This is a genomic window from Reichenbachiella agariperforans, from assembly GCF_900142205.1.
Lineage (GTDB): Bacteria > Bacteroidota > Bacteroidia > Cytophagales > Cyclobacteriaceae > Reichenbachiella > Reichenbachiella agariperforans.
The window spans coordinates 629,160-686,830 of record NZ_FRAA01000001.1 but is presented as its reverse complement, the minus strand read 5'-3'; the positions used below and the strand labels follow the sequence as shown (position 1 = coordinate 686,830).

Here is a 57,671-nt window from a genome sequence, read left to right as displayed (position 1 = left end):
GCTTGATTACAGATAAAACTGATTTCTCAAAAGGCCTTCGTTGGGTTAAATCGGGCAAGGTTCGGGAAGTGAGGGATGATTACAAAATGCTCCATGGAAAAAAGGCCCATCGCCAGAATGTAGCGAAAGAAGTGACGGTTCAATTTCAGCTCCCAGATAAGTCTCCATTGAATGTGGTCATCAGGGCCTATAATGATGGTATAACCTTTCGGTATGTGATCCCTGAAATTGACGGAGACCTTACCGTGAAGGAAGAAATGACTGCCTACACGATTCCTGATAGTACGAGAAGGTGGCTTCAAAAATTCAATCCTGCCAATGAAGGTTATTATCGCAGTACTGTCGCCTCAGAGGAGCAGCAGGACTGGGCTTATCCGGCACTGTTTCAATCTCCCGATAGTGCTTGTTTTTATTTGCTGCATGAAGCCGATTTGGGTCGGGATTATTGCGGGACTAAACTGACCAATTATCAAAACAAAAACGAATACAAACTCTCCTTTCCTGATGATTGGAACGGCAGGGGACAAGGCCAACCTGAACCAGTCATATCCGAATCCTGGCATTCGCCGTGGAGAGTGATCATCATCGGGAGTCTGGCAGATATTGTGGAATCAACCTTGGTGGAAGACGTATCTGAACCCAATAAATTAGAGAATACAGACTGGATCAAGCCAGGTCTTGTCTCCTGGAACTATTGGTCAAATAACCATGGAACCAAAGATTATCAAGTAGTAACCGAATTTGCAGATTTGGCAGCCCAGATGGGTTGGCCCTACACCTTGCTCGACTGGGAGTGGGATGCCATGATTAACGGCGGTGATCTGGATGATGCACTGGAGTATATTCATTCCAAGGGAGTGAAACCACTGATCTGGTACAACTCTGGCGGGGATCATACCTGGGTAGCAGCTACACCAAAAGATCGTATGCTTACGCATGAAAACCGGGTAGCAGAATTCAAGAAATTGAAGGAGAAAGGGATAGTAGGGGTGAAAGTTGACTTCTTCGAAAGTGAGAAACAAGACATGATCAACTATTATCTGGATATTATTGAAGATGCCGCAGAGTATGAAATCATGGTGTACTTTCATGGCTGTCTGGTACCAAGAGGTTGGCAGAGAACTTATCCTCACCTGATGACTTACGAAGGGGTGAGAGGAGCTGAATGGTACAATAATGTTCCCGATTTCACCTATGAAGCACCTGTTCATAATACCATTCTTCCATTCACCAGAAATGTGGTAGGCTCGATGGATTACACGCCCGTCACTTTTACCAACTCGCAGCATCCCCACATTACCTCCTATGGACATGAGCAGGCACTAGGAGTATTGTTTGAGTCGGCCTTTCAGCATCTGGCAGACAGACCGGATGGTTATCAATCTTTACCTTTTGAGGCTAAGGATTTTCTTAGTGATCTGCCCGTGGCATGGGATGAAACCAAGCTGCTAGATGGATTTCCTGGGAGAGATGTAACAATCGCTCGGAAAAAAGAAGAAAACTGGTACATCGGTGGAATCAATGGAGAGGATAAATCCAAGAAACAGACATTGTCCCTAGACTTCCTTGCCGCAGATACCCAATACAAATTGACTTTGATCGCGGATGGCGTACATGACAAAAAGCTTTCGACTAAATATTTGGTAGTGGACCGTTCAGATTCACTTGATATCAAGATGCTAAGGAGGGGAGGTTTTGTGGTTTCTTTGATTCCGGTCATTGATTAATTGAAAGAGACAGCTTATTAAAATATTATCCACTTTTTAAAACTTAATGATTATGAACAGATTGACTAATTACTTGCTCAGGACATTGTTCTTGAGCCTATCACTATTAATTCCTTTTTTTGTAGGAGCTCAGGATGGAACGATTTACCCTCTGGATGCACCTAAAGACTCCAATGCCATACCACTGAACACTGGAGGTGTGGAAGACCAACCTGCATCAGAGACTTGGTTTAAGCAGTGGGGCGACCCAATGGCCCGAAACATTACCAAAGCTACACTCACGCCTTTCTTGCCCGATCCCGACAAGGCCAATGGGACAGCGGTAATCGTGACACCAGGGGGTGGCTTTCGTTGGTTGTCGTTAGGCAATGAAGGCTGGGAGGTAGCTCAAGCATTGGCTGATCAGGGGATTGCTGCGTTTGTATTGAAATACAGATTGCACCCTACGCCTGACAAGTTAGAGGACTTCACCGCATGGATGAACCGTCCGAGAGGTCCAATGACCGATGATTCTAAAGAAACCGCTTCAGAACTGCCTCGTCGCGACCTTTCTGATCAGCTGGAAGATGCGGAGGCTGCTTATGCTATGATAGTGGATAGAGCCGAGGAATGGGGAGTGAATACTGATCGAATTGGTATGATCGGTTTCTCTGCCGGAGCAGGATTGACTATGCACTCTACTTTGAATTCTAAAACAATGAAGCTGGCGTTCATTGGCCCTATCTATGGAGGAATGGGTGAGGTAGAAGTACCAGAAAATGCACCGCCAATGTTCAACGCCATTGCCACAGACGATTTTTTGTTTAGGGGGCAGTTTGGGGTTGTCAAATCTTGGTACGATGCAGGCATACCTGTTGAGTTTCATCTGTATCAGAACGGTGGTCATGGTTTTGGGCTGGGGAATCCAGATCGCACCAGTAACAAATGGTTCGATGCTTTTATCCATTGGTTGACAGTGAACGAGTTTATTTAGTCTAGACCTCAAAGTATAAGTCTAGCCTCTTGTTTTAGCTAGTCTCCTTCCTCCTTTAAAATTGGATCATGACAGTAATCTGTATTGGGAGGATGGGGATTAATGCTTCACATAATGGGATAAAAAACTAATTATTGGTCTTTATCTGTATGGTGTGACACTATTAATATTCAAATTGAATCTGTATGAAAAGGATGTTTTCTACACATCTTCCTGATTCAACTGTTAGTCACGCATTTATGAAGAAATAAAATTTCGACAAACATCATATCAAACACATATAATGAGACTGGCAATTACTATTCTACTGTTAATTTTTACATCATCACTTTTTGCTCAACAGAAACAAACTGTGTCTAGTCCAGATGGGCGCGTGACCGTTAGTGTTTCTATTGACAAGGGGCAAGCAAGCTACTCTGTTAACTATGGTGGTAGCTCTATGTTGGAGGCTTCACCATTAGGCTTGACAACCAACGAAGGTGATTTTACATCAGACATGAGTTTTGTGGGGGCTTCTACGGGTGAAGCGAGCCAGACTTATAGCCTGGAGACGATCAAGCAGTCGGAGGTCAACTATGAGGCCAATATCCTAAAATACATGATGGCCAATTCAGAGGGCAAGCAACTGTCCGTGCTTTTTCAGGTCAGCAACCATGATATCGCCTTTAGGTATGAGTTACCCACTTGGGACAAAACAGTGGTTACGGTAGTAGAAAGTGAAGCCACGGGTTTTAAGTTTCCATCTCAAACCACGGCATTTCTATCCTATATGATGGGACCAATGGCTGGTTTTGCCCGTACTTCGCCGAGTTACGAAAGTGGCTATCAGACGGATGTGCCCATGGATCAAACCAATGCTAGGGAAGGTTATGTATTCCCTGGCTTGTTTAGGGTAGGAGATGAAGGCTGGGTGCTAGTGTCCGAGACAGGTGTGAGTAGCCAGTATTGTGCCTCACATTTGAGTGCTTACCACGACGGTCTATATACCGTGGAATATCCTAATCCAGAACAGAACAACGGTTTTGGTAGTAGCGGTGCACAGATTGGCCTGCCGGGTGTCACGCCATGGAGGACTATTACGGTAGGGGAGTCGCTAAAGCCGATTGTAGAGACGACCATTCCTTATGATGTGGTGGAGCCTTTGTATGAAGCTTCGATGGGTTATCAGATGGGTCGAAGTACTTGGAGCTGGATCATCTGGCAGGACAATAGCATGAACTATGAAGACCAGGTGAAGTATATCGATCTGGCAGCAGCGATGGATTTCGAATACATCCTGATCGATGCTTGGTGGGACAAGAACATCGGCTATGAGCGCATGGAGAAGTTGATCGACTATGCCGATTCCAAAGGTGTAGGGGTTTTTCTTTGGTACAATTCCAATGGAGCTGCCAATGATGCTTTCATGACCCCACTCAATAAGATGAACAGCACTATAGCCAGAAAGAAGGAGATGAAGTGGCTCAAAGAAGCTGGAGTGAAGGGATTGAAGGTGGATTTCTTCGGAGGAGACAAGCAAGAAACGATGCGGCTCTATGAGGATATACTGTCTGACGCCAATGAGTATGGTTTGATGATCGTCTTCCATGGTGCGACACTACCACGTGGCTGGGAAAAGATGTATCCCAATTTTGTAGGAAGTGAAGCGGTGCTGGCCTCAGAGATGCTGGTCTTCGTGCAGGACGTGAGGGAGAAGGAAGCCTTTTATGCCTCCTTGCATCCGTTTATGCGTAATGCCGTGGCGAGTATGGAATTTGGGGGTGTCGTGCTCAATGATTTCCTCAACAAAGGAAATAAGGAAGGACAGGAAAGATTGACCACCGATGCTTTCCAATTGGCAACCAGCGTATTGTTCCAGAATCCCGTGCAGATGTTTGCTCTTACGCCTAACAATTTGGAGGCTGTACCAGCCTTCGAATTGGACTTTATGAGAGCACTGCCAACTACCTGGGATGCTACAGTGTTTGTAGATGGCTACCCGGGCAAGTACAGCGTTCTGGCCAGAAAGTCAAAAGGCAAATGGTATGTAGCAGGGGTAAATGCAGAATCATCCGAAAAGAAACTAAAGCTGGAAGTGCCTATGTTGGCAGGCCAAATGGTCAAACTATACGGGGATGACGAGGATGGAAAAACTTACTTGAAGGAAGTGAAAGTCGCTCGAAATGGTATGATCACTATTACCATGCAAAGCAAGGGCGGTTTTGTGTTGACCCAATAGTTTTAATCAAATTAAACCTTATGAAAGTGAATAGGTTCGTTTTATTTTTTTACTTCTCAATGCCAGTGATTGGATTGGCTCAAAACCCCATCATCCAAACCAACTATACCGCAGATCCTGCGCCCATGGTCTATAATGGCAAAGTCTATCTATACACCAGTCACGATGAGGACAACTCCACCTGGTTTACCATGGACGATTGGCGGTTATACACATCAGAGGACATGGTCAATTGGACAGATCATGGTGCAGTGCTGGACTATACTGCATTCGACTGGGCCAAGATGAACGCCTGGGCACCAGCGGCCATTGAGCGGAATGGCAAGTTTTACATGTATGTACCCATTACGACTCGTAGCGGTATGAATGGGATAGGGGTAGCTGTGGCAGATAGTCCTTATGGACCTTTCAGAGACCCATTAGGTAAACCTATGATCTCAGAAAGAATGGCAGATATAGATCCTGCGGTCTTTATCGATGACGATGGCCAAGCCTATCTCTATTGGGGTAACCCAGTGTGCTACTATGTCAAGCTCAATGAAGACATGATTTCATATGAAGGTGAGATTGCTCAGTTTCCGAATACCATTGAATCCTTTGGGAAACGCAGCAAAGAAGATCCGAGAAGACCTACAACCTACGAAGAAGGGCCTTGGATGTACAAGCGAGGAAATTTGTATTATTTGATTTTTGCGGCAGGTCCTATCTCAGAGCATATAGGCTATTCGACGAGCAATAATCCTACAGGTCCGTTGGAATATCAAGGAGTGGTGATGCCTACTCAGGGAGCGGCTTTTACCAACCATCCGGCCGTCATTGATTTCAAAGGAAAAACCTACTTTTTTTATCACAATGGGGCACTTCCGGGAGGAGGAGGCTTTACCCGTTCGGTTTGTGTCGAAGAGATGAAATTCAAGAAGAACGGGGACATCATTCAGATGGATATGACCAAGGGTGTGGAAGAAGCCTTGAGTACGATCAATCCCTACATGAAAAATGAAGCAGAAACCATCGCTTGGTCTGAAGGGGTGAAGTCATACGAAAATGATGTAGTAGGCGTATTCATCACCGCCAAAAAGAATGAGGCTTATACCAAGGTCAGAAATGTAGATTTCCGAAAGGAAGGAGCTGGTCGTTTCACTGTACGGGTGGGCACTACGCACAATGGAGGGGTGACAATGGAAGTAAGGCTCGATGCACTAGACGGAAAGCTGATTGGCGAGATAGAAGTGCCAATGACTGGAGGGGATGACCGTTGGGCATTGCGGTCTTTGGATGTCAAAGATGTCAATGGTAAGCATGATTTATACTTTGTATTCAAAGGAAAAGCATCTAGTGATATTATGTTTTTTGATTATTGGATGTTTAGCAAATAGTAAATCACATATTATATAGAATAAAAGTAGATTAGAGGATTAACTGTATAAGAATATGATCAGGAGACAAAATCAAATAGTGGTTTTACTAATGTTACTTTGCGTAATTGGCGGAGGTGTTCATGCGGTGCAAGCACAGTTTGCTCAAGCAGACAGAGACAGTATCAATCGTTACTCTTATCTGGATTTTCAGGAGATGAAGAAGTCTTTATCCATTGAGATCGAGAATAGACCTGGCCCATCTGGTGATCCTTTAGCTGCCAATGCAGCCAATACTGATGAGTCTAACGTACGATCTTATAGTTTACCTAACCCATTGATGTTTTCTGATGGCAAGAAGGTGACAAACCAGAAAGATTGGTGGGCAAAGCGACGATCCGAAATCGTGAATGATTTTGAATCAGAAGTATATGGGAGACTACCCGAGACCTTGCCTAAAGTCAACTGGGTGGTCAAATCTGTGAAAGATACCATAGTAGGATCATTTCCTGTTCAAGAAAAAACAATGCTTGGGATAGTAGACAATTCTGCCTTCCCCGAAATAAAAGTTGAAATAGAATTGGTAGTGGGCACGCCTAAGGAGGCAACAGGTCCAGTGCCAGTGGTGATGGAGTTTGGTTTTATCAATTGGCCCTTTGGCAAGAGAGCACCAGAACCCAATTATTTCATGTCCGCATATGAGCCCTTGTGGAAGCAACAACTCTTGTCACAAGGATGGGGTTATGCGATCCTGGTACCATCTAGTATTCAAGCTGATCATGGAGCTGGACTAAAGTCAGGCATCATAGGGTTAGTCAATAAAGGTGCTGCTCGCGCACCAGAGGAGTGGGGTGTGCTCAGAGCATGGGCTTGGGGAGCGAGTCGCGCATTAGACTATTTTGAGAAAGATGCTGATGTGGATCAAAAAAAAATAGCCATAGAAGGAACATCAAGGTACGGAAAAGCAGCTTTAGTCACGATGGCATTTGATGCTCGTATTTCATTGGGTTTTATTGGGTCTTCTGGGGAAGGTGGAGCATCTATCATGCGAAGAAATTTCGGCGAACAGGTAGAAAATTTAGCATCTTCGAGTGAGTATCACTGGTTTTGTGGCAATTTCATCAAGTACGCAAGTTCACTAACAATCGATGACTTGCCAGTAGATGCACATGAATTGATCACGCTTTGCGCTCCAAGACCAGTTTTTATCAGTGCGGGCTCTCACTTCATAGAAGGACAATGGGTTGATGCCAAAGGGATGTTTTTGGCAGGTGTACATGCTCAACCAGTTTATCAATTGCTTGGCGCAAAAGGATTGGGAACAAATGATTTTCCAGTTTTAGGCTTTCCGTTGATCAACGGTGAAATTGCCTTTCGTCAACATGCAGGAGGGCATTCCACAGGGCCCAATTGGAGTACATGGATTGCTTGGGCACACCGGTATTGGGATAAGTAAAAAAAATCCAAACGAAGGGATACTTTTTGATGTTCAAGTCTTTATAGTCTTTAAGGGGTGAAATGTGTCTTCATCTCACGGCATGATTGAGAAAGATGAGATGGACAATATGGAAGAAAACTAACCTAAAGTGTTTTATAACTTTACTTTTTTTGTTTTTGGCTGGTAGATCAGTTCTTCAGGCACAGCAATTCAAAGAAATAGGTCTTCAGAGCAAGCTATCGGAGGTATCTAATAATAATGGAGTAGCAGTAGCCGATTATGACAATGATGGAGACTTAGATGTGTTTGCTGTGACCCGTTGGGATGGGCAAAACCCCGCTTCCAGTCAGCTTTTTCAAAACAATAATGACGGTACATTTACTAATGTAACAACACAGTCGGGTATTCAAAGTACCCATGATTATTCTGTAAACAGACCCCAAAGCCCACATCCATTTGGTGAAAAAATGGGAGCTTCATGGGGAGATTTTAACAATGACGGCTATGCCGATTTGTTCCTAACGAACTCTATCTATCTAGAACTGTACTTAAATAATGGGGACGGAACGTTTACTGACGTCACGACTGAGATGGGCATCATTGATACAAATGAATGTATCAATGTCGTAGGTCTCTGGTTTGATTATAACAACGATTCTTTTCTTGATTTATATGTTTCTGGGGTGATTACCGTGTCCAGTTGCAGGGGCAAATTGTATAGAAACAACGGGGGTACTTCTTTTACTGAAGTGTCAGAGGAAGCGGGTGTTAAGGATAGTGGGCGCTCTGCCTGGACGGCTATTCCGCTAGATGTAAATGAGGATGGTCATCAGGATTTTTACATTGCCAATGATTTTGGAGCGAGCAATGAACTGTATGTTAATGATGGGACAGGGTATTTTGTAGATCAAGCCGAAGCGTACGGTGTGTCTGACAAGTTTATGGACGGTATGGGAGTCGCCTATGCAGACTATGACAATGATGGCTCCTTGGATTTATATGTGACTAATATTAACGAAAGTTCCCTGTTTCGCAACAGTGGAGGGGTATTTCAAAATGTATCTAAAGAGGTTGATGTGTTTTTGACTGGCTGGGGCTGGGGGTGCGGATTTGCAGATTTTGATCATGATCTAGACATGGATTTGGTAGTGGCTAATGGATACTATAACAATGATCAGGACAGATACTATGAAAACACACTGGAGACGGGGAGGATGATGTTTTTGGATCATTCCGAGCAAAGTGCTTTTGGAAAGAGTTCTATTTCAAATGGCTTGACGGTATTTGACTATGATAATGATGGTGATTTGGATGTATTGATAGGACGAACTGCAGGCGCATTAGGGTTTTATGAAAACCAAGTGATCTCAGGGGGCAATGAAGGGGGACAAAATTGGGTAAAGATTGACCTAGAGGGGGTTAAGTCTAATCGAGATGCTATCGGTACATTGGTGACTTTACAGGCTGGAGGTAAGATGTACAAACGTTACTATCAGGGTGCAGGACTAATGATGCAAAATCAAATACCAGTACATTTTGGTCTTGCAAATATTGAGTCAATTGATGAGGTGGTCATTGCTTGGACATCAGGTATCATTGACAGGTATGATGATGTTCCAGTTAATTCTTTTATCCACGTGACCGAAGGAATAGGTTATCAAACGCTGAGCTTATCAAGTGATAAAATATCAGGTTGCACAGATCCTAATTCGTGTAATTATGAGGTGACCGCAACTTTTGATGATGGATCATGTGAGTATTTAAAATCAAACCCCATTAGTGGGCGAGTGTTAGTAGGTCCTTTGAGTACATTCACATACTCTTATCCCAAAGTGCAGGGTAATGACTATCAATGGACAGTAAGTAACGGACATATTCTACATGGTCAGGGTACCGAATCGATCACTGTACAATGGGGTATAGGACAGTATGGACAAGTAGCAGTGACCGAAAAGGGAAAATGCTACAGTCAAGAGATAGCACTGGATGTAGCCATAGTATCGGACGAGGTGGATTATGATGTCTCTGTTGCTCGTCTGTGGAATGAGGCTTTGTTGTCGGCTATTCGTGTGGATTTCGCCAGACCTACTGTCCATGCAAGGAACCTTTTTCATGCAAGCATAGTGATGTATGATGCCTGGGCTATTATCAGTGGTGGGGCAGACCCTTATTTGATTGGAAAACAATTATATAACTATAACAATAGTTTTGATGGGTTTGAGTCATTGATAGAAAAAGGAGAAGCCTTAGATATAGCGATCAGTTATGCGGCTTATCGACTTTTGACTTATAGGTTTAGGCATTCACCTAATCAGAAAGTCACTCAAGATAGGTTTGATGAACTAATGCTTCTCTTGGGCTATGACCCCTACAACAACTTCTCGGATTATAGAGGAGGAGATCCAGCGGCTTTGGGCAATTTCATTGCTCAATCCATGATAGAATATGGCTTAATTGATGGTGCGAATGAAAGCAATCAATACTCCAACGAATACTACCAACCTGTCAATGCTCCGCTGGTACCTGTTTTGCCAGGCAACCCTACTATAGAAAACCCGAATCGATGGCAGCCACTACAGTTTCAGGTGTTCATCGATCAGGCTGGTAATCCGATATCAGGTAATACACCTTCTTTTCTGAGTCCTGAGTGGGGCAATGTGAAACCATTTAGCCTTAGGGAAGAAAGCGCCACTCATTATAGTCGTAATGGCAATGAATACATTGTATATCACGATCCAGGCACGCCACCCAAGATCAATCAGGCTAAAATGGCTTCTTCAGATGTAGATGTGTACAAGTGGAACTTCTCGTTGGTCGCTATTTGGAGTTCACACCTAGACCCCAGTGATGGCGTGATGTGGGATATTTCTCCACGAGGCATTGGTAGTGTCGACTTTCATGACCTGCCTTCAGAGCTGTCTGATTACGAAGGTTTTTATGATTTATTTGAAGGTGGAGATATTGGTCAGGGGCGATCAGTGAATCCTGTCACGGGACAAGCGTATCAACCCCAAATAGTAGCTAGAGGAGATTATGCCAGAGTTTTAGCAGAGTTTTGGGCCGATGGGCCAGACTCTGAAACACCACCTGGTCATTGGTTTACTATACTAAACTATGTACATGATCATCCTGATTTTGAGCGAAAGTTCAAGGGGCAGGATGGAGTAATTAATCCGTTGGAGTGGGATGTAAAGGCTTATTTCACGCTAGGAGGTGCTATGCATGATGCAGCTATAGCCTCTTGGGGAGTCAAAGGGTGGTATGATTTTATACGACCGATCTCGGCTATCCGCTATATGGCAGATCAGGGACAATGCACTGACCCATCTCTTGACAACTACCATTCGGACGGTATACCGTTGATAGAGGGGTATATCGAAGTAGTCAAAGTAGGAGACCCGTTGGCAGGTCATGAAAACCAACATGTAGGAAAAATTAAACTTTTTGCTTGGAAGGGGCATGATTACATCGATGATCCAGAGAAGGATGAGGCTAGAGTGGATTGGATTCTTGCTGAGAATTGGTGGCCTTATCAACGCCCATCATTCGTGACACCTCCTTTTGCGGGGTATGTGTCGGGTCATTCGACGTATTCCAGAGCCGCAGCTGAAGTGCTTACGCGCTTGACAGGAAGTGACTATTTCCCAGGAGGGATGGGAGAATTTACAGCCAAAAAGAATAAATTTTTGGTGTTTGAAGAGGGACCAAGTCAAGATGTAGTTTTGCAATGGGCGACCTATCGCGATGCATCCGATCAATGTAGCTTGTCCCGAATTTGGGGTGGTATCCATCCACCAGCTGACGACCTGTCTGGAAGAATGATGGGAGGAAGGATCGGGAGAGATGCATTTGCATTAGCAGAGAAGTACTTTAATGGCAATGGACTTAGTGTCAAAGTGAAACATAATGTTTACCCGGTACCAAGCCATTCTCACGAGGTATATATCACCAATACCTCGATGGGGGAGCAGTTCTTCGCCTATGACTTACAAGGTAATCAGATCCCAGTCAGAAAGACGGGGTTCAATGATATCACAGGGATCACATCCATTTCTTTCGATACCACCAATCCAGGAATTTACTTTCTGAAATCGGATAGTGGTGCGTGGAAGGTACTACTGCAATAGTATGGAATGAAAAAGTAGGTAAAGAAAGGGGTAGATTTTACTGAGGAGGTCTTTATTTAATAATAGGACATGTATGCATAGCAAACCAAAACTAGATTAGACTAATGAATACTAAGATTTTATCAAAAACTAGAGTCCTAGGTACCTTGTGGCTTTTTTTTGTTTTGTTGTTTGCCCATCAGGTACAGTCACAATCCACAGAAGAGTGGTATGATCAAGCGCAGGAGCGCATAGATACTTTAAGACGTGGCGAGTTTGGGATTGAAATATATGATATAAATGGTCAAGCCTATACGGGCGAAGTGAAGGTTCGAATGGCCAAGCATGAATACCCGTTTGGGATGTCGTTTGACTTCTATGAAGGAGATATAGATACGGATGTGCCAACCGAAACTCAATGGATGAAAGCCGCTATGTACAAGTATTTCAACTATGGAGTGTCGGGGAACTCATTCAAATGGAGCGGAATAGACCCATATGGCAATGGCCCAGACTATACCAATTTTGATCATGCGGTAGAATGGACCCAAAGTGTAGGTTGGGAATTGAGGGCTCACACCTTGCTATGGGGAGGTGCTGAAGGAGATAATCATGCCATGCCACAGTGGGTGACCAATTTGGGGGCTGCACAAGCCGTGTATGACGAATGTGAAGATCGGATCAAGCGTGAAGTCACCAAATACAAAGGCGTGATCAAAGAATATGATGTGATAAATGAACCACTACATGCCACCTATACACAAGAGTTGTACGGAGATTCCCTCAATTGGAAGAGCTTTATCTGGGCACGAGAGGCTGACCCAGATGCTGAACTCTATGTCAATGATTACAATGTAGAGTTTGGATGGGGCGATGCGGATGAATATGTGACCCTAATAAACGACATGATAGATAAGGGAGCTCCGGTAACAGGTGTTGGATTACAAGCACATTTTTGGGATTGCTGTCGTCCGGATATCAACGATTTTGTGACGCAAGTCAACAAGATAGCAGAAGTAGGCCTTCCCATGAGATTGACCGAATATGACTATGGTGGAGATTTGACTGAAGCGCAACAGGCCGAAGATTTTATCAAAGTAGCCACGGTGGCTTTTTCACATCCCTCGATCAATGGTATGATTAGCTGGGGATTGAGCGATGCGGGTGCCTGGAGGGAAAATACAGGTTTTTTCACTGCAGATCATACCCCCAAATTGGCAGCTGATACTTTGCTATATCTCACCCAAGAGCTATGGGCGACTAACTTTGATTATATTTTGGGAGGGGCAGAAACGATCAATTTTGATGCTTACTATGGAGACTATCGGGTAGAGGTTAAGTTTGGAGAGAAATGGAAGGAATTTAATATACCCCTAAAGAAGGTCAATGATGGTGCGGTCTACGAACTTCACGAAGGGGATGCAGAGCTCAAGGCGCTAGAATTTGTTCAAGCCAGTTTGGTTGATTTGAATGTGCTAGAAGTGACTTTTGATCAGAGCATTGATTCAGGGACATTGGACAAGGCGGACTTTAGGGTTTTTGCAGATAACGGAGTAGGGATCAATCGTGTGACGGTCAAGGAAGGAGATCCTACCGTTTTGGTTTTTGAATTGGATAAACAAGTTTCCATTTTTGATTATGCCACGCTGTCCTATTTTCCAGGAACCTTGGCTGCCGAAACTGGAGCTACAGCAAGAGCCTTTGGAATAGAAAAAATCCAGATAGATAGTGAGCTGAATAAAGTGCCAGAAGTGGAAAACCATACATTTCATTTGGCCGAAAATGCCCTTGGAGGTGTGGTAGTTGGTACTGTATCTGCCATAGATCCTGAGGGAGCAGCGCTCAGTTATAAGATTACTGCTGGTAATCACCTAGCGATATTCGGGATGAATCAGGAAAGTGGCGAAATCTTACTCAACAATCCATTTCAACTGGATCGAGAAGAGACTCCTGTTCACGAACTCACTGTACAGGTGAGTGATGGGATGAATGTAGTGTCTGTTTTGGTTGCGATTTACCTTGATAAGGTATTGAGTGTAGGAACACATGCAGCTAGAGGCACATTGATTTATCCAAACCCTACCACAAATACTCTGAATATCCGCAGCAATGATTCCTTTGATCAAGTCTCAATTTTTGATTTGGGAGGGCAATTGCTTTATAAAGAAACGTATGGCGGGCTGATTCAAGATACTAGTCTTGAACTCGATTTGGACGAAGGTATCTACCTATTGAAGTTGTCTAACAAAACAATGATAAATGTTTCTAGAGTGATAGTACGATCGAATTAATAGAAAAATAAACATATGATGAGAAGGATAGGATTAATAATAGCGGGCTGTGGCTTGTCATTAGCAGTGTTTGCTCAAAAAGAAGTAAGCATAAAAATTGATACAGAATCAAAAGGCCCAGTGATTAGCAAACATATCTATGGACATTTTGCAGAGCATTTGGGTAGATGTATTTACGACGGTTTTTATGTTGGGGATAAAGAAACGAAAATCCCCAATACCGATGGAGTCAGAAATGATATAGTAGCAGCACTCAAAGAGCTTCAAATTCCAAACTTGCGTTGGCCGGGAGGTTGTTTTGCAGACACCTATCATTGGAAGGATGGTATAGGACCTAAAGAAGAGCGACCAACCATTGTCAATCGTTGGTGGGGAGATGTGACCGAGGACAATAGTTTCGGTACGCATGAGTTTTTGAATATGTGTGAGCTATTGGGGACAGCACCTTATTTGTCTGGAAACGTAGGTAGCGGAACTGTGCAGGAGTTTGCTGACTGGATGCAATATGTCAATAATGACGGAGTAAGTCCTATGTCTGATCTGAGAAGAGAGAATGGGAGAGAAGATGCTTGGAATGTCAAATACTGGGGTGTAGGCAATGAAGCCTGGGGCTGTGGGGGTAATATGACGGCTGATTATTATGCCAATGTATACCGACAATACGCCACCTATATGGGTGGATGGACCAGTAACGAAGGGATTCAAAAAATTGCCTCTGGTGCCAGCAGTGGAGACTATGACTGGACAGAAACTTTGATGAAGAAAATACCAGCTCGATTGATTGATGGGATTGCCTTGCATCATTATTCGGTAATTGATTGGGACAACAAAGGGTCTGCTTCAGAGTTTTCGGAGGAGCAGTATTTCATCACTATGCAGCGAGCCTATGAGATGGAAGAACTCGTGACCAAGCATATAGAAGTAATGGACAAGTATGACCCAGAAGGAAAGATCGACCTAGTAGTGGATGAATGGGGTGGATGGTATGATGTAGAAGAAGGAACCAATCCAGGTTTCCTCTTTCAGCAAAATACAATGCGTGACGCGATGATTGCAGGTATGACACTAAACATATTTAACAACCATGCCAATAGAGTGAAGATGGCCAACTTAGCTCAGGCTGTTAATGTGTTACAGGCGGTGATCCTGACGGATGAAGAGAAAATGATTCTAACGCCCACCTATCACGTGATGAGGATGTATACTGTACATCATGATGCGACGCTTATGCCTCTGGAAATCAATAACACAAGTTACGTAAAGGGTGATGCAGAACTACCCGCTATTTCAGCCTCTGCTTCTGAGGATTTGGATGGAAAGAAACACCTGTCAATTGTCAATATCGATGCGAGTCAATCATACAAGATAAGAGTGCCTTTTAGTGGAGTCAAGAAGTCTCAAATATCAGGTGAAGTATTGGCATCTGGAAAAATTCAGGATCACAATACTTTTGAAATACCTAGTCATGTAGCACCAGAAGAATTTAAAGACTTTAAGGTGAAAGAGGGAAATGTTGAGTTGACGCTTCCTCCTGCTTCTGTGGTGGTATTGGAGATACAATAGATTATAAGTTATTACTGACGTTCAGCTCCAAGGAAAGTCCAAACTCTATTAACCCTGATTATTCAATAGGAAATAGAGATAGTGTTTAAAAGTTTGAAAGGAGTTCGTTTTGGGAGAATTTTAGGTAGATCAAACTACACCCAAATGGTTAATCTTCCAATAGAATATTCAGACAAGCCAGTCACTCCTTATGGAGGGATGAGCTTGATGAAAAGGTTTTTAGATCAGACAGGTATTAAGGATTATCTAGGTAGTCTTGATTTACCAGCGCCTCTGGGTCTAACCGTGGCTATGCGCCAGCTGATATTGTCACTTCATTTTGGCTGAGTATTTGGACTGGCGCGAGTCGTTATATTCATTGTGATTGGCTCAGGTATGATAGTGTTTTACAATCGATTTTCGGATTGAATCAAATGCCATCTCAAAGCACATATAGTCGTTTTTTTGGAAAGTTTTCACAGAAGAGAAATACGGAAGTTTTCCCTGTTCTTCAAAACTGGTTTTTCGATCAAATTGGGGTAGACAATATAACAGTAGATTTTGACAGCACTGTGATCACTCGGTATAGAGATCAACAAGGTAGTGCCAAAGGCTACAACCCTAACAAACGAGGAAGGAACTCACATCATCCTTTGATGGCTTTTGTGGGGCAAACCAGAATGGTGGCCAATGCTTGGCTCAGACCTGGTAATACCACTGACAGTAGCAGTTGCAAACTCTTCATGCAAGAAACCTTTGCCCTCAACCACCACAATCGAGCCACCTTAAAAACACTCAAATCCTATTGCTTTGCATTAGGAGCGTGGACGGTAAATCATACCAACAAGAAGCTGTTGAAAATCTCATTGCTAGTTAAAAAAAGACCGTGGATGGACGGGATTTTCTCTCAAATCAATAATCTAAGTCCTCCTTTCAAGTATCCTAATGAATAATGCGGGTTTAACCTGTGAAAGGTCAGGTTTATTTACCGACCGATTTAAACTATAGGAAGTATCTAGGGCGTATTTTTGTTTGATCTACTTTAGAGTAGGTAGTCAATGATTTTTTTAGATTGCGAATCTAATTATATGTTTCACTTAAATTAATAATGTATGACAGATCCCACTTTGCAAATGTATTTACTCGCTTTTATGGTGGTCACAACTTGGCTCATGGTATTTTGGTCACAATTCAGAAAAATGATTTCTGTAAAATTAGAAACCAGAAATATCGAAGACGTGGCACGCTACAATAGACTCAAACGGATAGGAGGTTGGTATTGGGCTATTTTTTCTGTTTTTGGAATCATGACGGTGATATATGCCATAGCACCAGACTTGTATTTTTTGTTTTTACCATTGGATATGTTTCATCATCCAGTCATTAATACAATGGGGCTATTGATTTTGAAAATTTCGGTAGTATGGATAGTAATTGCACAACTGGATATTGATAAAGAGTTGTATAAGTATTCTCGTAATATTCAGAGCCTATCCGCGATGGAGTTGGTTAACTACACAGAACGAAAATTGTTGTCAGGAATGTTGGTGTTGTTTGTTGGGTATTTCACCACAATTACGAACATAATTGGCTTGCTATTGGTTATAGTTGGTTTTGTGATTCATACGCGAGTTTTTTCGAGTAAAGCCACCACTCCATGTTAATCAATTAATCTTTTGTATAAGCTGATTCTGAAATTGAGGAACACAAAAAAAATACTACCTGTTACTTTGCTTTTGGCTCTATATGTCGTGGTGATGGTATCGGTGTGTTTTTATCAATCCCAGGATTTTTACAATTTCAATTCTCATGAGTCAGGCGAGTATACTTCTCATTTTGTTCATAGTCGTTTTACACACACTACCCCTACAGAGTATCTAGTCTCTGTTCAGATCCCTTGGTTGTTTCGTCTGCCTCATGGCGGAGATAATTATTTTTGGGATATTCAATTGGCGCATGCTTTTCAATTCAAAAGCCTATTGTCTAAGCAATTAATTGATTGGCTTGACATCCTTGTCAAGCATCGAAAAGCTGACATACTCTACCCTTTTCATTTTTTTTGGTGATTATCACTTGGTATTACTTATTCATGTTTATTATCTAGCATGAGTAAACACGTCTAAATTTGATTATTTAAACGCTTTACCCAATTTTTTTCTGTAGGTAGCTGTCTGTGTTTGCATTTTAAAATCACGGATTGAGCCTCAATACAATTTTGATTTATAATATACTTAATGGGGAGCTTACCTTGGTAGTCGAAGATATTTCCTAATTTGTAAACGAGATTTAAACCAATCACCAACTATCGCTATGCTCAGATTACTATTGTGCCTTTTCCTCTTTTTAACACATGTATTTAGCTGTTATTCTAGTGTCGAACATCAGAATAATGGTTTTATGAAAATCAATCATATTTTGCTGTCTCTCGAAAGCAAAATCAATAGGACTAAGCCTGGAAGCGAGTATGTTGTCCGATCATTCAGTTTTACATTAGAAAAGATTCGAAAGGGAGAGGTTTCAGTAGTATTCGACGAGAATTTAAACTACGGGATTTCTGGATGTGCTTCTGCGGATATTTTAGAAGGTGGAGAGATCAATTTTAGCTTTGGAAGATTTCTTATTGATGCGTATGATCCTTTTCCATTACTTGTTGAAGGGATAATTATTCATGAATTTCAGCATGTGTATGATTTTATAAATAAGCCCGAACTCATACAGATCAGTCGAGGCAACCCGATCGAAGAATTATACTTTGAAGTGGATGCTATAAGCTTGGAAGGGATTTTTTTTAAATCCTATAGAACGGAATCAGATACTATGTCTAGTATAGAGAGGTTCTTCATGAATGACGCTAGAAATAGGTTTTGGGGGGTAACGGCAGTTTTTGAAAAAGTCGATCTTAGATTGTTACATCGAATTGATAATATTGAAAAGGAGCTTAAAACTTCGGATGAAGCAATCCAGCGTTTTGAAGAAATTGGAATAGAGGTTTTGAATGAAATTGAATTTGATGATAATGACTGGATGAACTACTGTGACTTGGTGACATTGAGGACATATACATATTTTAGTAGACAGGTTTTACATGATATATTGTTCACCTTAGAGGGTGGGGGACTAACTGATGAAGAACTCAAATTGTCTAGATACTCTACAATTAATCGTCTGATAACTAAAATGTTAGAGGTGCAAACTCAACATCATAATTTTGTAAATGAATTTAGAGGAGAATTGATTGAAAACTATAACAATGAAGTGCTTGCTGCAATTAAATAAGTTAGCTGTAAGCGGAGTGAAATAATTGTCAGATTCTTATCGAAGAAAGTGATCTGGAAGCTTGTTAGAGTAGCAAAAATCATAGCTAGTAGAAATATGTATCTCTATATGTATCTGTTATCAACAGCTCAATAACTAAAAACACCCTCTAAAACCGAATAGCAAATTCATAGCCTAGCCAGAGCTGTACGGACTGACCTTCTTCGATCTCGTTGTAGAATGGAGACTGTGCGATATCATAGCCATACTGACCTGTGCCTTCTCCTGTTTCTTCGGCGATGTATATGTTGATCACTGGACCACCAGTGATGGACAGATTGTTGAGTAGTTGATAGCCGAGGTTGATGTGTAGGCGAGTCAGTAGGTTGAAGGTTTCTATAGGGTTTTCCCATTTTCCGAGGTAGTGAGCACGTGCCTCTACGGTGGCGAATAGGTTTTTGTAGAGGGAGAGTTGAGACCCAAAACCAAAACCACCAGCCCAAAGTCTTTTGTCCCTAAACTGCGTGTTGACGGAGAATACATTGTAGAACTTGTGAATGCCAGAGCGAACCGTAAATCCTACAGGGAAGAGGTCGCTGTGTTCGATACCAGCTTCGATATAGCCATTCTTCTTGACGATGTTGATGAGTCCCAGTTGGATGCCAGATGCGACACTGTCTGCGTAGTTGATGACGCTAATTTGTGTGCCATTTAGGATCTTGGTGACGTTGATTAGTCCTGCTAATTGCACACCTTCGAGCTCGTTAGTGGTGTTAATGACTCCTGAGAGTTGCATACCATCTACGCTGCGGCTGTGGTTGCTAAATCCTGCCAGTTGGAATCCATCTACTCGGCCTTTGGCAACATTGGAGAAACCTGAAATCTGTGCTCCGTCCAGTTTGCCTGAGATATTGGAGAACCCAGATAGCTGAAAGCCTGATAAACTATCTGTGACGATGTTGGTGAAGCCAGCGATCTGTGCGATTTGCCCATAGTCTCGGCTGGTATTGATGAATCCTGCCATCTGAAAACCAGAAGCACTACCGCCAACCGTATTGCCAAAACCAGCGATTTGTGCACCTGATACATTGTGTCGGTTGATGTTGTACACGCCACCGAGTTCAAACCCTTCGTCCAGTCCATAGGAGTAGCCTGCGAGTAGGTTGAATGAAAGCTTGTGCCGTACCTGTCCTCCCATGCTCATGTTGGTGCCGACTGCAGGTATGAGCGAAAATTGGAAGTAGCGATCCTGTGTTTCTGTGACGTTTTCGGTGTTTTTTCTATTTTTCTTACTGGTAAAGAACCGAACGAGTCGGTTGAATTCTATAGCTAGTCTATCTGTATCCGCATCGTCAGGAGTGGAGAGCGTGTTAGGAGAGAGTGTTAGGTCACTCTGTAAGGTTTGCAGATCACTGAGCTGGACGATGGTGTCTTGGTAGTTTTTGCGACTAATCGCAAAAGTGGCAAGTTCTGTTTTGGCATTGACTTCTAGTTCAAATTCTCCTTTTTCATCGGAGAGCGTAGCGTCTAGCGTATTGATCTCGTAGATGGTGACGTTTGTTAGCTTTTCTCCAGTTTCGGCATCTTTGATGTCTCCTTTGATTTTATAGGTGTGTTTTTCTTTTTGTTTGCTGGTCTTTTGGATGATGATGTAGTCACCGATGTGTTTGAGTTCGTATTGGTCGCCGAGTAAGGTTTGTAGGATTTCGTCAATGCTGACCTGTACGAAGCTTTGATTAATTACCGTGCCAGATGGCAGTGCAGTAGGATTGTAGGATAGTTTGACCTGAGGGAGTGCGTCGATGGCTTGCAGCGCCTCTCGGAGTGGCGTTTGCTCGAACTCTATGGTGATAGGTTCTCTGGACTGTCCGATAGATAGGTCGCCCAAACCTATTATAAATAAAAGGACAAGAAGGTATTTAGTGACAGCCATCGCCAGATAGGTAGTAGGATTGTTCGGTTTTGGTGACTTTTAGGTCTAAGGTACTGGAGATAATATCGAGAATATTATCTAGTTCTTCGTTTTCGAAGTGAACCGTAATGCTGCATGTGGCTAGCGCTGGATTACTGAGCTGGATGTTCAATCCATAGCTGTCATGTAGTGCAGTAGCGACTTGATCCAGTGGTGTGTTTTGGAACGAAAGGCTTTTGGTCCTCCAGAAGTTATGAGTAGGTGTTTCGGGAACTGCCAGTTTGGTGAGTGATTTTGCGTAGAGGTCTAGCGAGCCACTCTCCCCAGCGTGCAATAATACTTCTTCTGAGATTGTAGAGAAGCGTACGGTTCCTTCATCTACACTGACGGATATGTGATCCGCTGAGGTTGCGTCTATGTTAAAGGCTGTTCCTATGACTGTGACCTGTGCTTGATTGAGAGTAATGACAAAGGGCTGTGCCTTATTGGCAGCCACTTGAAAATAGGCCTCTCCTTTGAGAGAAACTTTGCGTTCAGAATCTCCGAAGGTCTCAGGATAAGAGAGCTTACTGTGCTGGTTTAGTGTGATGTTAGATCCATCCGCTAGTTGAAGTTCTTGTGTGTCTTCTAGAGTCGCTATCTCTAGTTGTTTACTGTCTGAGCTGATATACCACCAGCCTGCCATGAGTAGGAGCAAAAGTCCCGCAGCATATTTCAGGTATTGAGTAGGTAGTGGTTGATGCTTTTTGTGTGGAGGCTTTTTAGAGAGTAGGTTTTGGGATTTAAATTTTTCCCAGGCTTTGTCTGTTTGCGCAGTGTTTTTATCATCTAAGGTAGCTAGGGCTTTCATATCCAGATAGAAAACCTCAGCCTCATCTAATTGACGCTGATTGCTAGGGGATGTTAGTGCCCATTGGCTTACTACATCCCTGTCTGTTTTACTGAGGTCATTTGCCCAGTAACGGTACAGCATTTCTTCACTCACGATATGTCCTTTCTCCTTGCTCATCTATAGATTTGACAACTAGCCTTCATTTTACCCTTACAAAAATTTTTGTCCTAAATATATCATCCACATTATCCAACTGGAGAGATACTGACCCAGTGCTTCTCTCATGATTTTCAGCGCGCGGCTCATCTGGGTCTCTACTGTCTTGATTGACAGGTTGAGTTCTTCAGCGATCTCTTTGTATTTCTTTTCCTCGAAGCGACTGAGCTCGAATATCTTTCGACACTTTTCTGGCATCTGTTGTATGGCCTTATTGATTTTCTCCTGTAGCTCATCCAGTTCTAAAAAATCCTGTTGGTCGGCCTCAGAATCACGCATGACATAGTCCTGATGAGCCTGTACGACCTTTTGATGCTTGAGATGGTTGAGGGATGCGTTTCGTACTGCCCCATACAGATATGACTTGACAGAGGTCTTGATTTCTATATCATGGGCTCTGTGCCATAGCGTTGTGAAAGTCTCCTGTACGATTTCTTCGGCTGTATCACTATCTTTAACATATTGGAAGGCAAACCTACACAGTGGCTGAAAAAACGATTTGAACACAGTTTCAAAGTGCTTTTCGTTTTGTAGGTCAAAGAGGCTATGTGTAGATGTAAGTGTCAAGTTAGTTTGTTAGTCAGGCGAAAGTAAAAAGAAAACTGACAATGTCCGACTAGGCCAGATCAATAGCTGATATTTTTGAGAAGAGATCAATAAATTCTGGATGCAAATAAGTTTTTATAAAATAAAAGACACCAATTTCGCATAAGATGTGTCTTTGTGTCGAAACAATCCGTACATAAGACCTGTTGCATAATTCATGACAGACTAGGTGGGTTCCCTCTTTGGGTGCGAGTGGTTTGTATATATGAGGAGCAAAAAAATAATAAATTTGAGACTAACCTATATCACAGTTTTTATCATTGGGATGATACTATCACTCGCGGCATCTGCTCAGAATGTCACGAGGATTAGGGGAGTAGTCACCGATGCTGAGACTGGAGAGGTGTTACCCTTTGTCAATATCTCTTTTGAAGGCACTACAATAGGAACTACATCCAATAGTGATGGGATTTTTTACATCGAATCTGACCAAGCCACTACCTCGCTCAAGGCATCCTATATAGGTTATGATCCACAGTTAAGACCTGTGACTTTGGGTGCTTCTCAGAAGATTGATTTTCAGTTGACCGAAGGGAGTTTAGAACTCGAGGCTGTAACGATTAGTAGCAAAAAGTTACGTTATCGAAACAAAGAAAATCCTGCGGTGACCATCATACAGAAGGTCATAGACAACAAGGAGAAAAATCGTATGGAGAGTCTAGACTACTATGAATACAACAAGTATGAAAAGGTAGAATTCGATTTTAATAATATTCCTGAGGACTTCAAAGAAAAGCGAATCATGCGTGATTTTCAGGTGGTATTCGATTATGTAGATACTTCAGATATCAATGGCAAAACTTACCTGCCTATTTTCTTGCGTGAGACAAGTTCGCAGGTGTACTATCGAAAGAACCCTGAACGTGAGGTAGAATATCGCCTCGGAACCAAATTGACTGGATTCGAAGATTATTTTGACAATCAGGGAATCTCTTATATCCTAGACAAGCTCTATCAGGATGTCGATATCTACGACAACAACATGAGCATACTCTCTCAGCGTTTTGTGAGTCCCATTTCTAGTCTGGCACCACTGACTTACCAGTTTTATATTGCAGATACATTGGTCGAAAACGATGAAAAGCTATTCAAACTATCTTTTCAACCTCGGAACAAAAACAGTTTGGCATTTATTGGCAATGTGTTTATTACGACTGATTCGGCCTATGCGGTCAAAAAGATAGATATGCGCATAGCGGATGATATCAACCTCAACTTTGTAGAGGATATGTTTATCAAGCAGGAGTTCAAAAAGAACGAGTATGATGCATATGTACTTAAAACTGATGAAGTGAGTATGGATTTTAGTGTAATCGACGGTAATGGGCTTGGTATATTTGGTCGGCGGACAGTGTCTTATAATGATCTAATCTATAATCAACAGCGCGTTGATACAATCTATACGGGCAATGAACTAGTCAAGGAAGTGAATCTGGTAGGTGACCAATCTGATGAGTTTTGGGATGGTGCACGGCATATGGAGTTGTCCAAGTCAGAGAAAGGAGTATATGCACTCAATGAGGAAGTAGAAGAATTGCCTGCTTTTAAGCGGCTTATGAACATAATGACTTTGCTCGTGATCGGATATCAAGATTTTAACAAATGGTCTATTGGGCCTGTAGGTGCTTTTGTGTCTTGGAATCAAATCGAGGGGACACGGTTTCGGTTTGGTGGTATGACGACCGAAAAGTTTAGCCGTCGCTGGCAGATAGAAGGTTATGGAGCCTATGGACTAAAAGATGAGGCTTGGAAGTATGCAGGTGTCGTGTCACATTATTTTACTGAAAGTAGACTCGATCATATCCGAGTCTATTATGCCAATGACCTCATGAACCCAGGCGAAAATCTACAGTACTCGTTGGACGCGAATGCGTTTAGCTCTTTTCGCCGAGGGGTCAATGACAAGATGATCTATACCGAGCGTATGGGGATGAGTTTTGGACGTAGATTGAAATATGGTTTTTCTTATTCTATAGGTGGAAGTATTGAAAACCTGCGTCCAGGTGGCGTGCTTAGTTTTGAGCCAGGTGTGATAGATACGACCATCAAAGACGAGGATGAACGTAAAGCCCAAGAGATAGAAGTCACTGAGTTGACAGCAGGTCTTCGTTTTGGTCCCAATGAGAAATTCTATCAGGGTCGGACAGGTATGGTTTCTATCCCGAATGAGTATCCAGTTGTTCAGTTCAAGTATTGGCATGGATTTAAAGGGGTGTTCGATGCAGATTACTCCTACGATAGATTTCAGGTCAACGTATCGAAGCGTTTTTATGTGTCTCCATTTGGGTTTACAGATGTCAACGTAGGCTATACCCAGCTTTGGGGAAAGGTGCCTTATCCACTATTGACTTTGCCACGGGGCAATCAATCCTATTCCTATCTCACCTATGCTTTCAACATGATGAACTATTTAGAGTTCGTCAGTGATCAGCAGTTCAATTTTCAGGTGACGCATTTCTTCAATGGCTATATTTTAAACAAAGTGCCGTTGATCAAGAAACTAAAGCTTCGCTCGATCATAGGCTACAAAATGCTCTGGGGATCGCTTAGCGACGTGAATAACCCAGACTTGCACGACGACCTAGCACCATATCCACGTCATGCAGATGGAGAACAAGCCACTTATGCTTTGACACGCGACCCCTATATGGAGGCGAGTATTGGGGTATCTAATATATTTAAATTTATGCGCTTAGATGTGGTCAAGCGAATCAGCTACCTAGAGCGACCTAATGCGCCGCAGGGGTGGGCACTACGGATGAAGGTCAGAATCGAGTTTTAGCCAGAAAGGGCAGGCTTCATGAACCTATAAGGTTTTTAAATCTTATAGGTTCATGAATATTCTATTATATACTCTTTCCAGTGATTCTAACTTTTCCGTTGGAGTCTTTGAGGTAGAGGATGCTGTCCTTGACACTGTATTCAGTGATCTGACCAAACTGAGCTAGGAGTGAAGTCTCTATACTCAAATCAGGACACATTTTTCGAGTACTTACTATTGGCCCTATTTTGATTTTGTTGATCATATCTAATGTGTATGGTCCAGAAAAACTGTTGCAACTGGAGTGCCCTATCACCATCTCACCGATCGTATTGAACTTGATGTACGGTTGCTTTTGTCCTACTGGAAGGTTGATAGAATCCCCCTCCAGCATAGTAATGTCCCAGTGCTCTCCTAAATCCAAACTATAGTCTCTCAATCTTTGCTCTATTTCTAACAGAGTGTACTTGATGTAGTCTTTAGATGTTGAAGAGGTGTCGCTAAAATCGACTCTTACTTTGAGCTGATAGAGATACCCATCTTCGAATTTGAATCCATCCACATCGTGATAAAAAACTGTCCATTCATCCATTGATAAATCTCCATCTGCCACTTGCGTCATGTAACATTCGGGTCTGCCGATACTAGCGCAGGGGGCAGTATAGCTATTGATCCAGATATGGTCTATGCGGTAAGTGTATAGATCGGTTTTGTCAGTTTTGGATGCGCTGCAGCTCCAAAGCATCGCGAGGGCTACCAGATAGAGAAGGGCTTTTCCTTTCATTTGAAGTATTTGATTGAAAAATGTTAAAATCGTTTGATAAAGTAGCTTTTGAGTATATTTTACAACTGATAAAGCTAAATAATCCAATGGACTGTGAGAAAAGTCAAGCAGCAAAGTTTATCTAGTCTTTATGAATTCTATTGTCTATCTTAAAAACTAGAACGCTTATGAAAAATCTGTACCATAAATTATTAATCATTGCTCTGGTAGCAGTGCTATTTTCTTGTAAAGAAGATGAGGAGCCAGCACCACATACTGTAGGAGTATGGGAGTTAGAAGCGACTACTTATGAAGGTTTTCCTGACGCATATTCTTACAATGAAGGCAGGATAGTGACGCTATCAAACCTAGAGATAGATAAGTGGACATTAGAACTTAAGAAGAACAAAAGTTTTGTTGAAAAGGTGTCTTATACCAGTGGTAATCCTAGTGATAACGCCGAAGGAACGTGGGAATCTGAAGAGGAAATTTTGACGCTCACATATGAGGACGAAGACGATCCTTTGGAGTGGGATGTAGTAAAAGATAAAACCGATCAGCTATGGATTAGCTTTGAGTCATCAAATACTTTTATGAGTAATGCTATTCAGGAAGAATTGGTTGCTGATTACGGTAGTGCAGATGGTGCTAATGCTTATCTGGATGATCTTTTTGAACAATATGAAGCTGATCCTACGAATCAGGATGTGATCGATGAGCTCAATAGAATATTCACAGTGGCAACATTTGATTGGGTTTTTAAATTTAAGCGATCGGACGACTAATTGATTCAATATTCTTGCAAAAAAACATAAATAAAGTGTTAGCAGCCATGTTACTCATCCTGAGTAGCATGGCTGCTTTTGCACAAAGCCCAGTTACCGTACAGGGACAGGTTTTGGATGAAAAAGGAGAGCCGCTGATAGGGGTTTCTATCCAAGTACAAAATACAGCTATAGGTGCAGTGACAGATTTGGAAGGGAACTTCCGGTTTCAGGCTGTGGCAGGTGATGTGATCGTCGTGCGTATGCTCGGTATGAAACAGCAGCAACTCACCGTAACAAATAGTCAGCCGCTACAGATCACGATGGTGGAGGATGCTGATCAGCTCGATGAGGTGGTGGTCAACGGGTTTCAGGTGGTAGATCGCAAACTCTTTACGGGAGCAGCAGCTAGACTGGAAATGGATGATGTGAAACTAGAGGGGGTAGCAGATGCCAGTCGTATGCTTGAAGGACGTGTAGCAGGGGTGACTGTAGACAATGTCTCGGGGACTTTCGGGACTTCCCCAAAAATCAGAATTCGTGGTAATTCATCCATCAATGGCAACAACCAGCCGCTCTATGTGGTAGATGGTGTGATCCTCGAAGATCTCTCAGAGGTTAATACGGACGATTTCATCTCTGGAAATGCCAATACCCTGATCAGTTCGTCCATCGCCAATATCAATCCTAGTGATATAGAGTCCTACCAGATTCTAAAGGATGCTTCGGCTACTGCCATCTATGGTGCTCGTGCCGCCAATGGCGTGATTGTCATCACCACCAAAAAAGGGCGTAGCGGTGCGCTTCAAGTTAACTATACGGGTAACTTCTCGGTAAAATTACGGCCTACCTACAGCCAATTCAATCTACTCAATTCGGCAGAAGAGATGTCTGTCTACCGCGAAATGCATAGCAAAGGATTGATAGATATCACTACGGCTGCTAAGGCTCAGACTTACGGTGCACTGGGCAAGCATTTTGTTTTGATAAACCAGAAAGAGATCCCATGGGGCGCTGGTGGGGGGCTTAATGAACAGTTTCTAAATCAGTACGAAAATGCCAATACAGATTGGTTCGATGTATTGTTCAATGATTTTGGATTACAGCAGCAGCATTCTTTGAGTTTTACCTCAGGAACAGAAAAATCAACCAATTACTATTCGATTAGCTTTTTGCAGGATGATGGGCAGACCATTGCTGATCAGGTGCAGCGTTTGACTGCCACTGCGCGCAATAACTATTTTGTGTCGGATAAGTTTAATTTTGGACTGAAACTCACAGGAAGCTATAGAGAACAAGAAGCTCCTGGAACTAGTAACCGTGAGTTTGATCCGATCTCAGGAACCTATACACGTGATTTTGATATTAACCCACTGAGCTTTGCACTGAATACCAGTCGGTCGATGCGTCCCTACGATGAGAATGGTGATCTGGAGTATTTTCGTCGCAACTATGCGCCTTTCAATATCCTAGAGGAACTCCGATATAATTTTATCGATATCAATGTCCTAGATGTATCGACACAGGCTAATTTTGAATTTACCCCTGTCAAAAACCTATCCATCAACGGTGTTTTTCAGGTGCGCTATGCCAACACGAAACGTGACCATACTGTGCATGAGCGATCTAATCAGGCAGAAGCCTACCGCGCCAATGATACGCAGTTTTTTCAAGATGCTAACAATTTGCTATTTAGCGATCCAGATAATCCTGGGTTAAATCCCGTGGTGGTTTTGCCACAGGGTGGATTCAACTATCTAGACCAGACGGATTTGCTGTCTTTCTTTAGCCGATTCAGTGCCAACTGGTCCAAAGACATAGGGTTGGATCACTCCATTAATGTACTCGGGGGAACAGAAGTGAGGTATTCGGATAGGGATGAGCGGAGTTCTACAGCCATGGGTGTGATATACGAAAGTGGAGGCGTGGTGGTGACTGACCCGAATATTGTAGAGTTTTTTAATCTGCAAAACATTGATATCAACACTTTCGAGTCTAATAAAGATCGCTTCGTGGGGGTGTTTATCAATGGGGGCTATGCCTATAAGGGCAAGTATATCGCCAACTTCACCGGGCGCTATGATGGTTCGAATCAACTGGGCAAAAGCCAATCGGCTCGTTATCTGCCGACTTGGAATGTAAGTGCAGCTTGGAATATCGATCAAGAGCGATTCATGGGGCGTTTGGAATTTGTCGATCAACTCAAATTAAGAGCCACCTACGGTCTTTCGGGTAATCTACCGCCAGATGCTAGTGCCATACTTAATCTGCAGTCTGATGTGACGATTCGTCCTTCGGATGTAGAGCCATATCTCTACATAGAAGATCTGAGCAATGCAGATTTGACATGGGAAAAGCTAAAGGAGTTTAACGTAGGGATGGATATGGGATTTTGGGAAAGTCGTGTGACTACTTCGGTGGATTATTACTTTAGACAGTCCTTTGATTTGATTGGACAAGTGTTGACGAGTGGTGTAGGCGGACAGTCACTGAAGTATGGCAACTTTGCTGATATGGAGGCGCATGGTTTTGAGGTGACCTTGAATACGATCAATTTTCAGCGAAACTCTTTCAGTTGGCGTACCAACTTCAATATCGGCTATACTCGTGACCGCATCACGAACCTAGACTATGGCCCCCGTCTGGCAGATGCTTTGGATCAAAACGGAACGGCTGTTTTGGGAGGTCCTCGTCGAGGGTTGTTTTCGACGAGATTTGCAGGATTGACTAGCAATGGCGTACCGACTTTCTATGGCTCCAACGATGAGGTAGTCGTAGAGATAGACTTGCAGGAGAGAGATGATCTTGCGGGTATTTTGCAATACGAGGGGCCATCAGAACCGAGAGGAGGAGGAGGTTTTGCAAACACTTTCCAATACAAAGGCTTTACGCTCAATGTACTCTTGTCTTACAAGTTTGATTATAAAATCCGTCTCAATGATTCGTTTAGATCGAGTTATAATGATTTTGTGTCTCTACCAGGGGAGCTACGTGATAGGTGGGTCACAACTGGGGACGAAGACAAAACCAATGTGCCGGTGATCCTGACTTCTAGACAGGTCAATATTGGTTCGGATGTGCAGGCCTATTCGCTCTACAACCAAAGCAACCTTCGTATCGTCAATGGAGACTATATACGACTCAAAAGTGTAAGGCTATCCTATCAAGTGCCAGAACAATGGGTACAAAAAGCAAAACTGCGCAATGCTAGCCTCAGCGTCGAGGGACAGAACCTTGCGCTCCTCTATTCGGACGATAGGCTCAATGGACAAGATCCTGAGTTCTTTAGTAGTGGGGGAGTCGCACTGCCACAGCCTAAAATGATCACCTTTTCACTCAATATCGGACTGTAATGGGGAACTATAAGACATATCGTTACATATGGGTTGTCGTACTGGTATTCGCAGGGTGCAATGATTTCTTAGATGTGAATCCTGACAACCGTGTAGAGTTGAATGATCTAGACAAGGCGCAGCAGTTATTGACCAATGCCTACTCGGTAGCTAGCCCTACTTTTACGGACTGGATGACGGATGATTTTACTTATACTTTCGGGACGACTATCAGGCCTGCTCATGCTCAGATGTATGCTTGGGAGGATGTGAATACCAGTCCTGACGAACAGGATACACCTGATTATTTCTGGTACGAAACTTATGCAGCGATAGCCCATGCCAACGAAGTGTTGGCGGTGTTGGATGAACTTCCAGTAGATTCTGACGAAGATCAAGCCAAGAAACTAGCTGTGGAAGCAGAGGCTCTATTGACGCGGGCTTATGGCCATTTTATGCTCGTTAATATGTTTGGAGAGCATTACGAAACGTCTACTTCTGCCTTGGGTATACCCTATGTCACCAAGCCAGAAACCACTTTCCTAGCGGAGTATGAGCGACTATCTGTGTCACGTGTCTACAGTAGAATAGAGGATGATTTGGTAGAGGGGTTAGAAAAGCTGGATGATTCCTTCTATAGTAATTCGGGCAAATATCATTTTAATCAAAATGCAGCCTTAGCGTTTGCTAGTCGGTTTTATCTCTATAAAGGTGATAGAATACGATCACTACAGTATAGCAATCAGTTGTTAGGAGACAACCCACAAGCTTACATACGGGATTTTAACTCTACGGAATATCAAGCAGCTAAATCGTCTATAGACGGATATCCACAGTTGTATTCTGGAGTCGATGAACCAGCTAATTTGCTACTGATGCGTAAGATATCATTGATGCAGAGAACTGATTTTGCCTTTGGAATCGAAGAGAACTATTACGGGCAGTTATTTGCGTCCAATCCTTTTGGTGCGACTGACGAACGGGAGAATCCTGCCTTTGTCAAAGGACTCAATGCTTTGTTTCCACTACGATACGAAAGCCTCTTCGAACGCAGTAGTTTGAACTCCAATACGGGTACTCCTTACCACATAGGGGTTATGTTTAGAGGAGAAGAAGTGCTGTTCAATAGGATAGAAGCGAACATTTATTCTGGTAATCTGACAGATGCTCTAGCTGATTTTCAGCTGCTCACGGATAGGCGGTATTCTGGGGTAGCAGACCTGACACTGACCTTGGATCGTTTGCGTACTTTCTTTGGCGCGGATAACGAGCCGAGTTTTACGAATCAGTTGATATTACTTAATTATTTGCTCATAGAACGCAGAAAGGAATTTATCGCACAGGGCATGCGGTGGTTTGATATCAAACGCTTTGGTATGGAAGTGACGCACCAGTATGGTGACTCGGGGAGTGCTACGCTCACAGCAGATGATCCACGCAAAATATTGCAAATACCACAGTCGGCACAGGATGTCGGCGGTTTAGAAGCTAACCCTAGATGATATGAAACAGACCGTGATAGACAGTAAGTATTGGCATGGTGTGGTGATGATTTTACTCATCCTTACTCTGGTTTCCTGTTTCGAAGATGAGTCTTTGAATGAAAAAGAAAAGGAAGTAGATGAACCCACCTCTGCATTAGATGTGTATATCGATGAGCATTTTACGGATGAGTATAACATAGCGGTGCGTTACAAGTATGTCGATAACTATGTGGAGCCAGGACAAAATGTAGCTCCTCCTAAGCTAGAAATGGTGCGTCCTATGTTAGATTTTGTGGATGATTATTGGATAGCTCCTTATCTAGCCGTAGAGAATGGGGAGGATTTCTTTCGCCGATATGTTCCAGCAGAGTTGATTTTTTTAGGAGGGCTGATTTATAATGGTGACGGTACAGTCACGCTGGGGACAGCAGATGCAGGTGCACGAATTACCTATACAAATGTCAACGGCTATGATTTGAGTGATCCCGAATGGCTCAAACTGCAGTTGCAAGTGACCTACCATGAATTTGCCCACATCATTCATCAGGAGTTTAAACTCCCATCTGGATTTGAAAATATATCTCCTGAGGGGTATTCTAGTGCTGGGTCATGGTACAACCTGACTGACGAAGAGGCATTACAACGAGGCTTTGTCTCTCCTTATGCAACGAGTTCGGTCAATGAGGACTTTGCTGAGATGGTAGCTTTCTATGTGTTTGATGCGGATTTCTTTGCGAACTATATAGATCAAGACACGAGCTGTGTCACGGCACAGTGCGAACTCGATAATGCAGGAAAAAAGAAAATTTTAGAAAAGCTCACTTCGATCAAGGATCACTATCTCAAAGTAACGGGAATAGACCTAGATGAATTGAGAGCAGAACTCCAATCACGACTATGATGAGGAAGAGCTTACGATACCTATCGATGTTAGGTTGGCTGGTGATACTAGGCTGTACAGGAGACGATGGAGCTAAACTGGACTCTGCGGATACCCGTCGCGAAGAGGCGATATCCGATCTGAAAGAGAAACTCATGGCGCCTGAGCATGGATGGGTATTACACTACCAGCCTGTACCTGATGCAGGGGCTTATTACATCCTATTAGATTTTGATGAGGACGAGGTACGTATACAGTCGGATGTGTCTGCCGATGGAGGGGCGCTGCTAGACCAGACGATCCCCTATCGAGTCGATGTGCAGCTGGCGGTACAACTGACCTTTGAGACGTATGCTGTTTTTCATTACCTCTTTGAGCAGGATCAATCGACGTTTGGAGCAGAGTTTGAGTTCTTTTATCTAGACGAACAAGACGGTAATCTGCTACTGTATAGCAAGTCGGATGCGGTAGGAGAGACTACTGTTATCACCCTTGAGCCTGCTGCTGCTAATGCGGCCGACGCACTCTCTCGTGAAGCCTCAGGGAACATGGAAGCGTACGAATTGTACAATCAGCCTTTTGGGACGCAGACGCTGCAGCAATTGTACCTGACTGGAGAAGATGTATCACTCTATTGGGAGATAGATTTAGTCAAACGCATCATTTCTGTGGATGGTGCTGCGCTAGGCGTGGAGAGTCGTACGATTACATCGGCTAGTTGGGTTGCTATCGATCAGACTGTAGCTTACACTTTTGCCAATGAAGGGCTAGTACTGAGTGAGCCTATCACTTTTACCCTAGGAGGAAAAAATTATAACATTGATCAGATCAAATTAGAGAACTACAGTGAGAGTGGAGACTTGTACTGTGTATCAGATATGAGAGCAGCGCCTGTCTATTCTGCGAGTATACCCGACGTAGGAGCCGTTGAGTTGCGTCATACGCTATTCAATTCTGGAGGACTGACCTTCGAGCCAGAGCCTGACTCCCCCTACTCTATTAATGTGTTTTATGCTGGAGATAGTACGGGGTTTTCCTTGACGGGAGAGGATTTGACGATTGGTCAGTTGTACCCTGAGGCCAATTGGATTTTGTTTGATTATGGACTGGACTCAGCAGAAATCGACTATGCTTTTGGGATTATATTCGAGGATGAAAATGGCGTGGAACAAACCCACTACCGAGGTTATGAGACTGCTACTGTTGCGGGTAACTATATCCATGTGATCTTGAATGAGGAGTTTCACTATAGCAATCCCACAGAAGTCGATGCAACCGACGAGCAAAATTTAAGAACCTTGACCAATGAGCTATTCGGTGGTGGAGAAGTCTATATCTCTCTCTGGCCGATACAAGAAGGACTGGTGATCTATCGTCTATTCAATCCATGTAATGGATATGAATTCGCATTGGTTAAACCACAATGACTTAGAATCTGAGTTCGATTAATCTTTGAGTCATCAGACCTACCTGCTTCAAGGTTTTTGCAATGTGATTTTGTCTTATAGTTTATTCCGTGATAGCACATAAACCTTAGGGGGTGCTAAAATAGCTTTGACCTTCAGGGCAACTGTTATTTAGAATCGAACTCAGGTTAGTAATTGGGCACAAGAGGGTGTACATATAACGTGATGCTGTTTGACTCCACATTACCTTACGATAAAAAGATATATATCTAAAGTTAAAATGATATAAGTCTAAAATTATTTAGATATATATCAAAATCATTTTAGACTTATATCAAAACCCCGCAACCTAACTAGGTTGTAGACACTTTGTGCTTATGTCTCATGCTCATCTACCTTATTAACTTGAGTCTGGTTTTTGGGGGAGTCAAAGTTGGATAGTTCGGGTTCGTCTTCTATGATCAAAATCTTCATCTCCGTAAAAATAAAACGCAATTCTGGAAACAAATGGGAATTACTGGATTACACCCGATTTGGGAGATATATTGCTCTACTTGCTATTCTTGAACTGCTGTACGGGAGCGCTGCTAGAGATGAGATACTGTTTGCCTGTGTCAATGGCTTCACAGAGTACGCGGGTTCTTTTTTGTTGTACCTTCAGATAGATTTTCTTTCTGAATAGGAACTTGTGCCCCGTCTCAATGTCGCTTAAGAATACATCAGTAGACGGTTTGTCATACTTTCTTAGTGCTTTGAATAACTCAGGATCTGATACGCTAGTTGCCTTTGGATTCTTCATGTGACGGGCAAGAGGAGCTAGGATATCCATCGGAAAGATCTCCTCTCTGAGCATAGGGATCATGAGTTTTTTGAACTGATGTTTCCATTCTTTGCCGTGTGGGTCTACACGGTTTTGGTGTAGGTCGTAGTTTGTTTTGTGCGCTACCTCATGGATGTAAGTGATGAGGAAGGCATAAATGTTTAGTGTGCCATTGACAGATATGCTATGTTTCCTTGTATTGGGATCATAGCGATAATCTCCATATTTTGTTTGTCGGTTGGGTGTGATTTTAAAATGGAATTTGAGTTCCTTCCAGAGTCCCATGACATAGTCTACGGCACCTTCTGGTAGGTGCCGTGCAAAGGCTGTTCTATGCTTTTCGTCTGACAATTACTTTTTACGGAAATAAATTTTGACTGGCACTCCCTGAAAGTTGAAGTAGCCTCTCAATTTGTTGAGTAAAAATCTTTCATAAGGTTCCTTGATGTACTGCGGTAGGTTGCAGAAGAACGCAAATGATGGAGTTCTGGTTGGGAGCTGCGTGATATACTTGATCTTGATATATTTTCCTTTGAGCGCTGGCGGTGGGTTCCTGTCGATCTCTGGCAGCAAGGCTTCATTCAGCTCAGAAGTAGGGATACGTCTGGTACGGTTGTCATAGACCTCTATCGCTAGTTCTATCGCCTGGAAGATACGCTGCTTGGTAGTGACCGAGGTGAAAATTATCGGAATATAGGATAGTGGATTGCCTAGCTTCTCGAGTATTTCTTTCCTAAAATGTTCTGCAGTATTACTCTCTTTGTTTTCGATCAGGTCCCACTTGTTGACCATGATCATGATGCCTTTTTTGTACTTATCCGCGAGTGCAATGATACTCATGTCTTGCGCTTCGAAACCACGAGTCGCATCAATCATAATGACGCATACATCACTGTCCTGAAGCGACTGTATCGCACGCAGTACAGAGTAGAATTCTATGTCTTCTCTTACTTTGCTTTTCTTTCGAATCCCTGCCGTATCGGTGAGGATAAAATCCTTCCCGTATAATTTGTAGCGAGTATGGATGGCATCTCTCGTCGTACCAGCTATGTCGGTAACTATAGATCGATCTTTGCCTAATAGCGCATTGAGGAATGACGATTTTCCCGCATTGGGTCTTCCCAAAATAGAGATTCTTGGAATTCCTTCTTCAGGATTTTCTAGATCATCGTCTTGGAAGTGCTCCACGACTTTGTCAAGGAGGTCTCCTGTGCCAGAGCCACTTGCAGAGGATACAGGGTATATTTCACTTTCCAGTCCCAAACCGTAAAACTCTGCAGACTGTAGATCTAGCGTCTGGTTGTCAGCTTTGTTGGCCACTACATAAACGGGCTTTTTAAGCTCCCGTAGGATGTTGGCAAAATCCATGTCCATATCTGTCAGGCCATCTTTGCAGTCCACCATGAATAGGATGACAGAAGCTTCGTCGAGTGCTAGTTTGACCTGCTCACGAATCTGCTCTTCGAATATGTCGTCAGATCCCATGACATATCCACCAGTATCTATGACGGTAAAGTATTTTCCTGTCCACTGACCAAAGCCGTAGTGACGGTCGCGAGTTACCCCACTTTCATCATCCATGATGGCTTTTTTTTGTTCTACCAGTCGGTTAAAAAGTGTAGACTTGCCGACGTTTGGTCTTCCTGCTATGGCTAAAATATTAGACAATTCCTTTGTGTTTTAATGCGGAGGCAAATTTAGAGAAACGAGGGGCATTAATTAACAGTTAACACCGAATTAGTTAAAATTTTAAAATACCATTTCAATATTGAACAGATTCGGCTTGAACTTCCAAACTATTTATAAATTTGTGACCGCTGTTGGAGACTAAAAATCAATGAATAGAGAAGAGGCTACCATAGAGATAAAAAGGCTCACAGAGCAAATCGACCTGTATAATCATCAGTATTATCAGGAGAGTAGGTCGGATGTGTCTGATTATGAGTTTGATCAAATGATGGAGCAACTGGCAGCCTTGGAAAATGAGTTTCCCGAACTCAAGAAAAATGATTCTCCTACTCAGCGCGTAGGAGGGACGATTACCAAAGATTTTGATACTGTGATTCATAAACATCGCATGCTGTCACTAGCGAATACTTATTCGGCGGACGAACTGCGTGATTTTGACAAGCGTGTCGAGAAAGGACTTGGAGGCTCACCGTATGAGTATTTTTGCGAACTAAAATTTGATGGGGTAGCGATTAGTTTGACTTATCGAGATGGTGTTTTAGTACAGGCAGCTACTCGCGGAGACGGCACCCGTGGAGATGATATCACGGCGAATGCGCGTACGATTCGTTCTATTCCTCTTCGCATAACCGGAGACCAGATACCAGAAGAGTTCGAAGTACGAGGAGAGGTGTTTATGCCCAGTACGATGTTCGCACTGCTCAACGAGCAAAAAGAAGCAGCGGGCGAAGAGAAACTTGCCAACCCTAGAAATACTGCTTCTGGGACTTTGAAAATGCAAGATTCATCCATCGTTGCAGCCCGTAGGTTGGATTGTTACTTGTACAGTCTACTAGGGGAAGAAAATTCGGTGCAGTCGCATGAGGCATCTATCCATCAGCTAGAGCAGTGGGGGTTTCACGTCTCGCAGACCTACCTCAAGTGTGAGAATATAGAAGATGTCATCGCCTATATCGAAAAGTGGGAGCATAAGCGCCACGAACTCGATGTGGATACGGATGGGATCGTAATCAAGGTCAACAGCCTAGATCAACAAAATGAACTGGGCTATACGGCTAAAAATCCAAGATGGGCGATATCCTATAAGTATAAAGCAGAGAGTGCGTTGACGAAACTCAATAACGTAGTGTATCAAGTCGGTCGTACAGGGTCGATTACGCCTGTGGCGGAGTTAGAACCTGTGCTGTTAGCAGGGACGACTGTCAAGCGTGCTTCGTTACACAATGCCAATGAGATTGCTCGACAGGATTTACGTGTAGGAGATTACGTCTTTGTAGAAAAGGGGGGAGAGATTATTCCCAAAGTGACCGGTGTTGACTTGACGCAGCGAGATAGTTCATTGCTACCGTTTGAGTACATTAAAAATTGTCCCGAATGTGGTACAGAACTGGTGCGCTACGAAGGAGAGGCCAATCACTACTGCCCAAATATAGACGCGTGTCCACCGCAAATCAAAGGGATGATTGAACACTTTATTCATCGCAAGGCCATGGATATAGATTCCTTAGGAGAGCAGACGATCAAACTGCTCTACGAAAAGGGCTATCTGCACAATGTAGCTGATCTCTATGATTTGACCTATGATCAGATTATCGAATTAGAGGGCTTTAAAGAACTCAGTGTTCAGAACCTACTCAAGGGTATCGAAGCATCCAAGCAAGCTCCTTTTGAGTTGCTGCTTTTTGGTTTGGGTATTCGGTTCGTAGGGAAGACGGTAGCAGAGAAGTTGGCTATACATTTTAAGCATATCGATGCGCTGATGGGAGCTACATTTGAGCAACTGATAGAAGTCCCTGAGATTGGCGAACGTATAGCGAGGAGTTTGATTAGTTATTTTGAGAAGGAAGAAAATCAGTTGCTTATCAGTCGGTTAAAAACCGCTGGGCTTCAGATGGAAGTAGATGCAAAGCAGTTCGAGACCAGTAGTGACCAGTTAGGAGGGAAGGGGTTTGTGATATCAGGTGTATTTGAGCGCCACAGCAGAGACGAACTCAAGGATATGATTAAAGATAATGGAGGGAAGGTAGTGTCATCTATTTCTGCCAAGTTAGATTACCTCTTGGCAGGAGATAAAATGGGTCCCGCCAAACTAGAGAAAGCAAATAAATTAGGGATTAAAATCATTTCTGAAAGTGACTTTGAAGAGATGTTAACAAACGGAATATGATTGGAAAATACCTAGTCAAATGGAAAACCAAATTTGCACTGAAGCATAAGGCAAAGCAAGGCTCTATGAGCTATCTAGAGGCAAAGCAATTGGGGATTTTATACACCTACACGACCGAAAAAAATCATGAATTGGTCAATGACTGGGTCAAGGAACTGGAGGCTGAGGGTAAATCGGTCAAGGTGATCACCTATATCCCGAAAGTGAAGAAGGCGGATAGTTTTGATTATCCATTTTTTAGTGATAGAGATCTGGGATCCAGTGGTAAGTGGAAAAAATCTGAAGTTCGGTCTTTCAACGAAACTCCCTTTGATTATTTGATCACTTTAGACAAAGGGTTGAACCAATATACACGCAACCTCATGGCGACCGCTAAGGCTTCATGTCGAGTAGGGGTGTTTGCTGAAGGTGAGAGTGATTATTTTGAAATGATGATTAATCATGATGGAAATGATTTTGGAGCATTGCTCCGTCAGGTACATCATTATATAAAAAATGTAAGAAATGAATAGTAGATTTAAGGGTACAGGGGTTGCATTGGTTACGCCTTTTGATAAGGATGAAAATGTAGACTTTGACGCGTTGGCGTCACTGGTCAGTCATGTATCAGAAGGAGGGGTAGATTACCTCGTCGTGATGGGAACTACTGCGGAATCCCCTACACTCAGTGAGGCGGAAAAGATAGAGGTATTGCGTTTTGTGAAATCAAAGAACGCCAAGAACCTTCCGGTAGTCTATGGTCTCGGAGGTAACGATACGCGTGCTTTGGTGAAGCAGTATCAAGAATTTACCGAAAATGTAGATGCATTTCTAGTAGTATGCCCTTACTATAACCGTCCGAGTCAAGAAGGGTTGAAGGCGCATTTCGAAGCAATAGCTAACGTCGCGAGCAAGCCTATTATTCTATACAATGTCCCTAAACGTACAGGCGTCAATTTAGAAGTGTCTACTGTTTTAGAACTAGCAAAGCATCCTAATATTATTGGAATTAAAGAAGCTTCTGGTACGCATGTAGAGCAGTGTAAGCAGATCGCAGAAGCTATGCCTGAAGATTTTCTATTAACCTCTGGTGATGATGATTTGATTATTCCGTTTATGGAAGCAGGAGGGCATGGAGTGATTTCTGTAATTGCTAATGCTATGCCTCGTCAGACCTCTGATTTGGTAAATGAGATGCTGGCGGGTAATTTGGAACAGGCACAGGAAGTGAATACGATTATGGTAGAGGTATTAGGTCTGCTATTTGTAGAAGGAAATCCAACAGGAGTGAAGGCTCTCTTGCATAGTATGAAGGTTATATCAGAAAATGTACTGAGACTTCCTCTCGTAACATCTAGTGATAGTCTATATACGATGTTAGCAGCTGCTGGGAAGAAGTTGTAGTTATAAAAAGGAATGGTTAGAAATTGACCTATAAAAAAAGGAGTGATGTACATCACTCCTTTTTTTATTTCCTTACAGGATAGATCAAATTAACCTTCGTTCTTGATGTTCTGAACTTCAATTCTGATCTCTTGAGCAAGGTTTTTTAAATCTTGCATGCCTTTTCTTACTCTCGTACCAGCTGCTTGATTCTTTTTGTCATAGAATTTGTCGAAATCACCTTCTAATCCTAAGATCAAGTCCTTTATTTCATTAAATCTGTCCATATTGTTTTATAATTTAAGGTTATTGAATATTATACAAGGGGGGCAATTTATATCAAAAAACATTAAATACACATCATAGAGTGTGTTTTTTGTAGAAATTACCTTAGACCAACTGGCCTACTTCTTCGTTTTGATAAACGCCATCATCGAGTTTCTTTTTGATCTCCTCGAAAACAGTGATTGTTTCTTTTACATCGTCTAAGCTATGTGCTGCAGTTGGGATGATTCTGAGCATAATAACGCCCTTAGGAACCACAGGGTACACTATCATAGAACAGAAGATATTGTAGTTGTTTCTTAGATCAGTGATCATATTGGCCGCTTCCTGCCATACACCATTTAACAATACCGGAGTTACTGGAGACTGTGTTTTGCCAATGTTGAAGCCTTTTTCTTTGAGACCTTTTTGCATGGCATTGACAATTGTCCAAAGCTTGTCCTTTAATTCAGGACTAGACTTGAGTAAATCTAGACGTTTTTGGTTTCCAAGCACTAATGGCATGGGAAGTGATTTAGCAAAGATTTGTGATCTAACGTTGTATTTCAAGAACTCAATTACTTTCTCATCACCTGCGATGAAAGCACCGATGCTAGCCATAGACTTGGCGAAAGTTGAGAAATACAAATCAATTCCATCTTGTACTCCCTGCTCTTCACCAGTACCTGCACCTGTCGTACCCATAGTACCAAAGCCGTGCGCATCGTCGATTAATAGTCTGAATTGGAATTTCTTTTTGAGTTCGACCACTCCTTTGAGGTTGCCCATGCTGCCAGACATCCCAAAGACGCCTTCAGTGATTACGAGAACTCCACCTCCATTTTCGTTTGCTAGTTTTTCAGCTCTAACGAGTTGTTTTTCTAGGCTTTCCATGTCATTGTGGAGATAGACAAAACGCTTGCCTACATGGAGTCTAAGACCGTCTATGATACATGCATGACATTCAGCATCGTATACGACTACATCTTTACGGCCTACGATCGCGTCGATAGCAGACATGATGCCTTGGTAGCCAAAGTTCAAGAGCATGCAAGATTCTTTTTGTACGAATTCTGCTAGATCATTTTCAAACTTTTCATGATGTTCAGTGTTGCCCGTCATCATTCTAGCACCCATTGGGTAAGCTAGACCCCATTCTTGTGTGGCTTTTGTGTCAGCCTCTCTTACTTCAGGATGGTTGGCAAGACCTAGGTAGTTATTCAAACTCCATGTCAATACTTCCTTTCCTCTGAACTGCATGCGCGGAGAGATAGGTCCTTCCAGCTTTGGAAACATGTAATAATTAGTATTATCCATGTCTGAGTGCTGGCCAAGTGGCCCCATGTCTGTCGAAAATTTTTCAAATAAATCCATTAATATACTACGCTTTATAGATCTTGATCAATAATAAAATGACTGCAAATTTAACATATTACCCCTCTTTGGCAATAGCCAAAGTCTCAAATTATGTTAAACTACCTTCAAAGTTATAAAAACAGCCATGAATCGTGTTTCTAAAGTATGGGGTATAAAAAAAGCTTGTCAGTGTAAACTAACAAGCTTTTGCGGAACGGACGAGACTCGAACTCGCGACCTTCTGCGTGACAGGCAGACATTCTAACCAACTGAACTACCGCTCCTGGTAGTTTTAATTTATTATTCAAAGTAATGAAAATGAATTGTACGATGTGAATGCGTAATGATTCATTACTTGAATAAAAAAGCTTGTCAGTAAACTAACAAGCTTTTGCGGAACGGACGAGACTCGAACTCGCGACCTTCTGCGTGACAGGCAGACATTCTAACCAACTGAACTACCGCTCCTGGTAGTGCTTTTGAGTACTAAATCCCTCAATTGCGATGCAAAAGTAGGAGCAAAATATTTATTAAACAACAGCTGTGAATTAATATTTTTATGAAATTTCATGAAGCGTCTGTGTTAGATTTCTTCAGCGTTGATAGTGAGAAGTTTAGATGAAGAATATTTTCACTTGTATCAATTTTAACAATCGCTATAGTGAGATTGTTTCTCAAGTGTTAGCAGGCTCTAGTTTGGCTCTGATGTTGGCTCTGATGAGGTAGTTCTATCTTGGTGATTGTGATCGCTATTTTTGTGGGGAGTTCTTGATGAATTCTATACGAAATGAGTCGCATGCATTAAGAAAAAACAGAACTCGATTGTAAAATATTAAATACTAAATCGTTATATTTAACTATAGGATCGGCACGGTTCGATCGACAAGGAAGAGATTGGTTCTTGACCAACTCAGCCCAAAACCCGGTGAAGCCGGGTTTTGGTTTTTGTATCCGCTATTTCCTTTCATTCGCATCTTCATTATTCACTTTTTGTGCTAATTTGGTAGTCTGAGTGCTAACTCATATTTCTAACCAAATTTTAACAAATGCTGCCAAAGAATTATCGTGGGTTGGTTTCGATCAGTATACAATCCAAACTTACCGTAATTGTCGTACTCGTAAGTATAGTCAGTACCCTGATAGTTTCGCTCTTTAGCTATAACAAAGCCAAAAATGCTATTGTAGCAGGAGTGTATGATCAATTGACCTCACTAAGAACCAGTCGTGAGTATCACATCGATGGGTACTTTGCTAGTATCAAAGATCAAGTAGAGTATATCAGTAAGGATTCGATTGTTTCGGTCTGCTTACGTGACTTGGGACCTGCGTTCGAAGATCTCAATAGCGTGAGACTTACGAGAAGCCAAGAGAGAAAATTAGATGCATACTATGATGACTATTTGGATCAGCTCGAAGCGAACATAGAAATCTATCGTAGCAAGAAACTTTATGTGCCAAAACAGCCTGTTGGGAAGTACTTGCAGTACCAGTATATCGCAAACAATCCATATCCAACGGGGCAGAAAGAGAAGATGGATAGAGTAACCTCCATATTAGACTATGATAGAATAGCCGCTACGGTACACAATCGTCTGAAGAATTTTATGTCGGAGATGAAATTCTATGATGTGTTACTCATGGACACAGAAGGAAATGTAGTCTATACCGTTAAGAAAGAACCCGATTTTGCAACGAATCTCAAGGAAGGTCCATATAGTTCTAGTAACCTAGGGCATTTGGTTCAGGAGATACTGGACAATAAGGATATACATGGAGGTAAATTTGTGGATTTTGAATTGTACCGTCCCTCATTGGGTACTCCGTCTTCTTTTGTAGCAGCTCCTGTCTATAGTGAGGATGATTTTGTAGGGATTATAGCACTACAGATGCCCATTAGCCGTGTCAACCAGATCATGAGCGCTGGTGAGGATTGGGAAGATGATGGTTTAGGTAAGACAGGGGAGATATACTTAGTAGGCTCGGATTATTTGATGAGAAATGATGCACGCATGCTTTTGGAAGACTCGGCCAAGTACCTAAAGACGATTAGAAAGGTTAAAGATTCGGATACTCAGATCAAAATGATCGAGCGATTTGGTACTTCAGTTTTCTTTCAAAATATTAATACAGAAGCGAGTAGAGAAGCGTTATCTGGGGTCACCAATCACAAGATTGTAGAGAACTTCATGGGAGAAGATGTCCTGAGTTCTTATGCTCCATTTGAGAAGTTTGGGCTGCATTGGGCCATCATTGCAGAGCAGGATGAGTCAGAAGGTTTGAGTGAACTGCATCGGTATAGACAGTTTGTGATCATTATACTCGTCGTAGCGATTATCTTATTTACCGCCATTGGTATGTTGTCGTCATCGCTGTTTACACGACCAATTTTTAAGTTGATCGAAAGTGCTAGAAGAATTAGTGAAGGCGATCTAACTGCAAAAGTTAAGATTCAGACATTTGATGAATATGAGGTGCTTGCCAAGTCTTTTAATACGATCGCAGATAGCGTTCGAGATTATGACAAGAAATTGACTCGGTTGACCAACCGTTTTGATACGTTGGTATCGAACCTGATGCCGGATCTTTTTACAGAAAGATGGAAAGCTGGCGAACAAGATTTGATTATCCGACAGAGCAATGTTACTGTACTTTATGCGGATATTACTGGTTTTACAGCGTTGTCCCGAGAACGACCGCCACATGAGTCGATCAAGATTCTCAATGACCTAGTGGAATCCTTTGATTCATTAGGGACACAGTATGATATCGAAAAGGTGACGACTATAGGAGATAACTATCTTGCAGTGAGCGGGGTGGAAACACCTAAGCTAGATCACAATACGACTATAGTAAATTTTGCATTGGAAATGAGACGTATCGTCAGGCAGTACAGTGATACCAATGAGTTGAAGTTGGGATTGGCTGTAGCAGTCAATTCTGGTGATGTGTTTGCAGGAATAGTAGGCCGAAAGAAACTCAAATATGATGTGTGGGGTGAGGCAGTTAATACGGCTAATTTTTTATCTGATTTTGCCGAGAAAGATGAGATCTTGGTGAGTGAGTCGATCTATGAAAACCTAGTAGATATCTATGAAATGGAGGAGAAGCAGGGCGTAAAAGGACTAGAAGGGATCAAAGTGTGGAATGTAGTACGGGCTATCAATAGAGATATAACAAATGAATAAGGACAGTGTAACTTTTTGGGGGATATTGATAGCTACTTTATATCCTGTACTCGCCATACTCCTGAGTGAGATTAATCACCGACTTAAACGTGCTGATCATCCTTCGGCACAGACGGTGCGTCTGCTCAAAAATGTTTTTTTACCTCTATTGACAGTTTACTTGGTGCTCGTCAAAATAATACCTTACGAGATTCCAGTAGTGTTTTTAAAGCTATACGAAACCCTGTTGTGGATTATAGGCTTGTATTTGTTTATCAACTTTATCAATCAAATATTCTTTACGGATTCTGATATTGAAGATGATAGAAAAGCACGTGTGCCAAAGCTTTTGCAGCAGATCATGCGGATGATAGTGATTGCTATTGGTTTTGCAGTCATAGCATCTGAAATCTGGGGTTCTGATTTGGGGAGTTTAATTACAGCATTAGGGGTGACCTCATTGGTACTGGGATTGGCATTGCAGGATACTTTGGGTAATCTATTTGCTGGAATATCACTGATCTATGAAAAGCCCTTTGCAACAGGGGATTGGATACAAATCGATAGTCATTATGGCAAGATTGTGGAGATAAACTGGCGTGCTATCCGTATCGTCAATCGTCAGAATGATATGATCACTGTCCCAAACTCATACCTTGGAAAGCAGGTGTTCTTGAATTACTCTCGACCCAATAAATTTCACGCTGAGAGTGTGCGTGTAGCATTTAACAATGAAGTGCCACCTAATAAGGTTAAAGGTATCATAGAAGAGATAATTCAGAATACTGCCAATATTCGTAAAGAGCCACCCTATGAGGTAAAGACTGTCAATTTTGATAATCACAAGGTAGAGTACGAAGTGTTGTATTTTATCGATGATTTTTGGGAATCTGAACTCATCAAAGACGAACTATATACGAAGATATGGTACGGAGCGAAACGAAATAGCGTGAAACTTCCTAACCCAGTATCTTACAGTAAACCTTGGCCTTTTGAAGAGTTTGATAAAGAGGCTTTCCTTTTGTCTAAGTCTAAGTTGATATTGAATTCACCAGTGTTTTCGGGACTAACTGTCGTCGATCTAAAGAGTATGATTAAGAAATCAAATTATAACTCTTACGGCCAAGGGGAGGTTATTGTACAGCAGGGAGAACTTTCAGATCATGTACACTTGATTATAATGGGTGAGGTAGCTATCTATGTCGAGCAAGATGGAGAGGAACGTACTCATGTAGGTACGGCCAAGAAAGGGGAGCTTTTTGGAGAGATGGAGTTGCTCAATAATACAGCAAACGAGGGGACCGTTATTGCGCATACTGACCTGGGGCTAATGTCTATTCCATACAAAGTGATTAACGATTTGATTGAAAATAACTTGTCAATCAAGCGGAAGTTTGACTCCTTGATCAAAATCCGTAAGAAAGAGCAGTTTAATAAAGTGAATAATTAATCATCGTCATTGTCCTTTTGCACGGGTGTAGTGAGGGAAATTCAAGGTTAGGATAGACTACTCTCAAGCATCTTTTCTTTTTTAGTAGAAAAGTCCGAGCTTGCGGGCTTATGAGACAACTGAGCCTATTCTTAGTCATTACCCTGTTTTGGGGCTGTGAGACTACTACTAATTCAAAAGCTGCCGAAGAACCCACTGGCGTTAGCTATGCAGAACGCTTTTCGGTAGAGGAGCATGAAGGGTACAAAATAATCCGTATCAATAAACCGTGGAATGGGAGTGATGAGGAAATTGCCTATTTGCTCTATGATGGAGTAATACCAGCAGGTATTGATGAATCTGCCTATATCATGGTACCTTATCCAGTGCAACGGATTGTATCGAATTCTACAACGCACTTGGCTTTTCTAGAGATATTGGGTGTTGAAGATCGCCTCGTGGGGTTTGCTGATACCCAGTACATCTACTCAGAACAGATCAATCAGCAGGTAGCCAATGAACAGACCTTAGAAGTTGGGAATGAAGGACAGCTAGATGTAGAACGTATCTTGAGTTTGCAGTCTGATGTGATCTTGGCATTTAGCTCTGGAAGCGAAAACCGTCAACTTAATAAGCTGGAGGAACTCGGGCAAACGGTCGTGATGACGCCTGACTATATGGAGCCTACCATTCTCGGACGAGCTGAATGGATCAAATTCATTGGTCATCTGACTGGAAAGGATAAAGAAGCTGAGGCATACTTCGATAAAGTAGCAACCGCTTATGATTCGTTGTTGGCACTGGTGCAGACAGAGCAGCGACCGACGGTTTTTTCTGGTAGTCTCTATGGAGGGAGTTGGTTCATGCCTAGTGGCAATAACTATAACGGGCTAATGATCCAAGAGGCAGGAGGGGAGTATCTCTGGTCAGATACCGAGGCAAGTGGTTGGCTGAATCTTGATTTTGAGGCAGTGTATGCCAAGGCCTACGAGGCACAGTACTGGATCGGAGTGGCGGATTACAAATCCCTAGAAGCTATGAAGAATGCAGACGAGCGCTATGCGGGTTTTAAGGCCTATACAGACGGAAATATCTATGGCTACACCCGTCGTACGTCTGAGCGTGGAGGTAATGACTATTTCGAGTCTGGCAATGCTCAGCCACACCTTTTGCTAGCAGATCACGTGAAGATTCTTCACCCCGAACTATTGCCTGACTATGAGTTGTACTATTATCAGCAGCTTCAATAGTAGGCTTGTGAATTGTACTTATCCCTTGTGCACTATCTCGTTTCGATTAGCTTTGTTTGATTATCAAGAGAAGAAATCAAACAAGTGCTAAAATCTAAGCTTTTTCTGGGCCTACTCTGCGTCGTACTGTTCATCCTTAACATCATCGTAGGGTCGGTATGGATACCAGTGCAAGACTTGATAGAGATACTCTTTTCGCCAGCTGAGGATCAGATGGTTTGGCAGAACATTGTGGTGAACTATCGATTGCCCAGAGCGATTGCAGCAGTTGCTGCAGGTGCTTCTTTGAGTCTCAGTGGCTTGTTCATGCAGACCTTTTTTCGTAATCCACTGGCGGGACCATTTGTACTTGGCATTAGCTCTGGTGCTAGTTTAGGAGTGGCGGTAGTTGTATTGGGCGGGACTTTTTTTTCATTGGTAGGCTGGTCATTTGGTTCTGATATATCGTTGACGTTTGGTGCTATTTTGGGTTCTTTTTTGGTGTTTTTGGTGGTGATTTATTTCTCGACCAAGGTAGCTGATTATACTTCCTTGCTTATCATCGGTTTGATGTTTAGCAGTGCGACGGGGGCATTGGTCAGCGTGATGCAGTTTTTTAGTAATCCTGAGGATATACAATCTTATTTGCTCTGGACTTTTGGGGATTTGGGTAGTGTCACGATGAGCGAACTGAGGTTGTTACTACCAATTTTGATACTGGGATGGATAGGGTCTGTATTTTTGATCAAACCTCTCAATATCTACCTTATCGGAAATACCTATGCCAAAAATGCGGGGCTCAACCTGGAGCTCTCCAAATATGCGATTATCACGGTGACGGCTTTATTGGCTGGGGCCATTACTGCCTATTGTGGTCCGATTGCTTTTATTGGATTGGCTGGTCCTCATATTGCTCGGATGATTTTGGATACGGCAGATCATCGCCAGCTGATACCCTATGCTGGAATACTCGGTGCGGTAGTGTTATTGATCTGCGATTTGGTGTCACGTTTGCCAGGTCTGCCCCAGTCTCTGCCACTCAATGCCATCACTTCTCTACTTGGGGGACCCTTGGTGATTTGGTTGATTGTCAAAAAGAAAAATCTACAAAATAGCTTCTGATGGAAACGCTACATACTACTGGTCTATCTATCGGATATGATAAAAAATGCATTGCGTCTGATGTCAATTTGGCATTGCGACCTGGTAAGCTCGTGTGTTTGATTGGACAAAATGGAGTAGGGAAGAGTACGTTGCTACGAACCTTGGCTGGTCTACAAGAGCCGCTTTCAGGAGAGGTGGCAATCGGTGAAGAATCGATCAAGGTGGTAGATCGTCGCGAACTCGCTCGGAAAATCGGTATTATCACGACAGACAAGATTGGGATGTCCAACATGAATGTGCGTGAGTTGGTTGCGTTAGGTAGGTTTCCGTACACTAACTGGATTGGAAAGGAGGAGTTGGAGGATAGAGCCAAAATTGAGGAATCTATCGATCTGTGCAAGGTCAATTATATAGAGAATGCCAAATTAGGTACTTTGAGTGATGGTCAGTTTCAGAAAGCCATGGTGGCGCGAGCATTGGCACAGGATACGGATTTTATCCTAATGGATGAACCTACAGCACATCTGGATATCGTGAATAGATTGGATATGTTTAGTTTGTTTGCACAGATCAAAGCACAGACGAATAAGGGAATACTGGTGTCAACCCATGAACTGGATCTATCGATACGTTTTGCGGATGAGTTATGGTTGATGGATTTTAATCAGCCAGTGGTCTGTGGTGCGCCTCAAGACCTGATCGAATCAGGTGCGATCTCACGCATTTTTCATCATGAGGACTATGAGATTGACCTCACTATAGCGCATAGTATGATTAGAGCTAAAAGGGATAAGTAAGGTCTGAACCAAATATTTTAGAAGAGGTCTATGGGTACCAAATCAGTGGATGATGGTATATGATGGGTAAGCTTTGTATTGATGTCTTCTTTTGAATTTCTTTTTATTCATTCTGTACCAGCCCAAAGCTTACCCATAGATTGGGCTAGTTCACAAGGTGAGGGTAGTCCATTTGACGGTTTTGAAATCTAAGGATGGCATCTTTTACCACTGTTCCTTGATCTATGTTGATTGCGTTTTTGATTGTTGGGTTTTGTTCCCAGCCTAGTCTACCATTGATCACCGATTCTAGGTGTACTATGAGGGCGGCGGATATGGATCTCGAGGCACTTTCCCAGAAGTAACTCGGCGTGTGATCTACTGCATAATAGTCTATGCGATCTACTGAAAACATGGGAGCACTAAAGGTGGTCGGTTTAGCAAAATAAAAGCCCATACCTTCATCACAACTCACGTCGATGATTAGCGTACCTACCCTTAAGCTTTCTTTCTCTTCTTCAATGACAAAATCAATGGGGTCATCCGTATCTTGATAAGTGCCGTTGATGATGATTTCTGATTCATTGATTAGATCCAGAAGAGGGCGCTCGGATCCATCATGTTCGACAACTTTTAGTCTAGGCTCACCATGCCCTCCTTTTTGGATACGGGCATAGTTGACATCCAGTACTTCCTCACGGACTTCATGGTCAGGCCTTTGAATACAAATGGTAATGTCTCTAAACCCATGGGCTTTCAGGGCATATATTGCACCTCGGCTTACCGCACCAAAGCTGAAGATGATCACTTTTCGTTGGTTGCCATAGTGACCATCTATGCCTTTGAGTTGTAGCGCATGGATGACGGCACAGTAACCGGCCATTTCGTTATTCTTATAAAATGTATGTCTGCCCATCGCCCCATTTGGGGTCCAAACAAACATATCCTCAAAGGCAATTAGGGTTAGTTTTCTATCAATGGCAGTCTGGGTAATCTGCATTTGTTGAGCACAGTGGGGGTATCCCCATATAAGTCCCCCTTCTTTTAACTCTTTCAAATCTGCTAAAATAGGCTTAGCTATAATGACAGATCCAATGTCTGATAAAATCTCTGACCGGGATGCAATACCACCTGTTTGCTTAGCAATGACTTCATCATCGATGTTGAACGGTTTGCCATAACCTTTTTCGAAAATGAGCTTTTTGCGAATGTTTTCTGGAAGTCTGTTTAAATGTTCTGGATGAATCGGGACACGCCTTTCGTCTTCTTTTTTGGAAGTTCCAATAACGCCCATTTTCGATAATACCATAGGATACTCTTTTTTGATTGAAGTCCAACATCACTAATGAAATGAGAGAGACTGTGTGATTAGATGTGTAATAAATGCTACTTGCGAGTTGTCAGGCATGAAGTTGACAACCAGTGTATCAATAATCAGAAAGGACGAATTAAAAGAAGAGCCTTTTGTTCGCTATGAACGTGCGAAGTGTATGATTAATATCTACAGATAATGAATTGTATGCACAAGATACACCAAATTAGAGCAGGTGGCAGAGATATTGAAAGTTATCCTTAGATAATGGGTGGAAGAAACGTGTTGATTGATTATGTTCCTAGTCGATTAATAGTAGTGAGTTATACATTGTGCTATGAAAAAAGCCTCTACAAAGCAATTATTGACGCTTTATAGAGGCTGTTAAAAGATTTTTGCCAGTTGTTATTCTCCTACTGGTTTTTTCAATTCTCTGAGATTTACTTGAGCTAGTTCGAATCCTGGTGCAGCATTGAGTGCATCTAGGTAGAGTTGTTTGGCTTTTTCGTTGTCTCCAGTTTCTTTTGCGATGAGTCCTTGTAGGTTGAGTACCGCAGCACGCATGGAGACTTCTTGTTGGGTTTTGTCTACTTTATTGAATCTCAATTTGATCTCATCTACGTCTTTGCGCTGGAGTAGTAGTTCTGTGGATGTTTTTGATTCTTTGAAGCGCTTGAGTTGAAACTGCAAGAAAGCCATCTGGTAGAGTGTATTGGTGTTGTTGTTTTTGAGGAAAAGCGTCTCGTAGTTGTCGAGCGCTTTGGTCATCACCCCGAGGTTTTGAAACGATAGTGCTGCGATTTCTAGTGCAGTTTGATTGTCTGGATTGATTTTTAAGTTCTCCTGAGAGACCAATGCAGCGGATGCAAACTGGTTCATCGAGTAGTAGTTGATCGCTAGAGAATCAAGTATCGCAGGCTGGTTGGCTGTGAGCATGAGCATTTCGTAGAGAGCCATTCTCGCTACATTCGGATCGTTGAACTGATTGGCCAACTGGTAGATGCTGTAGTATTTTCTCATTTGCATGTCTGCATAGGTGAGAGAATCTTTTGGTTGCTCTGTTTTTTCCTGAGCGTTTGCATGGATGCTAATACCAGCGAACAGTGCTAGCGTTAATATGGCGATATATCTTTTCATATTCTGGATTTTAAAGTGGTGGGCAAAGTAGTGCTGAACTTATGACTTCTCCAAACCCTTTTCTTTGGCGATGGTGTACATCAAATTCAGTGCCTCCTTTTTGTCATTTTGGATAGTACCTTCTAAAATAGCCTCACGGATTTCATTTTTGATATCCCCAACGATACGAGAGGGCTTTAGGTTAAATATCTCCATGATTTCCTCTCCAGTCACTGGAGGCTGGAAGTTTCTGACTTGATCTTGTTCCTCTATGTCTTTGAGCTTTTGCTCTACGACTTTGAAGTTTTGTAAATAGCGTTGAACTTTATTAGGGTTCTTGGTGGTGATGTCTGCCTTGCAGAGTGTCATGAGATCGTCCACATCATCGCCAGCCTCGAATAGCAATCTCCTCACTGCCGAATCGGTAATTTCTTTTTTGACAAGGGCGATAGGTCTGAGGTGTAGTCTTACTAGCTTTTGGACATACTTCATCTTGTCGTTGAGGGGTAGTTTGAGATGCTTGAAAATTTTAGGAGTCATTCGAGCTCCACGATCTTCATGACCATGAAAGGTCCAGCCAACTTTTTTGTTGAATCGTTTGGTAGGTGGTTTGGCGATATCATGTAGGATGGCTGCCCACCTGAGGTACAAATCATCTGTGTTTTCGGAGATGTTGTCTAGGACTTGTAGGGTGTGATAGAAGTTGTCCTTGTGTGATTTGCCTTCACGTGTTTCTACGCCGTAGAGGTCTGTCATCTCAGGAAAGATAAGCTTGAGCAGTCCACATTGAAACAGCAGCTTGAATCCGTAACTAGGTGTTTTGGATAAGATAATTTTATTGAGTTCGACGATGATTCTTTCTTTCGATACGATTTTGATGCGGTCTGCTTGGTTGATGATCGCGTCGAAGGTGTCTGGATCGATATCGAAGTTGAGCTGGCTAGCAAATCGAATCGCGCGCATCATGCGTAGGGGGTCATCTGAAAAGGTGATACTAGGCTCTAGTGGCGTACGAATGATTTTTCGTTTCAGATCTTTGACTCCATCAAAAGGGTCGATCAGCTCGCCATAGTTGTTGGAACTGAGACTGATGGCTAAAGCATTGATCGTGAAGTCTCGGCGGTTCTGGTCATCTTCTAGCGTGCCGTCTTCTACCGTTGGTTTACGAGATTCTTGTCTGTAGGACTCTTTTCGTGCACCTACGAACTCTACTTCATGCTCTTCATACTTGATCATGGCCGTACCAAAGTTCTTGTAGGTGGTGACTCGTTTTGTACCTAGTTTTTTGGCAGTCGTTTTGGCAAGTGCAATCCCACTACCCACACAGACGATATCTATGTCTTTGGATGGGCGTTTGAGCAATATATCCCTGACGAAACCACCTATTACATAGGTATCGACTGATAGTTCGGATGCCGACTCAGTGACACTTTCAAATATTGTTTGGGGGATGAGACTTGTAGAGAGATTCAAATTGTTAATTTTCCGCAAAATTAATTTTAAAAATTTAATTCACAGTTAACATCGAATGTCAATGTTTGATTTAACTTGAAATCCTTAAAAAATGATAAAATGAATAGGATAATTTTAGTGATAGTAGGCCTTTTTTCAGGCTTTGTTGGAGTGAGTCAGGAGGGCGTCAAACGTCCTAAATTGGTAGTAGGTATAGTCGTGGATCAGATGCGTGAGGAGTACCTCTACAGGTTTTATGATCATTATAGTGAGGGTGGATTCAAGCGCCTCATGAACGATGGGTTTGAGGTGAAAAATGCCCACTTCAATTATATCCCTACCAAGACGGCGCCTGGTCATGCTTCGGTTTATACTGGGACGACTCCCCGAGTCCACGGAATTATCGCTAACGACTGGTATGACAAGGAGGAGAAACGATATAGGTACTGTGTAGAAGATGAGACGATGACACAGGTAGGAGGATCAGCAGAGACAGGTAAAATATCACCTGTCAATCTACAAACTACAACTGTCACGGATGAGCTGGCGCTATTTTATCAAGAGAGAGCCAAAATCATAGGCATGTCAATCAAGGATAGAGGAGCGGTACTGCCAGCGGGACATCAACCAGATGCTGCTTATTGGTATGATACCCAGACGGGTGAGTTCATGACGAGCTCTTATTATAAGGAGGCTTTGCCTAAATGGGTCAAAAAGTTCAACAAGCAAGGCCTAGCAGATAGTTATATGCAGGGGGCTTGGGAGACTTTCTTCCCAATAGAGAAATATGTCGAGTCTGGTGATGATAATAGAGCTGGAGAGCGTCCTTTTGCTGGAAAAAATGAGGCGACTTTTCCTTATGATTTGAAAGCATATAGCAAGCCAAGGAGCTTGATTAAGTCTACTCCTTGGGGCAATACTATCTTAGCGGAGTTTGCTAAAGCCAGTTTGGAGAGTGAAGGGCTAGGACAGGATGAAGTGACGGATTTTCTCGCAGTGAGTTTTTCGTCAACAGATTATGTAGGCCATACTTTTGGACCGTACTCTAAAGAGGTAGAAGATACCTATGTTCGCTTGGATCGTGATCTAGAATCTTTGTTTCAGGCTTTGGATGAGAAAGTAGGCAAGGGGCAGTGGACGGTGTTTTTGACGGCTGATCATGCGGTAGCTCCGATCCCAGAGGCGATGAAGGAAAAGCACATGCCTGCAGATTATTGGGGTGAGCGTTCGGCACGTGAAGTGCTTAATGCCAAGCTGAATGAAGCCTTCGGGATAGATAGTTTGATAGAAAGTGTCAGCAATGAGCAGTTATTTTTGAATCACGACTTGATAGGAGAAAGTAGTCTTACAGTGTCGGATGTTAAAGCATATTTGATTTCACTTCTGAAAAAAACGGACGGAATCAATGCTGTCTATGATGGTGATGATATCAGTAACTATTCTGGTAATAATTATGATGTATCCATGTTAGCAGCTGGGTACAATCAGCACAGGTCAGGAGATATCCTTTTAATTATTAATTCTGGTTGGATAGACGGTGATCCTAATGGTGAAAATACAGGGACGACACACGGTTCTCATTATAGCTATGATACGCATGTACCGATGTTGTTTTATGGATGGGGAGTACACAAGGGGAAAACCTACGATTACCATCCGATCACGGATATAGCTCCGACGATCTCTATGCTGCTCAATATAGGTCTACCGAGTGGTGCAACGGGTCAACCTATCGTAGAGGTTTTCGAATAGCGTTTTTTGATCCACTCATAGAGTGCAATGTTCCAAAGAATAAGTAACATGCCGTAGAAGGTGTCTTCGAACGGTATAGTCGCGATCCTGTAGCCTATATTTTCTGTGTCGTTGTACCAGACGATGGCCTCATCTATCCATGATCCTGTTAGTAGACCATTGGTGATAAAGAAGGGGACTTGTAGGAAGGTATAGGCAAATAGGATGTCTTTGATGTATTCGGCTCTTCGTACGAATGTCAGGTAGATTAAACTCCCAACCAGCAGGACGAATGTGGAGGTGGTGTAGTATTTCCCGAAATGAAAGAGTAATATGATTACTAGTACTACACAGATCGCCATAATAATCATACTGGCCGATTGGCTAGATATCTTATTGAATTTTCCGACGATAAAACAATGGTAACTAAATACGCAGGCGTAGGGGATACATAGGAAAAACAATATTTCTTCGATCGGTAATTGTCCAATATATAGCCCACTTAGATAATCAGGGTTGAATCCCCAGATACCAATGCTCGTGAAATATTGATCCCACACCAAAAATGGTATGGCTACTATAAACATCGCAGGGAGGTAATATTTGAGCTCCCGATCAAATCTCAGTTTAGGATGAAAACTGAATAGAAAAGGAACTGTCAAAGCCCCGAGATCGATAATCAAATAGGTGAATCGATCCATTAGTCCGTTTTCTTTTGGTACTGCTTAAAGTACTTTTTGGGAACGTAAAGCATGCCAAAGCACTCTCCATCTTCCTTGCCTAGATGCTTGTGATGTACTTTGTGTGCTCGTCTGATCGCTTGAAAATAGGGGTGATTGGATTTGGAGAGCCATTTGAAACGCTGATGGATAAAAATGTCGTGTATAGAGAAATACAAAAAGCCATACAGTGTAATCCCAGCACCTACCCAAAAGACGACACTAGTCGCCATCGTATGGAAACCGAGGTATGTCAAGGCTATGCCTGGGATTGCAAAAATCAGGAAGAAGAAATCGTTCTCTTCGAACCAGCCTTTTGATTTTTTGTCGTGATGATCACGGTGAAGTCTCCATAGGAGGCCGTGCATGAGGTACTTGTGCGAAACCCACGCGACTCCTTCCATCATGACAGTGGTTAGCAGCATGACCAGTATATTGATCCACATCATAGTATAGAAGGTTGATAGTTGTCTAATACACGATCGACCAGTTCCTTGAACCAAAAAGTGTATTGGTCTGGATGTACAGCGATATCCTTTTTGAGTTGTTCTGGATTGATGTATTTGATCTCTGATACTTCGTCGGGGTTGAGGAGCATAGGCTGATCCGTCTGTCCTACGAATACATGGTCTAGCTCGTGCTCGATTAGCCCATTGTCAAAATCAATTTTGTACTGAAAGCTCAGTAGCCATTTCAGATCCGTGGTGATTCCTAATTCTTCCCGCATTCGTCTATGTGCAGCATCTGCCAAGTTTTCAGCAGGTCGAGGATGACTGCAGCAGCTGTTGGACCACAGGTTTGCAGAATGGTATTTGCCTGCCGCCCGTTTCTGTAGCAGCATTTCACCTTTGGAGTTAAACAAGAAAATAGAGAATGCACGATGCAATGAACCATCACGGTGAGCAGTGAGTTTTTCTGCTGTACCGATTTCATTGTCAAGATGATCTACTAATACTACTTCTTCCATGAGGAGTGCTTTTGACGCAAATTTAAGGATGAGTTTTTGGATTAAAAGGTTGAGTTAGATGATATTCATTTGATACTTGAAAATAGAGTTAAGCATCAGGCGGACTTTGTATCCATTAGATATACGTACTCTTTCGTTCATGATACGGTTGGCAGGGAGTTTGGCTATTTTAATAAACAATTGCTTGTAGTAAATGTAAGCTAGGTACACTCCGAGTTTAGAGTTGCTAGGTAGTTGTTTGATACCTATCAGAGCATCGTCGAAATCTGCTAGAATGCTTTGCTCTATTTTTTCTTTTTCACAGTCCTGAAGTTGACTCATGTCGACATCAGGGAAGTACGATCGCCCGAGATCTTGGTAGTCAGCTTTTAGGTCTCGGAGAAAATTAACCTTTTGAAAAGCCGATCCGAGTTTCATCGCAGCAGGCTTTAGATGCTCGTACATCGTACTGTTACCATTGGTGAATACACGCAGACACATGAGGCCAACCACCTCTGCTGACCCGAGGATATAGGCCTCAAAGGACTGGAGATTGTGTTTGTCTTCAATCAGATCAGCTTCCATGCTTTTCAAGAACAGATCTATCAATTTCCATTCGATCTGATAGTTATGCACTGTATGTTGAAAGGCGTTAAGCACGGGGTTGATGCTGATTTTTTGATCAATGGCGGCTTGTGTTTCCTTACGAATCTGCTGCAACATCGCTTCTTTGTCATAGCCATGAAAGGAATCCACGATTTCGTCTGCCAGTCGGACAAATCCATAAATAGAATAAATCGCATCGTGAATACTGCGATGCAAAAAGTAAATACCCATCGAAAAGCTGGTACTATAGCTTCTCGTGATGGTTTTACTGGATCGGAAGGATATATCATCAAAGATACTTTTCATACGAGTCGTGGTTAAAGTGAGACATTAACTGAGCAGCAGCAACTTGACCAGAAATGATGGCAGGGGGGACACCTGGCCCAGGTACAGTCAATTGACCACAGTGGAATAGATTCTTGATCTTTTTGCTTTTCATTGTCGGTTTAAACATGGCACTCTGCATCAGCGTATTAGCCAATCCATAGGCATTGCCTTTGTATGAATTGTATTCTGCTTTGAAATCGTTGATGCAGTAGCTCTTTTTGACTACTATTCTATCAACTAT

At 42.5% G+C, this 57,671-nt stretch carries 44 protein-coding genes and 2 tRNA genes (2 of these 46 cut by a window edge); 28 read left to right on the top strand and 18 right to left on the bottom strand.

Translation table 11 applies throughout. From position 1 onward, the window contains the following. From BUB99_RS02565 to BUB99_RS02505, 13 genes are all read left to right on the top strand, one after another. On the top strand, nt 1-1,727 hold the 3' portion of the coding sequence (locus BUB99_RS02565) for a glycoside hydrolase family 97 protein (protein WP_073119167.1). Its footprint begins 202 nt before the window's first position; only the last 1,727 of its 1,929 coding nucleotides appear in the window; its start codon lies beyond the left edge, outside the window; the stop codon is at nt 1,725-1,727. A gap of 52 nt (nt 1,728-1,779) precedes the next feature. After that, nucleotides 1,780-2,700 (top strand): alpha/beta hydrolase, encoded by a 921-nt coding sequence (locus BUB99_RS02560; protein WP_073119166.1) that lies wholly within the window; start codon nt 1,780-1,782, stop codon nt 2,698-2,700. A gap of 283 nt (nt 2,701-2,983) precedes the next feature. Beyond that, complete coding sequence (locus tag BUB99_RS02555) at nt 2,984-4,918, top strand: glycoside hydrolase family 97 protein (protein WP_073119164.1); 1,935 nt, start codon at nt 2,984-2,986, stop codon at nt 4,916-4,918. A gap of 20 nt (nt 4,919-4,938) precedes the next feature. Then, nucleotides 4,939-6,294, top strand: a complete 1,356-nt coding sequence (locus tag BUB99_RS02550) for a glycoside hydrolase family 43 protein (protein ID WP_073119162.1) — start codon at nt 4,939-4,941, stop codon at nt 6,292-6,294. A 91-nt stretch (nt 6,295-6,385) separates the two neighbouring features. Continuing rightward, nucleotides 6,386-7,729, top strand: coding sequence for a glucuronyl esterase domain-containing protein (locus BUB99_RS02545; protein WP_073119161.1), 1,344 nt, complete (start codon nt 6,386-6,388; stop codon nt 7,727-7,729). A 158-nt stretch (nt 7,730-7,887) separates the two neighbouring features. Then, the gene (locus BUB99_RS02540; RefSeq protein WP_170863717.1) at nt 7,888-11,838 is read left to right on the top strand and encodes an FG-GAP-like repeat-containing protein; all 3,951 of its coding nucleotides are present in this window, start codon (nt 7,888-7,890) and stop codon (nt 11,836-11,838) included. A gap of 104 nt (nt 11,839-11,942) precedes the next feature. Further along, nucleotides 11,943-14,108: an endo-1,4-beta-xylanase gene (locus tag BUB99_RS02535; protein ID WP_073119157.1), complete on the top strand. Its 2,166-nt coding sequence runs from the start codon at nt 11,943-11,945 to the stop codon at nt 14,106-14,108. 18 nt (nt 14,109-14,126) lie between these two features. Then, nucleotides 14,127-15,671 carry an alpha-N-arabinofuranosidase gene (locus tag BUB99_RS02530; protein WP_073120537.1) on the top strand — a complete coding sequence of 515 codons (1,545 nt, stop codon included), beginning with the start codon at nt 14,127-14,129 and terminating at the stop codon, nt 15,669-15,671. Nucleotides 15,672-15,815: 144 nt separating this feature from the next. Beyond that, nucleotides 15,816-15,998, top strand: coding sequence for a hypothetical protein (locus tag BUB99_RS02525; protein WP_073119156.1), 183 nt, complete (start codon nt 15,816-15,818; stop codon nt 15,996-15,998). Then, nucleotides 15,977-16,603 carry a transposase gene (locus tag BUB99_RS02520; RefSeq protein WP_084190304.1) on the top strand — a complete coding sequence of 209 codons (627 nt, stop codon included), beginning with the start codon at nt 15,977-15,979 and terminating at the stop codon, nt 16,601-16,603. Before BUB99_RS02525 ends, BUB99_RS02520 begins: the two co-directional genes overlap by 22 nt. Nucleotides 16,604-16,762: 159 nt before the next feature. Then, a complete protein-coding gene (locus BUB99_RS02515; RefSeq protein WP_073119152.1) occupies nt 16,763-17,314 on the top strand; it encodes a hypothetical protein in 552 nt (183 codons plus the stop codon). Between the two features lie 33 nt (nt 17,315-17,347). Next, nucleotides 17,348-17,716 (top strand): hypothetical protein, encoded by a 369-nt coding sequence (locus BUB99_RS02510; protein WP_139280867.1) that lies wholly within the window; start codon nt 17,348-17,350, stop codon nt 17,714-17,716. A 331-nt stretch (nt 17,717-18,047) separates the two neighbouring features. Beyond that, complete coding sequence (locus tag BUB99_RS02505; RefSeq protein WP_139280866.1) at nt 18,048-18,926, top strand: hypothetical protein; 879 nt, start codon at nt 18,048-18,050, stop codon at nt 18,924-18,926. Nucleotides 18,927-19,074: 148 nt separating this feature from the next. Here BUB99_RS02505 and BUB99_RS02500 read toward each other — a convergent pair whose 3' ends face one another. Genes BUB99_RS02500 through BUB99_RS02490 form a run of 3 tightly spaced genes read right to left on the bottom strand, consistent with a single transcriptional unit; the run spans nt 19,075 to nt 22,432 of the window. Beyond that, on the bottom strand, nt 19,075-20,838 hold the full coding sequence (locus BUB99_RS02500) for a carboxypeptidase-like regulatory domain-containing protein (RefSeq protein WP_139280865.1): 1,764 nt from the start codon (nt 20,836-20,838) through the stop codon (nt 19,075-19,077). Next, entirely contained in the window at nt 20,825-21,826 is a 1,002-nt protein-coding gene (locus BUB99_RS02495) for a FecR family protein (protein ID WP_073119145.1), read from the bottom strand. Before BUB99_RS02495 ends, BUB99_RS02500 begins: the two co-directional genes overlap by 14 nt. Before the next feature lie 33 nt (nt 21,827-21,859). Beyond that, complete coding sequence (locus tag BUB99_RS02490; RefSeq protein ID WP_073119143.1) at nt 21,860-22,432, bottom strand: RNA polymerase sigma-70 factor; 573 nt, start codon at nt 22,430-22,432, stop codon at nt 21,860-21,862. Nucleotides 22,433-22,700: 268 nt separating this feature from the next. On the opposite strand from BUB99_RS02490, the gene BUB99_RS02485 reads away from it, so the two are divergent. Continuing rightward, nucleotides 22,701-25,253, top strand: a complete 2,553-nt coding sequence (locus BUB99_RS02485; protein ID WP_170863716.1) for a DUF5686 and carboxypeptidase-like regulatory domain-containing protein — start codon at nt 22,701-22,703, stop codon at nt 25,251-25,253. A gap of 64 nt (nt 25,254-25,317) precedes the next feature. Here the strand turns inward: BUB99_RS02485 and BUB99_RS02480 are convergent, their stop codons facing one another. Then, nucleotides 25,318-26,016 carry an META domain-containing protein gene (locus tag BUB99_RS02480; RefSeq protein WP_073119139.1) on the bottom strand — a complete coding sequence of 233 codons (699 nt, stop codon included), beginning with the start codon at nt 26,014-26,016 and terminating at the stop codon, nt 25,318-25,320. 167 nt (nt 26,017-26,183) lie between these two features. Between BUB99_RS02480 and BUB99_RS02475 the strand changes: the two genes are divergently transcribed. From BUB99_RS02475 to BUB99_RS02455, 5 genes are read left to right on the top strand one after another with little or no spacing between them, the layout of a single operon-like run. Then, entirely contained in the window at nt 26,184-26,780 is a 597-nt protein-coding gene (locus tag BUB99_RS02475; protein WP_073119137.1) for a lipocalin-like domain-containing protein, read from the top strand. A 14-nt stretch (nt 26,781-26,794) separates the two neighbouring features. After that, the gene (locus BUB99_RS02470) at nt 26,795-30,112 is read left to right on the top strand and encodes a SusC/RagA family TonB-linked outer membrane protein (RefSeq protein ID WP_084190302.1); all 3,318 of its coding nucleotides are present in this window, start codon (nt 26,795-26,797) and stop codon (nt 30,110-30,112) included. Further along, nucleotides 30,112-31,593 carry a RagB/SusD family nutrient uptake outer membrane protein gene (locus BUB99_RS02465; RefSeq protein ID WP_073119136.1) on the top strand — a complete coding sequence of 494 codons (1,482 nt, stop codon included), beginning with the start codon at nt 30,112-30,114 and terminating at the stop codon, nt 31,591-31,593. Before BUB99_RS02470 ends, BUB99_RS02465 begins: the two co-directional genes overlap by 1 nt. Nucleotide 31,594: 1 nt before the next feature. Next, nucleotides 31,595-32,476: a substrate import-associated zinc metallohydrolase lipoprotein gene (locus BUB99_RS02460; protein ID WP_073119134.1), complete on the top strand. Its 882-nt coding sequence runs from the start codon at nt 31,595-31,597 to the stop codon at nt 32,474-32,476. Beyond that, nucleotides 32,473-33,882 carry a DUF4302 domain-containing protein gene (locus BUB99_RS02455; protein ID WP_073119132.1) on the top strand — a complete coding sequence of 470 codons (1,410 nt, stop codon included), beginning with the start codon at nt 32,473-32,475 and terminating at the stop codon, nt 33,880-33,882. The genes BUB99_RS02460 and BUB99_RS02455 overlap by 4 nt, the downstream gene beginning before the upstream one ends. Nucleotides 33,883-34,411: 529 nt before the next feature. Here the strand turns inward: BUB99_RS02455 and BUB99_RS02450 are convergent. After that, nucleotides 34,412-35,032 carry a SprT-like domain-containing protein gene (locus BUB99_RS02450; protein WP_073119130.1) on the bottom strand — a complete coding sequence of 207 codons (621 nt, stop codon included), beginning with the start codon at nt 35,030-35,032 and terminating at the stop codon, nt 34,412-34,414. Continuing rightward, nucleotides 35,033-36,349, bottom strand: a complete 1,317-nt coding sequence (gene der / locus BUB99_RS02445) for a ribosome biogenesis GTPase Der (RefSeq protein ID WP_073119128.1) — start codon at nt 36,347-36,349, stop codon at nt 35,033-35,035. A 169-nt stretch (nt 36,350-36,518) separates the two neighbouring features. On the opposite strand from der, the gene ligA reads away from it, so the two are divergent. Genes ligA through dapA form a run of 3 tightly spaced genes read left to right on the top strand, consistent with a single transcriptional unit; the run spans nt 36,519 to nt 39,920 of the window. Next, entirely contained in the window at nt 36,519-38,537 is a 2,019-nt protein-coding gene (ligA, locus tag BUB99_RS02440; RefSeq protein WP_073119126.1) for an NAD-dependent DNA ligase LigA, read from the top strand. Continuing rightward, nucleotides 38,534-39,049: a DUF6913 domain-containing protein gene (locus BUB99_RS02435; protein WP_073119124.1), complete on the top strand. Its 516-nt coding sequence runs from the start codon at nt 38,534-38,536 to the stop codon at nt 39,047-39,049. Before ligA ends, BUB99_RS02435 begins: the two co-directional genes overlap by 4 nt. Next, the gene (gene dapA, locus BUB99_RS02430) at nt 39,042-39,920 is read left to right on the top strand and encodes a 4-hydroxy-tetrahydrodipicolinate synthase (protein WP_073119122.1); all 879 of its coding nucleotides are present in this window, start codon (nt 39,042-39,044) and stop codon (nt 39,918-39,920) included. The genes BUB99_RS02435 and dapA overlap by 8 nt, the downstream gene beginning before the upstream one ends. An 89-nt stretch (nt 39,921-40,009) precedes the next feature. On the opposite strand, the gene BUB99_RS02425 is transcribed toward dapA, so the two are convergent. The 4 genes from BUB99_RS02425 to BUB99_RS02410 all read right to left on the bottom strand — a co-directional run bounded on the left by BUB99_RS02425 (nt 40,010) and on the right by BUB99_RS02410 (nt 41,987). Further along, entirely contained in the window at nt 40,010-40,186 is a 177-nt protein-coding gene (locus BUB99_RS02425; protein ID WP_073119121.1) for a histone H1, read from the bottom strand. A 103-nt stretch (nt 40,187-40,289) separates the two neighbouring features. After that, nucleotides 40,290-41,537 carry an aminotransferase class I/II-fold pyridoxal phosphate-dependent enzyme gene (locus BUB99_RS02420; protein ID WP_073119119.1) on the bottom strand — a complete coding sequence of 416 codons (1,248 nt, stop codon included), beginning with the start codon at nt 41,535-41,537 and terminating at the stop codon, nt 40,290-40,292. Between the two features lie 192 nt (nt 41,538-41,729). Then, nucleotides 41,730-41,803, bottom strand: a tRNA-Asp gene (locus BUB99_RS02415). A gap of 110 nt (nt 41,804-41,913) precedes the next feature. Further along, nucleotides 41,914-41,987: transfer RNA gene (locus BUB99_RS02410), tRNA-Asp, on the bottom strand. A gap of 578 nt (nt 41,988-42,565) precedes the next feature. Here BUB99_RS02410 and BUB99_RS02405 point away from each other — a divergent pair. The 5 genes from BUB99_RS02405 (at nt 42,566) to BUB99_RS02385 (ending at nt 49,242) form a co-directional block, all read left to right on the top strand. Continuing rightward, on the top strand, nt 42,566-44,704 hold the full coding sequence (locus tag BUB99_RS02405) for an adenylate/guanylate cyclase domain-containing protein (protein WP_073119117.1): 2,139 nt from the start codon (nt 42,566-42,568) through the stop codon (nt 44,702-44,704). Next, entirely contained in the window at nt 44,697-46,133 is a 1,437-nt protein-coding gene (locus BUB99_RS02400) for a mechanosensitive ion channel domain-containing protein (protein ID WP_073119116.1), read from the top strand. The genes BUB99_RS02405 and BUB99_RS02400 overlap by 8 nt, the downstream gene beginning before the upstream one ends. A gap of 110 nt (nt 46,134-46,243) precedes the next feature. Next, nucleotides 46,244-47,362, top strand: a complete 1,119-nt coding sequence (locus tag BUB99_RS02395) for an ABC transporter substrate-binding protein (protein ID WP_073119114.1) — start codon at nt 46,244-46,246, stop codon at nt 47,360-47,362. Nucleotides 47,363-47,446: 84 nt separating this feature from the next. Continuing rightward, nucleotides 47,447-48,463: an iron ABC transporter permease gene (locus BUB99_RS02390; RefSeq protein WP_139280864.1), complete on the top strand. Its 1,017-nt coding sequence runs from the start codon at nt 47,447-47,449 to the stop codon at nt 48,461-48,463. Next, the gene (locus BUB99_RS02385) at nt 48,463-49,242 is read left to right on the top strand and encodes an ABC transporter ATP-binding protein (RefSeq protein ID WP_073119110.1); all 780 of its coding nucleotides are present in this window, start codon (nt 48,463-48,465) and stop codon (nt 49,240-49,242) included. The genes BUB99_RS02390 and BUB99_RS02385 overlap by 1 nt, the downstream gene beginning before the upstream one ends. A gap of 145 nt (nt 49,243-49,387) precedes the next feature. Here BUB99_RS02385 and BUB99_RS02380 read toward each other — a convergent pair whose 3' ends face one another. From BUB99_RS02380 to BUB99_RS02370, 3 genes are all read right to left on the bottom strand, one after another. Further along, nucleotides 49,388-50,530 carry a N(5)-(carboxyethyl)ornithine synthase gene (locus tag BUB99_RS02380; protein WP_073119108.1) on the bottom strand — a complete coding sequence of 381 codons (1,143 nt, stop codon included), beginning with the start codon at nt 50,528-50,530 and terminating at the stop codon, nt 49,388-49,390. 408 nt (nt 50,531-50,938) lie between these two features. Then, the gene (locus BUB99_RS02375; RefSeq protein WP_073119107.1) at nt 50,939-51,670 is read right to left on the bottom strand and encodes a tetratricopeptide repeat protein; all 732 of its coding nucleotides are present in this window, start codon (nt 51,668-51,670) and stop codon (nt 50,939-50,941) included. Nucleotides 51,671-51,709: 39 nt separating this feature from the next. After that, nucleotides 51,710-53,122 (bottom strand): CCA tRNA nucleotidyltransferase, encoded by a 1,413-nt coding sequence (locus BUB99_RS02370; RefSeq protein ID WP_073119105.1) that lies wholly within the window; start codon nt 53,120-53,122, stop codon nt 51,710-51,712. A gap of 99 nt (nt 53,123-53,221) precedes the next feature. Between BUB99_RS02370 and pafA the strand changes: the two genes are divergently transcribed. Then, nucleotides 53,222-54,853: an alkaline phosphatase PafA gene (gene pafA, locus BUB99_RS02365; protein WP_073119104.1), complete on the top strand. Its 1,632-nt coding sequence runs from the start codon at nt 53,222-53,224 to the stop codon at nt 54,851-54,853. Here pafA and BUB99_RS02360 read toward each other — a convergent pair. The 5 genes in view from BUB99_RS02360 to BUB99_RS02340 are tightly spaced (at most 54 nt apart) and all read right to left on the bottom strand, a layout consistent with a single transcriptional unit that may run on beyond the window. Beyond that, entirely contained in the window at nt 54,826-55,533 is a 708-nt protein-coding gene (locus BUB99_RS02360; protein WP_073119102.1) for a lycopene cyclase domain-containing protein, read from the bottom strand. The genes pafA and BUB99_RS02360 overlap by 28 nt on opposite strands. Then, the gene (locus BUB99_RS02355; RefSeq protein ID WP_073119100.1) at nt 55,533-56,000 is read right to left on the bottom strand and encodes a sterol desaturase family protein; all 468 of its coding nucleotides are present in this window, start codon (nt 55,998-56,000) and stop codon (nt 55,533-55,535) included. The genes BUB99_RS02360 and BUB99_RS02355 overlap by 1 nt, the downstream gene beginning before the upstream one ends. Then, nucleotides 55,997-56,518 (bottom strand): isopentenyl-diphosphate Delta-isomerase, encoded by a 522-nt coding sequence (gene idi / locus BUB99_RS02350; RefSeq protein ID WP_073119098.1) that lies wholly within the window; start codon nt 56,516-56,518, stop codon nt 55,997-55,999. Before idi ends, BUB99_RS02355 begins: the two co-directional genes overlap by 4 nt. A gap of 54 nt (nt 56,519-56,572) precedes the next feature. After that, nucleotides 56,573-57,409: a phytoene/squalene synthase family protein gene (locus BUB99_RS02345; RefSeq protein ID WP_073119096.1), complete on the bottom strand. Its 837-nt coding sequence runs from the start codon at nt 57,407-57,409 to the stop codon at nt 56,573-56,575. Beyond that, on the bottom strand, nt 57,393-57,671 hold the final stretch of the coding sequence (locus tag BUB99_RS02340; protein WP_073119095.1) for a phytoene desaturase family protein. The gene runs 1,224 nt beyond the window's last position; only the last 279 of its 1,503 coding nucleotides appear in the window; the start codon falls outside the window, past its right edge — the gene reads right to left on this strand; it ends in the stop codon at nt 57,393-57,395. Before BUB99_RS02340 ends, BUB99_RS02345 begins: the two co-directional genes overlap by 17 nt.

What these genes read in the sequence shown, in the direction of transcription:
- BUB99_RS02560 (WP_073119166.1), top strand. Translation starts at nt 1,780, where the DNA reads ATGAACAGATTGACTAATTACTTGCTCAGGACATTGTTCTTGAGCCTA.
- BUB99_RS02555 (WP_073119164.1), top strand. Translation starts at nt 2,984, where the DNA reads ATGAGACTGGCAATTACTATTCTACTGTTAATTTTTACATCATCACTT.
- BUB99_RS02550 (WP_073119162.1), top strand. Translation starts at nt 4,939, where the DNA reads ATGAAAGTGAATAGGTTCGTTTTATTTTTTTACTTCTCAATGCCAGTG.
- BUB99_RS02545 (WP_073119161.1), top strand. Translation starts at nt 6,386, where the DNA reads ATGTTACTTTGCGTAATTGGCGGAGGTGTTCATGCGGTGCAAGCACAG.
- BUB99_RS02535 (WP_073119157.1), top strand. Translation starts at nt 11,943, where the DNA reads ATGAATACTAAGATTTTATCAAAAACTAGAGTCCTAGGTACCTTGTGG.
- BUB99_RS02530 (WP_073120537.1), top strand. Translation starts at nt 14,127, where the DNA reads ATGAGAAGGATAGGATTAATAATAGCGGGCTGTGGCTTGTCATTAGCA.
- BUB99_RS02525 (WP_073119156.1), top strand. Translation starts at nt 15,816, where the DNA reads ATGGTTAATCTTCCAATAGAATATTCAGACAAGCCAGTCACTCCTTAT.
- BUB99_RS02515 (WP_073119152.1), top strand. Translation starts at nt 16,763, where the DNA reads ATGACAGATCCCACTTTGCAAATGTATTTACTCGCTTTTATGGTGGTC.
- BUB99_RS02505 (WP_139280866.1), top strand. Translation starts at nt 18,048, where the DNA reads ATGAAAATCAATCATATTTTGCTGTCTCTCGAAAGCAAAATCAATAGG.
- BUB99_RS02500 (WP_139280865.1), bottom strand. Translation starts at nt 20,838, where the DNA reads ATGGCTGTCACTAAATACCTTCTTGTCCTTTTATTTATAATAGGTTTG.
- BUB99_RS02495 (WP_073119145.1), bottom strand. Translation starts at nt 21,826, where the DNA reads ATGAGCAAGGAGAAAGGACATATCGTGAGTGAAGAAATGCTGTACCGT.
- BUB99_RS02480 (WP_073119139.1), bottom strand. Translation starts at nt 26,016, where the DNA reads ATGAAAGGAAAAGCCCTTCTCTATCTGGTAGCCCTCGCGATGCTTTGG.
- BUB99_RS02475 (WP_073119137.1), top strand. Translation starts at nt 26,184, where the DNA reads ATGAAAAATCTGTACCATAAATTATTAATCATTGCTCTGGTAGCAGTG.
- BUB99_RS02465 (WP_073119136.1), top strand. Translation starts at nt 30,112, where the DNA reads ATGGGGAACTATAAGACATATCGTTACATATGGGTTGTCGTACTGGTA.
- BUB99_RS02460 (WP_073119134.1), top strand. Translation starts at nt 31,595, where the DNA reads ATGAAACAGACCGTGATAGACAGTAAGTATTGGCATGGTGTGGTGATG.
- BUB99_RS02455 (WP_073119132.1), top strand. Translation starts at nt 32,473, where the DNA reads ATGATGAGGAAGAGCTTACGATACCTATCGATGTTAGGTTGGCTGGTG.
- ligA (WP_073119126.1), top strand. Translation starts at nt 36,519, where the DNA reads ATGAATAGAGAAGAGGCTACCATAGAGATAAAAAGGCTCACAGAGCAA.
- BUB99_RS02435 (WP_073119124.1), top strand. Translation starts at nt 38,534, where the DNA reads ATGATTGGAAAATACCTAGTCAAATGGAAAACCAAATTTGCACTGAAG.
- dapA (WP_073119122.1), top strand. Translation starts at nt 39,042, where the DNA reads ATGAATAGTAGATTTAAGGGTACAGGGGTTGCATTGGTTACGCCTTTT.
- BUB99_RS02425 (WP_073119121.1), bottom strand. Translation starts at nt 40,186, where the DNA reads ATGGACAGATTTAATGAAATAAAGGACTTGATCTTAGGATTAGAAGGT.
- BUB99_RS02420 (WP_073119119.1), bottom strand. Translation starts at nt 41,537, where the DNA reads ATGGATTTATTTGAAAAATTTTCGACAGACATGGGGCCACTTGGCCAG.
- BUB99_RS02405 (WP_073119117.1), top strand. Translation starts at nt 42,566, where the DNA reads ATGCTGCCAAAGAATTATCGTGGGTTGGTTTCGATCAGTATACAATCC.
- BUB99_RS02400 (WP_073119116.1), top strand. Translation starts at nt 44,697, where the DNA reads ATGAATAAGGACAGTGTAACTTTTTGGGGGATATTGATAGCTACTTTA.
- BUB99_RS02395 (WP_073119114.1), top strand. Translation starts at nt 46,244, where the DNA reads ATGAGACAACTGAGCCTATTCTTAGTCATTACCCTGTTTTGGGGCTGT.
- BUB99_RS02385 (WP_073119110.1), top strand. Translation starts at nt 48,463, where the DNA reads ATGGAAACGCTACATACTACTGGTCTATCTATCGGATATGATAAAAAA.
- BUB99_RS02380 (WP_073119108.1), bottom strand. Translation starts at nt 50,530, where the DNA reads ATGGTATTATCGAAAATGGGCGTTATTGGAACTTCCAAAAAAGAAGAC.
- BUB99_RS02375 (WP_073119107.1), bottom strand. Translation starts at nt 51,670, where the DNA reads ATGAAAAGATATATCGCCATATTAACGCTAGCACTGTTCGCTGGTATT.
- pafA (WP_073119104.1), top strand. Translation starts at nt 53,222, where the DNA reads ATGAATAGGATAATTTTAGTGATAGTAGGCCTTTTTTCAGGCTTTGTT.
- BUB99_RS02360 (WP_073119102.1), bottom strand. Translation starts at nt 55,533, where the DNA reads ATGGATCGATTCACCTATTTGATTATCGATCTCGGGGCTTTGACAGTT.
- BUB99_RS02355 (WP_073119100.1), bottom strand. Translation starts at nt 56,000, where the DNA reads ATGATGTGGATCAATATACTGGTCATGCTGCTAACCACTGTCATGATG.
- idi (WP_073119098.1), bottom strand. Translation starts at nt 56,518, where the DNA reads ATGGAAGAAGTAGTATTAGTAGATCATCTTGACAATGAAATCGGTACA.
- BUB99_RS02345 (WP_073119096.1), bottom strand. Translation starts at nt 57,409, where the DNA reads ATGAAAAGTATCTTTGATGATATATCCTTCCGATCCAGTAAAACCATC.